This window comes from Halomonas ventosae (assembly GCF_004363555.1).
Taxonomy (GTDB): domain Bacteria; phylum Pseudomonadota; class Gammaproteobacteria; order Pseudomonadales; family Halomonadaceae; genus Halomonas; species Halomonas ventosae.
In genome coordinates this window covers 1-54,866 of the sequence record NZ_SNZJ01000022.1, presented here as the reverse complement: position 1 = coordinate 54,866, position 54,866 = coordinate 1, and the positions used below count along the sequence as shown (strand labels likewise).

The following is a 54,866-nucleotide window of genomic DNA, read 5'->3' as shown; positions in this document are numbered from 1 at the left end:
TGTTCGACTGCAAGATGTGTGGTCAGTGCATCCTCAGCTCTACCGGAATGTCCTGCCCCATGAACTGCCCTAAGTCCTTGCGCAACGGTCCTTGTGGCGGGGTACGCGCCAACGGCAACTGTGAGGTCAATCCGGAGATGCGATGTGTCTGGGTCGAAGCCTGGGATGGAAGTCAGAAGATGAAAGGTGGTGACAAGATCCAGGTGGTGCAACTGCCAGTTGATCATCGTCAGAAGGGAAGCTCGTCCTGGCTGCGTATCGCACGTAACGCGTCGAACCTGGCAGAAGACCCTAACAAGGCTTTGAAGTGAGCTTTTAATGACATGACCCTTGATCGCAACAATGAACAACCCGACAGGCAATCCATCCTGATGCCTGAATAAAGAACTTCAAAGACATCAAGTTGCTGTCAGCGAATCAACCAACAAACATCAATATATAAAGGTTTTCTGCCATGAGACACGTCACGGACTACTCCAACCAATACATCCTCACTGTCAGCTGCAGGACTGCGCCTGGAATCGTTGCCGGAATCGCATCCTATATCACAGAGCGCGGCGGCTATATCGCAGAACTATCCCAATTCGATGACAAGATCAGCGGTCAGTTCTTCTTACGGACGCTATTCAACATCACCCCGGACTCCCGCTACACCTTCGAGGACATCCGCACTGGATTCAATGCCCTGGCAGACAAGCATGGCATAGCCTGGGCGATGCATGAGGTCAGCCACCCGACCAAGGTCATGATCATGGTATCCAAGTTTGACCACTGCCTGGTCGACCTTCTTTACCGTTATCACAAGGGCGAATTGAACATCGATATCACCGCGGTCGTATCCAACCACCTGGATCTTCAACCGCTGGTCGAGCGTGAAGGCTTTCGCTTTGTTCACCTGCCAGTGACGGCAGAAAACAAACTGGAACAGGAAGCCGAGCTACTCAATATCATCAACGCGACAGGAACCGAGCTGGTGGTACTGGCGCGTTACATGCAGGTCCTGTCCGATAGCCTATGCAAGCAGCTGCATGGACGGGCCATCAATATCCACCACTCCTTCCTGCCCGGCTTCAAGGGTGCCAAGCCCTATCACCAGGCATTCGAGCGTGGCGTCAAGCTGATCGGTGCCACGGCGCACTACGTGACCGCAGACCTGGATGAAGGTCCGATCATCGAGCAGTCCGTGCTCCCCGTCAATCATGCCTACTACCCGGAAGAACTCGTTGCGCTTGGCCGCGATACCGAAACGAAGGCACTGGCAAGCGCCGTCAAGCTGCATACCGAGAGCCGTGTGTTCCTTTCGGGCAACAAGACCGTCATTTTCAAATAGAAGCAGGGGGCATGATGACTCATTTAATAGACGGAAAACAGCTCTCGGATCAGGTCTTGCTGGAAGTCGCCTCAGAAGTCGCGCTACTCAAGGGCGAACATGACATGGTGCCGACACTGGCTGTCGTGCTTGTGGGGGAGGATCCCGCTAGCCAGGTGTATGTGAGAAACAAGGTGAAGCGGGCGACAGAGGCGGGAATGGGTTCTATCGAGCACCGGCTCGATGCCGAAACCTCCCAGAACACCCTGAATGAGCTGATCGATCAACTGAACAATGATCCTGAGGTGCACGGCATTCTGGTGCAACTGCCACTACCGTCACATCTCGACGAGGATGTGGTGATAGCGTCCATCCATCCGGCCAAGGATGTTGATGGCTTTCACCCACTGAACGTCGGGGCACTCGCTTCCGGGCGTCCATCACTTGTGCCGTGCACGCCACAAGGCTGCATGATCATGCTGCGCCAGGTCCACCCGGACCTTAGTGGCAAGAATGTCGTGGTGGTGGGGCGCTCCAATATCGTGGGAAAGCCGATGGCTGCACTGCTCCTGCAGGCAAACTGTACGGTCACCATTGCCCATTCACGAACGAGGAACATCGAAACGCTGTGCCGCAATGCCGATATCGTGGTAGCGGCGGTCGGCCGGGCGGAGTTCATCAACGCTGACTGGATCAAGCCGGGTGCAACGGTCATCGATGTCGGCATCAACGCCATTGATGTCGATGGCAAGCGAAAGCTCGTGGGTGACGTGGATTTCGAATCGGTTGCCCAGGTCGCTGGCGCAATCACGCCGGTACCCGGTGGCGTGGGTCCGATGACGATCGCCTGCCTGCTGTTGAATACGACACGAGCAGCAAGGTATCAGTTGGCCTGATCGTTAGATCTTCCGCCACTCGCACCCAGAATGTCCCGCGTCGCCCCAGGCGACGCAATAATAACAACCTGAGGAGCACGCATGAACTACAACGACGAGCCCACCCTTGTCCCGGGCCACGATAACACGCTGATCAAGACGATCGGGGACGTGGGCGCCGATCCAGTCGCCATGCCAACCCATCCACCTACTCACGCGAATCTCGTGATGCCTTCTCACGGGCATAAGGTGGCGACCCACACCCAGGCCTCGACCTTTCTGGTCAGGCCTCGGTGCTAACTACTGCACGCACCCTCAACTACCGACAAACTGAAAGGGAAATAAAAAGTGTATATAAATCCCAACGAAGCGAGCGCCCCGCAACCGAAACACGCCGGCCCCCGGGGCATCCCGGCACCGGATGGGCCGGCAAACCTCATCGAAACCGATCACGTGATCGGACAGGACAACTTCGCGGCCTCCAAGTTCGGGATCTCAGTGGACCTGCACGGCAAGGTCTTCACCATCTCCTCACTGACGGTCCTGTTCTTCGTGATCATCACGCTGGCCCTGCAAGACCAGGTGGAACCAGTCTTCAATACCGCCTTCAACTTCCTGACCGTTAACCTGTCCTCGTTCTTCCTGCTGGCGGCCAACATCTTCCTGGTGCTCGCGTTCGTGCTGATCTTCACGCCCATGGCTAGGGTCAGGATAGGCGGTGCCAATGCCCAGCCGGAATTCAGTTTTATCGGCTGGTTTTCCATGCTGTTCGCCGCGGGCATGGGCATCGGCCTGATGTTCTATGGGCTCTCCGAGCCACTGACCCACTACGGCAGCGCCATGGGGGGTATCACCGTGGAAAACGGGGTGCGCACCGACTGGGCACCACTGGGCGCCGCCGCGGGTGACCCGGCCGCCGCCGCCTCGCTAAGCATATCCACCACCATCTTCCACTGGGGCCTGCATGCCTGGGGGACCTATGCCGTGGTGGCCCTGGCCCTGGCCCTGTTCGCCTACAACAAGGGCCTGCCGCTGACCATGCGCTCGGTTTTCTACCCGGTCCTTGGGGAGCGCATCTGGGGCTGGCCAGGCCACGCCATCGATATCCTGGCGGTGTTCGCCACGCTGTTCGGCCTGGCCACGTCACTCGGCCTCGGCGCCACTCAGGCCGCCGCAGGCTTGAATTACCTGTTCGGCATCCCCAACACTAACGTCACCATGGTGGTGCTGATCATCAGCATCTCCCTGATCGCGTTGGTGTCGGTCGTCCTCGGCGTCGATAAGGGCGTGCAGCGACTCTCCCAGCTCAATATGGTGTTGGCCTTCCTGCTGGTGGTCTTCGTGATGGCCGTGGGCCCGACCCTGCTGATCGTCACCGGCTTCTTCGAGAACCTGGTCGCCTACCTGGTCAACCTGCCTGCGCTCTCCATGCCCTTCGGCCGTGAGGATGCCAATTTCAGCCAGGGCTGGACCACCTTCTACTGGGCCTGGTGGGTCTCCTGGGCACCGTTTGTCAGCATGTTCATCGCCCGGGTCAGCCGAGGTCGCACCGTACGTGAATTCCTGATCGCCGTGCTGCTGGTGCCGTCGACTATCACGGTGCTGTGGGTGAGTACCTTAGGTGGCACAGCCGTCGATCAAGTGATCACCGACAACTTCCAGGGCGCCATGGACTCGGCCCTCGAACTGCAGATGTTCGTGGTGTTCAGCCGACTGCCGCTGTCCCAGATCACCTCCTTGATCGGCATCGTGCTGGTGGTCGTGTTCTTCATCACGTCCTCCGACTCCGGCTCGCTGGTGATCGACTCCATCACGGCCGGCGGCAAGGTCGATGCGCCCAAACCGCAGCGGATCTTCTGGGCCCTCATCCAGGGTGCCATCGCCATCGCCCTGCTGCTGGGTGGCGGCCTGAAAGCGCTGGCGGCGGCAGTGATCGTTACCGCCCTGCCCTTCACCTTCGTCTTGCTGGTGGCGTGCTATGGCATGGTCAATGGACTGATAAGCGAGCCTCGAGGTCCCAAAGGCTGAGGCGCTTCACTCTATGCATGACCGAACAGGGCAGCCTACGGGCTGCCCTTATTACGCCTTAATTACGCCTTATTCACCGGATTGACGCAGAAAGGAAGATGCTGAGCCCGAGTTCGACACTTCCAACCCGATTTTGGCCTGATTTCGACACCTGTGGTCCGAGAATTCAGTTAGTTAGCCTATTCCGGCCGATTTCTTTGGAGTGACACGTTTTTCTCTTGGCTAGTTGCCGTCTATAGAATGGGCGGACTACTGTGGTGACATGTTCGTCAACGTCACCAAATCCGGCCCGCGTCGCTAGGTGAAGCTCGTCGAGTCTTTCCGCGACCAAGCCGGCAAGTCGCGCCAACGCGTGGTCGCGGCGCGGGGCCGCCGACCAGAGCACCCTGTGAGCTCACCTCACTCTCTTCGCTTCATTCTGATCGCTCCGCCAGCACCTGCCGGAGCTCCTGACGATAGGCCGCCGCATGGTGTGCCGGGTCGGCGGGAAAGCGGTCGAGCGATACCGCCAGCTCGAAGAAGCCCTGCCGGGGCAGGTCGCCGCGGCGGCTGACCACCAGGGCGGCGATCATCGGCCGGCCGGCGGCGACGTCCTCGCGCATCAGCGCCTCCAGCGCCAGGGCGACACGCTGGATGGTACGCGGCGGCGGGAGGCCCAGCGCCTCGGCGGCCTGCTGGTAGGTGATCGGCAGCCGCTCGTCGGGCAGGCTCCTCAGCAACTCGCGCAGGCGCGAGGCCAGGTCGGGATCGGCTTGTCTCTCCATTCGGTCGACCTCCACGGGTTAGCGGAAAGACTCCGGTGCGCAGCCCGGATGCGTGGTGCCGAGTCTCCGCCGTGGCATACTCCCGAGCAAGTCCGCCGCCAGCCTATGGAGCGAGGAGACCGCCATGTTCACCGGCCTGAGTGCCTTTCCGTTGACGCCCATGAACGAGAACGCCATCGACGAGGCGGCCTTCGTCCGATTGGTCGAGAGGCTTGCCGCTGCGGGCGTGGAATCCATCGGGGCTCTCGGCTCGACGGGGAACTATGCCTACCTCACCCGCGCCGAGCGCGCCCGCATAGCCCGGCTGGCCGTGGAGCACGCCGGCGACGTGCCGGTAATCGTGGGCATCAGCGCGCTGCGCACCCGGGACGTCCTGGCCCTGGCCGAGGACGCCGAGGCCGCGGGCGCCAGCGCGGTGCTGCTGGCGCCGATGTCGTACCAGCCGCTGTCCGAGGAGGAGGTCTTCGGGTTCTATGAGGCCGTGACCGCTCGACTTTCGTTGCCGCTCTGCGTCTACGACAACCCCGGCACGACGCACTTCACCTTCAGCGACGCGCTGCATGGGCGCATCGCGGCGCTGCCCAGGGTAGCCTCCATCAAGATACCCGGCGTGCCCGCCGAGCCGGAGGCCGCCCGGGAGCGTGTCGCGCGGCTGCGCGGCCTGATCCCGCCGGAGGTGACGATCGGCGTCAGCGGCGATGCCATGGCCGCCACCGGGCTGAATGCCGGCTGCGAGGCCTGGTATTCGGTGATCGGCGGCCTCTTCCCCGAGACCGCCCTGGCCATTACCCACGCGGCCCGGGCCGGCAAGGGGGACGAGGCCCTGCGGCTGAGCCAGCGTCTCGAGCCGCTATGGGCCCTGTTCCGCCGGCATGGAGGAAGCCTGCGCGTGGTGGCCACCGCGGCGGAGCTGTTGGGGCTCACCGAACCGCCCAGCCTGCCGCTGCCCCTGACGACGCTGGAGGGCCAGGACCGGCAGGCACTGGCCGCTTTGCTGCAGGAGCTGGAACTCGCCTGAGCGCCCCGGCGTGATGCCATCGGCTACCACAGATGTGCGGCGGGCCGGCATGCTAGCATGGCGCGGTTTTCCTCCTTCTCCACCCCGACAGCGGATATTCCATGGACGAGATCGGCCTGAGATGGCTGCTGGGCCAGGGCGTCAGCCTGGTGGCCCTGGCGCTGTGCCTCGTGGCATTCGCCAGCAAGCGGGACGACAGGCTGTTCGTGCTGCTGCTGTTCGCCAACGTCGCCTTCGCCGCCCAGTTCGCGCTGTTCGAGAGCTGGGTGGCGGCCGGGATCTCGGCGCTGATCGTGCTGCGCATCGCCCTGGTGCGCCGCTTCCCGCGCCACCGCCTGCTCATGCTGGTGATGCTGGTCGCCACCCTGGCGGTGGCAGCGCTGACCTGGAGCGGCCCGCGGGACATCCCTGCCCTGGCGGCGGGGCTGCTGGGCACCTGGGGCATGTTCATGCTGAGCGGGATCGCCATGCGCGCCGCCCTGGCGGTGGCGGCGCTGTGCTGGGTGATCAGCAACCTGCTGGCTGGCTCGATCGGCGGCACCATCGCCGAGAGCCTGATCTTCCTGACCAACGTGATCACCATGCTGCGCCTGCGCCGCGATGCCCGCCTGCGCTACATCCACGGCTGAAGGCCACCGCCGATCAGCACGGCACCCGGCATCGCCAGGACGACGGCGACACTGGGCAGCAGGGTCATGCGGTCGCCTCCTCGCCCGCGGCCTGCGAAGGCCGTCACGCCGGTGGGCTCGCGGCCCAGCGCCCGCTGCACGCCGTCAGCCACGAAGGCATTGCGACCGTCGAGCACCATCTCGAACAGGTAGTGCAGCAGCCAGGCGACCTCCTGGGGCGCGCCAGAGGCGGTGACGGCGCAGGCGAAGTCGGTCGCGGGAACCGGGCCTCGCTGCCTGACCTTCTCCGAGCTGGCCGGGGAGACCTCCCGCGCCGCCGGGGCCGAAAGGAGCCCTCGGCCCGGTGAGAAGCATGGCCCACTCGCCGCCGAGGGCTACGGCGCGGGACCAGGAGGGTCCGCCTCTCGCCTCTGTACCTGGCATCGTTGTTCGCGCCGCTTACTCGCCCATCGGCAGCGCCTCCAGTCGGCTCAGTACCGCCCGGGTGATGGCCTCGCGCTTGGGCAGGTCGGCCAGCCGCTCGGGGGTGTCGAGGTTCAGGGCGAAGAACACCGGACCGGCGGGCAATTCGACCCAGCCGACCCACCAGCCGACCCGGCCGTCCCAGCCGCTCTTGGCGCGCAGGATCCAGTCGCGTCCGGCCTCATTGATCAGGATGTCCTTGACCAGCCGCTGGTCGGCCTCGGCGAAGGGCAAGGCCATGTCGTAGAGCCGCTCGAGGAAGTCGACCTGCTCGAAGGCCGATACCCGCAGGCTGCCGTCGAGCCAGAAGGTCTCAACATCGCCGCCGACGTCGGCGTTGCCGTAGCCTGTCTCGCTCAGGTACTCCCGCTCGAGCGAGGCACCGAGCTCGTCGGCGAGGCGCTGGAAGACCCAGACGGTGGAGAAGCGCAGGGCAGAGCGCAGGGTCTGGTCCTGGTTCCAGGCCGGCACATCGCGCTCCACTCCGTCCCAGTGGAACACCTCGAACTCATCCTCCACCAGGCCGGCATCCAGGGCGAAGAGCGCATGGGGCACCTTGAAGGTGGAAGCCGGAGAGAGCCGCTCGCCGGCGCGCTCGGGGTTCACCACCCAGTGGCCCTCGCGGCCCTCCCGCTCGTCGACGATCACCAGGGTGCCGTTGACGGCCCTCTGCTCGGCGAAGATGTCGGCCCAGTCGGGGCGTGGCTGCCAGTCGCCGGCGAATGCCGGCAGTGGCAAGAGGGTCAACAGGATCAGGGCTGGCAGGATGGGACGGTATCTCATGGGCCGGTTCTCTCGGGTCGCTGGCCTCCCAATATGCGGGACCAGGAGGCGATGGGCTGCCAAGCGTAGCCGCCGGCGTCACACTCAAACAAGCCATGATCTCTTGCGTCACTCATTAGCTGAACTAACTAGGCCTCGGATGACACGCCCCCCTTCCTGCCGCTCAATGCCCTGTGCGCCTTCGAGGCCGGGCCCGGCATGCCAGCCGCCATGACGTATGAGGCGCGTTTTACTTCATCTCGAAGCCGCGCTTGACCAGGAACTCGCGCATGTGGGGACGCAGCTTGGTATCGAACAGCGGGGTCAGGTTCTGGGACCAGGTGCTGTCCTTGGGGCCGCCCTTACGCGACTGGTAGTAGGCGTGCATGGCGTCGTCGTAGGCCGCCACCTGCTCGCGGTCATCGGTGTAGGTGTCCTCCTTGAGGATCGCCTCCACCGGCAGGCGCGGCTTCACGTCCGGGTCGTGGGCCGGGTAGCCGAGGCACATGCCGAACACCGGGAAGACATGATCGGGGATGCCCACCAGGTCGCTGATCTGCTGGGGGTTGTTGCGGATGCCACCGATGTAGCAGATGCCCAGTCCTTCCGATTCCGCGGCGATGGCCACGTTCTGGGCCATCAGGGCAGTATCCACGCTGGCTACCAGCAGCTGCTCGGTCATGCCGCGCACCACCCGGGCGCCGGTGCGCTCGGCGGCCTCGGTGGGACGCTTCATGTCGGCGCAGAACAGCAGGAAGGCGCCGCAGGTGGCCACGTAGGACTGGCCGCCGGCCAGCTCGGCGATCGCCTCGCGGTTCGCCGGATTCGTCACGTGGATCACCGAGTAGGCCTGGACGTGGCTGGAGGTGGCCGCGGCCTGGCCGGCCTCGATCAGCGTCTCCAGCAGCTCGCGGGAGACCGGCTGGTCGGTGAACTTGCGGATGGAGCGGTGGGACTTGAGCAGTTCGATGGTGGGGTTCATGGGACCTCGTCGCATGGTGTCGGACAGCGTCGCCAAGGCGCGCGGCGAACATCAGGTAACAACACATTCTCCATCACCCGGTGAGGCTTTGCATCGTCCAGGGGCCATTGAGACCGTCGCCTGTCGCCCGACACAGGATGGTTTATAGTTACTACGCATTTGCCTTGGCATGCCGGGGCACGATGGTCACCGGGACGGCAAGTACCCGCGTGAAGGCGAGCAGGGGCCCCACAGACGGGCTCCCCAAGGCAGAAGGATACTTGAAGGGGTTGAAGCAGGTACGACCGGGACTGCTTCGGTCGCCGGTGTCGCCTGATGAATGAGGTGCCATGGCTGCAACGCTGCTTCTCTGGTCTATCCGAGTGCTGGCACTGCTGATGCTGGCAGTCAGCTTGCTGCCGATGATTCCCAGCGGTCAGTGGTGGATACAGTTGTGGGAGTTCCCGCGGCTTCAGTTGAGTGTGGCAATCATAGTGCCACTGGCACTGCTGGCAGTTCACGCCTGGTGGAATCAGCCACGCACTGAGCACGCCGTATGGTTGACAGTGATCCTCGCGACGGGGTCATGGCAGCTGTCGCATATCCTGCCGTTCACGCCTGTCTGGCCGACCGAGGTCCCCACCGCCGAGACTCAACCCGGCGGGGACCGGACGGCCCTGAAAGTCCTGACGGCGAATGTCACCTACACCAACGACCGCTACGACGAGTTGGTGGCAATGGTGCAGCGTGAGGACCCCGACCTCCTGCTGCTGATCGAGGTCGATCGCGCCTGGGCCGAGGCGGTGGCGCCGCTGGATGAGCATTATGCGCATCGGGTCGGGGAGGTTCGTGGCGAGGGGCTGGGAATCATGCTCTGGTCGCGGTTCCCGCTGCTGGAGCAGGAGATCAAGCACCTGATCTCTGATCGTCGGCCATCGATCTTCGCGACCCTGGATGTGCCGGACATCGGGCCGGTGCGCTACATCGGCACCCACCCCGTCCCGCCAGGGCTGCGGGACCAGATCAGCCACAACGACGAGACGAGCGAGCGCCGGGACAGCCGGGTCCGCGATGCCGAGCTGATGCTCGTTGCCCGCCACGTTCAAGAGGACTCGGACAATCGCTGGATCGTCACCGGCGACTTCAATGACGTCGCATGGTCCGACACCACCCGGCTGTTCGCCGACCTGAGCGATCTGAAGGACCCTCGCCGTGGCCGACGGCTGCTGAGCTCCTACCCCGCGGAGCGACCATTCTTGCGATACCCGATCGACCACCTGTTCGTCTCGGACGGTTTCCACCTGATCGGCCTCGACCGGGTAAGGGTCGCCGGCTCCGACCATTTCGCCGTCACCGCGACCCTGGCCGTCGCGAACAAGGACCACGCGACGCCGGGGGCCTCTGAGGAGGAAGAGGAGCAGCAGCAGAAGGCCCAGGAGATGGTCGAGGAAGGTGCCGAAGATGCCGCCGAGCACGATGTCAGCTCGTCGCAGGCGGATTGACGAAAGCCAGAATCAACGGGGACAACTCCTTGTTCGCTACCGAACAGAGTGTCTCCATGCATCGCTTCCTTCGCCTCAACCTGAGCTGTACCTTGGGGAGCATCGAATCGCAATCACAGGGATGACCGACTCCATGCTGACGAGACACACCGCGCTTACCGACCCTCGTATCTGGCGATTTTCCCTTGTATTGATCATGGCGATGCTGTTGACGGGTTGCGGCATCAACAACATCCCCACCTATGACGAGCAGGTGAAGTCGGCCTGGGCGCAGGTGGAGAACCAGTACCAGCGGCGCGCGGACCTGGTGCCCAACCTGGTCGAGACGGTCAAGGGGTTTGCCCGGCAGGAGCGGGAGACCCTGACCGCCGTGGTGGAGGCGCGGGCCAAGGCCACGTCCATCCAGATCGACGCCGAGTCGCTGGACGACCCGGAAAAGATGCGCCAGTTCGAGCAGGCCCAGCAGCAGCTCACCGGGGCACTGAGCCGCCTGATGGCGGTCTCCGAGCGCTACCCCGAGCTGAAGTCGAACCAGAACTTCCTGGCCCTGCAATCGCAGCTGGAGGGCACCGAGAACCGCATCGCCGTGGCACGGCGCGACTTCATCACCGCGGTCGAGCGCTACAACACCGAGATCCGCACCTTCCCCGGTCGCCTGTGGCACAGCATCCTCTACAGCGACATGCCGCTTCGCGAGACCTTCGAAGCCACGACCGAGAACGCGGACCAGGCCCCCCAGGTGGAGTTTGAATGAGCGATCTTCTGCGCATTCCGCTACTGGCATTGCTGCTGTCGACGGCCCTCGGCCTTCATGCCCAGGAAAGTGAAGGCCAGGAACTCGACTTTCCCGAACTGACCGGTCGTGTGGTGGACCAGGCCGAGCTGCTGGACCCGGCCACCGAATCCCGCCTGAGCGAGCGGCTCGCGGCCCATGAGGAGGCCACCACCGAGCAACTGGTGGTGGCGACCCTGCCGGACCTGCAGGGCGTCACCATCGAGGAGTATGGCTATCAGCTGGGGCGCCATTGGGGCATCGGCCAGGCAGAGGAGGACAACGGCGCCCTGCTGATCGTCGCGCCGAATGAGCGCAAGGTGCGCATCGAGGTCGGCTACGGCCTCGAGGGCCGACTGACCGACGCCCAGTCCTCGGTGATCATCAACCAGACCCTGACCCCGGCGTTCCGCGAGGGAGACTACGCCCGCGGCATCACCGAGGGCGTGGAGGCGATGATCCGGGTGCTGGGCGGCGAGCCTATGGACACCAGCGCCACCTCCGGCGCCCCGGCCGGGGAGCAGGGCCCCAGGGGACCGGCATCGATTCTCTTCTTCGTGATGTTCGTGATCGTCATGACCCTGGTACGCGGTGGTCGCGGCGGCCTGCTGGCCGGCATGCTGCTGGGCGGTGCGCTTGGCGGCGGGTCTCGCGGGGGCGGCGGAGGCGGCTTCGGCGGCGGGGGTGGTTTCGGCGGTGGCGGCGGCGGCTTCGGTGGCGGCGGCGCGTCCGGCGGCTGGTAACCCTAATCTACAGCCTACAGCCGGTGGCGACACCGACATGAATATCAGGATTCGGAGATCACGACCCCCATGGCCTTATTGAGTGAAGACGAGCAACGCCAGGTAGCCGAGGCGATTCATCGGGTCGAGCGCGAGACCGATGCCGAGCTGGTCACCGTGCTGGCGCCGAAAGCGGACAACTATGCCTATATCCCGCTGCTGTGGGCGGGCCTGCTGGCGCTGGTGGTGCCCGGTGCGGTCAACTACTTTCCCGGTTGGTTGACGGCCTGGGAGCTGACGCTGGTGCAGTGGGCGACCTTCATCGTGCTGGGACTGGTATTCCGCCTTCCCGCCGTCACCACCCGACTGATCCCGCGCTCGGTTCGCCACTGGCGGGCGGCCAACCTCGCCCGGCGGCAGTTCCTGGAACAGGAGCTGCACCACACCGAGGGGGGAACGGGGATGCTGATCTTCGTCTCCGAGGCCGAGCGCTATGTGGAGATCCTGGTCGACCGGGGCATCTCGGCACGCATCGGCGACGAGACCTGGCACTCCATCGTGGCGGCCTTCACCCGCCAGGTGAAGGCCGGCGAGACCCTGCGGGGTTTCCTGGAGTGCATCGAGGCCTGCGGCGAACACCTCAGGGAGCAGGTGCCGGCCACCCACGAACGCAACGAACTGCCCAATCACCTGATCGTGCTGGATTGACCCCCTTCTGCCCATGCCCCGGGTCATGACGGGCGCTTCTCCCCGACGGAGGGGCTACCCTTCGATATGGGCCGACCGACACAAGGAAGCGGCATGACACCTGACTCCAGGACATCGGAACATCGAGGCACGGGCGTGGCCTTCAAGGTGGCACTGGCGGGGGGCATCCTGGCCATCCTGGCAGCCCTCTCCATGGCCCTCGCGGGGCCGGCCTATCGAACCGGGCTGCTCGCGCTGGGTGATGCCTTCAGCATGCTGCGCTACGGCGCCTTCGTTGCCCTCGGCGCCGCCGGGCTGGGCCTGGTGGGGCTGATCATCGCCGCCTTCACCCGCCGCGCCCTGCCGGCGCTGCTCGGTGGGTTGGTGATACTGGCCGGCCTGGTGCTGGTCGCGGTGCCCTGGATGCAGCTGCAGCAGGCCAGGGCGGTGCCGCCCATCCACGACATCACCACCGACCTGCAGGACCCGCCCGCCTTCGAGGCCCTGGTCGCGGCCAGGGAAGCCGCCCCCAACGCCGTGGACTACCCCGGCGAGGCGACAGCCCGCCAGCAGCGCGAGGCCTACCCGGAGATCCAGCCGCTGGTGCTCGACGCGCCCCTCGACGCGGTGCTGGCCGCCGTCGAGGCCGAGGTGCGCGATGCCGGCTGGGAGATCGCCACGGTGGGCGACGCCCGACTCGAGGCCACCGCCACCACCACCTGGTTCGGTTTCAAGGACGACGTGGTGATCCGCCTGACCGAGACGCCGGAGGGCGTGCGGGTCGACATGCGCTCCGCCTCGCGGCTCGGCGCCAGCGACGTGGGCACCAACGCGGCGCGCATCCGGGCCTACCTGGCAGACCTGGAGCAACGCCTGGAGTAAGGGGACGGGGCGGGTCAGCCGGCCGCTGCCCGCGCTATGCCAGCGCCTCGCCGATCTCACGCTCGCCGTCGAGCAGCACGAACTCGCGGTCGACCAGCTCCCGGGCCTTGAGCAGGTGCAACAGGGCATGGGCGACGTTGCCCCGCGAGACCCGGTTCTCGCCGCCGGTCTCGGCCAGCGAGGTGGCCACGCGCTCGTTGGCGGGCTCGTCGGTGAGCCGGCCCGGCTTGAGGATCACGTGGGGCACCCCGGCCAGGCGCAGGTGGGCATCGGCGGCGAACTTGGCGGCCATGTAGGGACGCAGCTTCTCCGGCGCCTCCTGGGGGTTCTCGGCACGCATGGCGCTGACCATCAGGAAGCGCCCGATGCCCCGCTCGCGGGCGATATCCACGGCACGGATGGCCCCGTAGAGGTCGATCAGAAGGGTCTTGTCGGGGCCGGTATGCGGGCCCGAGCCGGCGGTGAAGACGACCTGGTCGCAGCCGTCGAAGGCGGCGCGGAAGTCGCCCTCCAGGTCGGCGATCACCGTCTCGATACCGCGCTCCTCGAACCAGGGCTGCTGGGCCGCATCGCGGATCATCGCCTTGATGGGCTCGCCGGCGGCCTGCGCCAACGCGCAGAACTGGCGGCCGATCTGGCCGTTGGCACCGATCACCAGGGTCGTCATGGGCTCTCCTCGGGTTGGGTCGGAAGGTTCACCCCTGCTGCATGCGGGCGGGGTGTCGCCGGATCAAGGCGTGGCGCGTCACAGCGGCAGGTGCAGGATCGCCCCGCGCAGGCCGCGCGCGTCCGCCCACAGCTTGCCCAGGGTGATGGGCAGCCGGAAGCGACGCTTGCCGGCGGCGCCCGGGTTGAACAGCAGCCGCTCGCCCCGCCATTCGTTGCGCGGCTTGTGGGAGTGGCCATGGAGCACGGCGTCGCAGTCGATGGTCGCGTCGAGGTCGGCGATGTCGTGCACCAGGTGCAGCCGCCAGCGGTTGACCCGCAGGTCCAGGGTGTGCGGCAGCTCCTCGGCCCAGGACGCGGTGTCGATGTTGCCCCGCACGGTGTGCAGTGGCGCCAGCGCGGCGAGGCGCTCGAGGAGGGCGGCGTCCTCGTCCTTGCTGCCCACGTCGCCGAGATGCAGGATCAGCCCGCAGCCCTGGAGCATCGTCAGCGCCTCGGGGCGCAGCAGCCCGTGGGTATCGGCGATCACCCCGATGGGCCCTTCGAGCGTCACATCCGGCATGGTAAGGTCGCCTCTGTCCGTCATGGAGCCAGCATAGTGAATCCCGAAGACCTTGAGAAACTGGTCACCCTGCGCATGCCCTTCGGCAAGCACGCGGGCTGCCTGATCGCCGACCTGCCCGGCCCCTACCTCAACTGGTTCGCCCGGGAGGGCTTTCCCGAGGGCCAGATCGGCCGGCTGCTGCACCTGATGCACGAGATCGACCACAACGGCCTGAGCGAACTGCTCGACCCGCTGCGCACCACCGCCGGGAGCCGAGGGTGAAACGGCCCGTCGGCCTGGCCCTGGAGCGCCTGCACATCGCCTGGGACCTGCTGATCCTGGCCCTGGTGGTGGCCAACCTGGCGCTGTTGCTGTTCGACTCCCTCTACCTGCTGCCGCCACTCAACGCGGCCTTCGAGGCCGTGGCCCCGGGCTGGCACGCCGCCTACGACCGGCACATCCACGCCAACTTCATCGCCATCGACCTGGCCTTCGTCAGCCTCTTCCTGCTCGATGTGCTGCTGGGCTGGGCCGTGGCCATCGCCGAGCGGCGCTATCATCGCTGGTTCTTCTATCCCTTCGTGCACTGGTACGACGTGCTGGGCTGTATTCCCCTGGGCGGCTTCCGCCTGCTGAGGGTGCTGCGCGTCATCTCGCTGCTGCATCGCCTGCAGCGGGTGGGCATGATCGATATCCGCCGCTGGCGCCTGTATGGGGTCTATGCCAAGTACTACGACATCCTGCTGGAGGAGCTCTCCGACCGCATCGCCATCCGCCTGCTCGACAATGTGCAGCAGCAGGTGCGCGCCAGCGACTCGCTCTCCCGACGCGTCGTCGGCGACGTGATCCTGCCGCGCAAGCACCAGCTGATCGCCGAGGTGTCCCGGCGCCTGGAGGAGATGGCCGACACCGCCTATGTCGCGAACCGCGACGAGCTGATGCGATACGTCGGCGCCCTGGTGGGCCGCACCCTGGCCGAGAGTCCGGAGATTCGCCGCCTGAAGCGCCTGCCCATGGGCAGCCAGGTGGCCAGGGGGCTGGACGAGACGCTGCGCGACCTGGCCTGCCGGCTGCTCGACGAGGCCGTGAGGGGCATGCGCTCGCCGGAGTTCGGCCACCTGATGGAGCACATGACGGAGAGCGGCTTCGATGCCTGGCTGCAGGTCGACAAGCACACCGACCAGGTGACCGAACAGGTGCTGATCGACATGCTCGAGATGCTCAAGGAACAGGTCGCCGTCCAGCAGTGGCGGGAACGCTATGAGTGATGCTCCCGTACCTCGCCCCTCCCCCTGCGTGAAGCGCTGCCGCCTCACGCCGGAAGGCACGTACTGCGAGGGGTGCGGGCGCACCCTGGACGAGATCGGCCGCTGGGCGCGCATGGACGAGAGCGAGCGGGAGGCGATCTGGCAGCGGCTGGCGCACGAGGGCAAGGCCGAGCCGACCCAGGCCTGATCGGCAGCGAGGCGCGGCCGGCTGCAGATGGCGCAGGCCGACGGTCGATGCCGGGGCGCAGGCAGGGAGGAGTCACCGGGGCGGGAAAGATGGCACAATCGCGCCCTTTGCCGCCTGCCAAGGAGGGGACATGCCGGCCTCGACGCCCCACGCCCGCCGGGTCACCCACCGCTACTTCCTGGTCATGCTGGCCATCGGCATGAGCGGCGGCCTGCTCGGGCCGGCGCTGCCGCACCTGGCGGCGATGACCGGTTCGAGCATGGGCCAGATCTCGGTGCTGTTCACTGCCCGGGCACTGGGCAACATGCTCGGCTCGCTGCTCTCGGGGCGGCTGGTGGACCGCTTCCCGGGCCACCGGGTAGTGGCCGCCATGCTGCTGCTGATGGCCGCGGGGCTCGTGCTGGTGCCCTTCAGCCAGGGGCTGGCGATGCTGACCGGGGTCGTCTTCCTGCTGGGCCTGGCCGAGGTCTCGGCCAACGCCGGTTCCAATACCCTGCTGCTTTGGGCCCACGGCAAGGACTCGCCGCCCTGGATCAGCGCCCTGCACTTCTGCTTCGGCCTGGGCAACACCCTGGTGCCGCTGGTGCTGGTGGCGGTGCTGGCGCTGACCGGCCACTTCGCCTGGGCCTTCTGGGCGGTGGCGCTCTATGCGCTGCTGCTGCTCTGGCCGCTGGCCCGCCTGGAGAGCCCCCGGGCACCGGTCGCCCGCGAGGACGACACTCCCGTGCCGCCCGCCGATGCCTGGCGGCTGGGGCTGTTCCTGTTCATGTTCGGCCTCTACGTGGGCATGGAGATCACCTTCGCCGGCTGGGTCACCGCCTACGCCACCCTGCGCGGCATGCCCGGCGAGGAGGCCGCCATGCTGGCCACCCTGTTCTGGCTGGCGCTCTCGGTGGGACGCCTGCTGGCGATCCCGCTGCTGCGCCGCTTCTCGCCCTGGTGGGTGCTGCGCGCGTGCCTGACCCTGGGGCTCGCCAGCGCCCTGGGGCTGCAGCTGGACTGGCTGCCGCTGGGGGCCGTATCGCTGCTCTTCGGGCTGGCCGCCTCGGCGATCTTTCCTACTCTGTTCGGGCTGAGCAACCAGCTGATGGCGATGAGCGGGCGCACCACCGGGATGATCTTCCTGGCCGCCGGCAGCGGTGCCATGGCGGTGCCCTCGCTGGCCGGCCCGCTGCTGGAAGGGCTCGGGACGCGCAGCTTCCCGCTGCTGCTGATGGCGCTGGTGGGCCTGCTGGCCATGGCGCTGTTCGCCCTGCGGGCCAGGGTGGCGCGCACCTCGGGCGGGTAGCGCCGCGTCGAGTCCGGCAGGCTCCTAGCCTCCCTCCAGCCGCCGGGTCATCAACAGCCAGTCGCCCCCACCCAGGCCGCCGGGCCAGGGAACCACCGGCAGGGACGCCACCTCGCGATAGCCCAGCCGGCGGTAGAACGCGCGGGCAACGCCATTCTCCGAGGCCACGATCAGGCTGATCTCGTCGCAGCCGGCGGCGATCGCCGAGGCCTCCACCTGGGCCATCATCAGGCGGCCGATGCCCTTGCGGCGTGCCGCCGGCAGGGTAGCGATGGCGTTGATGTACCAGCTGCCCGGGACCCTGGCCTCGAGGCGCAACAGCGGCTCGACCACGGCGGGACACTCCTTCAGTTCCTCGGGATCGCTGGCATCCGGCAGCCGATAGGCGAGGATCATCCCCACCAGCCGACCCCGGTCGATGCACACCCTGGCGTGGCGGTAGCTGAAGCCGCCCTCCTGCCTGGCGGCGCGTTGCATGCCGACCTCCAGCGGGGATTCGCCGCCCTCGGCCATCAGCCCCCAGAGGTACTCGGGCAGCCCTTCCCCCGCCAGGTTGATCAGGTAGGCCAGGTCCCGGGCATCGGCCCGCACCGCATCGCGTAGTCGCATGGTCACCTCCCGCAGGGGTCAAGGTGAACGGACAGGCCTTGAAGGGCCTGTCCACAGCATAGTGCCAACCTCCTGCCCCTGCTGGAATCGAGCGACCCTGTCCTCAGTGATTCTTGACGCGCTGGATCCGCCAGGCAAGCAGGCCGATGATGCCCAGCCCCAGCGGCCCCAGCACGGCGGCGGCGACGCTGGGCTCGATCGCCACGCCCAGGGCGCCGAGGCTCTGCAGCCCCAGCTTGAACAGGCTGAAGAGGTAGTAGCTGATGACGATGATCGACAGCCCCTCGACGGCCTTCTGGATCTTCAGCTGGCTGCTGGTGCGCTCGTTGAGGCTCTGCAGGATCTCGGAGTTCTGCTCCTCGATCTCCACCTGGGCGCGGGTCCTGAGCAGGTCGTTGAGCCGCGCCACGCTCTCCGCCAGGCTCTCCTGGCGCTGGTTGATCGCGGCGCAGTAGTGCACCGTCGGCCGGAAGCGGCGCAGGATGAAGGTTCCCAGCCGGGGGCGGTCGCCGAGGCGCTCCTCGCGCAGCTCCTCGATGCGGTTGAAGACGATCCGCGCATAGGCCTCGGTGGCGCTGAAGCGCTGGCGCGAGCGGGCACCGGAGCGCTCGAGCCGGGCCGAGAGCGCGGAGATGGCCGCCAGCAGGGGCCGGGAGCTCTCCTCCTCGTCCTCGGTATTGCGCTCCGAGAGCTCGCCGAGCTCGAGCTCGTGGTCGCGCAGCTCGAGGCTCATCTCCTTGGCCACCGGCAGCGCCAGCGAGGCCATCATGCGGTAGGTCTCGATCTCCAGCAGCCGCCGGGTCATGCGACCCAGGCGAAAGGCGTTGAGGCCGCGGTTGACCAGCAGCAGGCGATTGACGCCGGCCGCCGTGAGCCGGAAGTCGCTCCACACGGTGGCGTCGCCATCGCCCACGCTGGAACCGGCGGGGTCGCGAAAGCCGTAGGCCTCGGCGTCGCCGCCCCAGGCGGTTTCGGCTTCCACCAGGATCAGGCTGGCACTGATCAGCGCCCGGCTGTGTTCGGCAGCGATCTCCGCCAGCAGCGGCGGGGGCGACGGCCAGGCCTCGCCCTGCGCGGGTTTCGGCACCAGCAGGGTCAGGGTGAAGAACTCGGTGTGGCGCTCCCACTTCAGGGTCTGGTCGCCGAGGTCGAGGATCTCCTGGGCCGCCTCGATGTCGGGGGTCCTGCCGACCACCTCGGCGACCCGGCCGAGGATGTCCGCGGCGATGCCGTCGCCGTCCAGGAAGGCGTAGTGGTGGAGGTGCGCCGGCTCCTCGAAGTAGATCGAGGGCCGGGCGTGGAGCTCGTTGTGCAGTCGGGCGCGTTGTGGGTGCATGTCGGTGCCAGGAAAGGGGAAAGACCCTCGAGACTAGAGGCTGGCTTCCCCCGGGCCAAGTGCGCCGCGTCAACGTGCCGCGACGTCGACTGGTCTCACAGCCACCTTCTGCGCCGGAACAGCCACAGCAGGCCGAGGCCGATGGCGAGCATCACCCCCAGCACCACGAAGTAGCCCCAGCGATAGGCGAGTTCCGGCATGTGCGCGAAGTTCATGCCGTAGATGCCGGCGATGAAGGTGAGCGGCACGAAGATCGCGGTGATCACCGTGAGCACTCGCATGGTGATATTGAGCTGGTGCGAGGAGAGCGAGATGTAGCCATCGATAAGGTCGCCACAGATGTCGTAGTACATCTGGGTCAGGCTGTGCAGGCGCTCGAATCGCTCGTGGACGTCGTTGATGGCATGCAGGGTGTCCTCGTTGTCGCGGGGCAGGTGCTCGTAGTCATAGGCGGTGAGCTCCTGGGTGATGCCGACGTGGTAGCGGAACACTCGACGCATCTTCACCAGCCGCGAGCGGTAGGCGATGACCCGGCGCATCAGGGCATCGCTGCCGTCCTCCATCAGCTCGTCCTCCAGGTCGCTGAGGGCATTCTCGAACTCGAGCAGGCTGTCCAGGTAGTAGCCGGCGGAGACGTACATGACCCGCAGCGCCACGTGCTCGGGGGAGCGACGCAGCAGCGTCTCGCCCTCGTGGGCCAGCAGGCGGTCGATGCTCAGCGCCAGGCCGGGGTGCAGGCTGATCAGGAAGCGCTCGCCGAGGAAGAAGGCGATCTGCTGGGGCACGAAGTTGAGCTCGGCGTCGAAGGAGGAGATGCCGCGATAGAGGACCAGGGTATGGGTCTCGAACTCCTCGATCTTGGGCGGGTGGCGCTCGCGGTGGGCGTCGTCGATGGCCAGGGGATGGCAGTCGAAGGCCTCGAGCAGCTCCCGCTCGCGCGCCTGTCCCTCGCCCTGCAGGTCGATCCAGATGCGGCTTGAGGCCTCGTCGCGCCAGCGCGCGATCAGCTCCTCCCCGCCCCTCGTCACACGGCCATCGGCCTCCAGCAGCAGCGTACGCATCATCGGGTCGTCATCCTTCGGCGAGACAGTTACTGAACCTTACGGCACGGCTGGCGCCCTTGCCCAGCAGCGGTCGGGGCGATGGCGCTTGCCGGTACGCAACTGGTGCGCTTCAGCCGGAAACCGCCGGCGAGGTCGGTTCGGGGTCCTCGACCCGGGCATCCTCTGTCTCGATCGGCACCGGCCCCTGGAGGTGGCGGAACATGAAGTCGAGTCCCCGCGGCAGGCTGGCGCGCCAAACCCGCCAGGTGTGGCCGCCGGGCAGCACGTCCAGGTGCACCTGGCCGAGCTGGTGCGGCACCAGTGCACTCTTGAGCAGCCGGGCATGGTGAACGGCATTCAGCCGGTCGCGATCGCCGGCGGTCAGGTAGAGGGGCACGACGAGCTCCTGGGAGAGGTAGCCGTCAAGGTGGGCCGTGTAGTTGGTGCGCTCCCATAGGGCGGTGTCGAACTCGCCGTCCCTGATGAAGGCGGGATGGCGCCAGGCGGAGGAGTTGTCCGGGGGCAGCGGATGGTAGCTGGCGGGGCTGAAGGCGGCGGCGGCACCGAAGAGGCCGGGATAGGACAGGGCGAAGTTCACCGCGCCGAAGCCCCCCGCCGAGAGGCCGGCCACGCCGCGCCACTCGCGCTCGGGCACCACGTGCCAGTTCTCCTCGATATGCGGAACAAGCTCCTGCAGGAAGGCCGAGCGCGCCGGCTCGTTGTGGCCGTCGATCCACCAGCTCTGGTTGCCGGGCATCACGATGATGGCCGGGGGGATGACCCCCAGCCTTATCAGCCGGTCGGCGGTGCGGCGCAGCCGCCCCCTCTGCACCCAGTCGCGCTCGCTGCCGAAGGAGCCGTGCAGCAGGTAGACCACCGGGTAGGCCTGGTGGCTGACCGCGTAGCCCTCGGGCAGGTAGAGGGTATAGGGGTAGTCACGCCCGAGGTGCTGGGAGTGGAAGCGTTGCTCGCTGACCTGGCCGCCGGCCGAGGCCGCGGAAGCCGACAGCAGGCCCAGCAGGAACAGGATCGTCACTCCGATCTGGCGGATCATGCGCGAGCCTCCAGGTGCGAGAGAATGAGAGGGAATTCATTCATGCAGGGAATTCGGGGCGTTACCCGCGGTCGGACACCAGATCGACGCCACGCGTTCCTCCACGGTCCATGACGGGTCAAGGGAAGACCATGAAACGTATCGAGGAAATCTACTGGCTACGCTTCTACGGCTGCCTGGCGGTCTTCGTCTTTCACCTGATCGAGCGCATCGAGGAGAACTACCTCGAACACGTCTTCCTTGATCTGGCGCTGATCCCCACCGTGCTGGGCACGCCGATCTTCATCTTCATCTCGATCTTCCTGTTCTCGGCCCGCTACGGCAACGAGGTGCCGCACAACTTCCTCGCCAACCGCTTCAAGTACGTGATGGTGCCCTACTTCGTCTATGGCCTGATCTACTCGCTGGCGGAGTACCTGCGCATGCTGGCCAGTGAAGAGCGAGTCAGCTTCGGCTACCACATGACCGAATACCTGGTGTTCGCCGGCTGGCATGGCTACTTCCTGATCGTCGCCATGCAGTTCTACGTCCTGTTCTGGCTCTACAACCGGTTCGGCCTGCAGCGCTGGCTGCCCTCCGGCCCCTGGCTGGTGGTCGGATCCCTCATCAGCATCGGCTGGTGGGGCTTCTTCCGCTGGCAGGCAATCGAACCACCCGGCTACCTGCACTGGATCGCGCCACTGGGTTGGATCTACCTGTTCTTCCTGGCCCTGCTGACCGTCAAGCACTACCCGAACCTCCACCAGCAGCCCTGGTTCCGACGCTTCTCGCACCCCTTATGGCTGGTCGCCCTGCTGGCCGGCATCGTTGCCTTCACGCTGTTCGGCGAGCTGGCGTACTCCTCCAAGGAGACCTGGGTGGTGCCGCTGTTCATCTTTTCGCTGCTGTGGGCCATGAGCTGGCTGGTGGGCATGAAGGCCACCCCCCTGGTGAAGAAGGTCAACGAGTACTCCTTCGGCATCTACCTGGCCCACCCGCTGTTCTTCTCGGTGGTGGACTTCGTCGGCTGGCAGGTTCCCATCCCGCTGTGGCTCTACGTGATCGCCCTCGCCGTGGTGGGCATGAGCGGTTCGATCCTGCTCAACCGGCTGGCCAATCGCGCGGAGTGGAGCGGCCTGCTGCTGGGCAAGCGGCTGCGGGTGGCCTGAGCCGCCAGGCAGCGGCATGCCACGGGATGTCGCCATTGGCCTACCCCTCGACACCGGCAGTCGATTACAGTGCCAGCATGTCCGGGGTTGAGGAAACGGGGAGGAGATATCGATGGACGAGCAAATCTCGCTGGTGATCGTGCCCGTGGATGGGTCACCCTCGGCGCAGGCAGCGGTGCGCCACGCCAGCCTGCTGGCCAGGCTGCTGGAGACACCGCTGCAGCTGCTGCACGTGATGCCGCTCAACCCGGCCGAGCTCAGCGACATCCCCGCCAACCGCCAGGCAGAGGCCGACCATGACAGGGCACGACGCCAGGCCAAGGCCGCCGAGGCCTTTGCCCGGGCGCGGCAGGCGCTAGACCCGGGCCTGGCGCAGGCACCCGCCGAAGTGCTGCTCGAGGGTTCCAGCTTCATCCGCCACCCCGACCGCGCCATTCTCGAGCATGCGGCTCGGCATGACGGATGCCTGCTGGTGCTGGGCGCGCGCCAGCTGAGTGATGTCGGCAAGTTCATGCAGGGCAGCATCAGCAATGAGGTGGTTCACCGAGCCCGCTGCCCGGTCACCATCGTGCATGCCACGGCTGGCCTGTCCGACGCGGCGCGCCTGGGGCAGGTGCTGGTGCCGGTGGATGGCTCCGCCCACTGCCTGAAGGCGACCGCCCTGGCAGGTGAACTGGCCCGCCGGGCCGATGTGCCGGTGGAACTGGTCTTCTGCCGGCCGGATGGCCACGCGTCGGCCGCCGGGAGCACGGAAGACGGACCGTCCAAGGAGGCCTTTCGGCGGGCGAGGGAAGCGCTGGGCGAGGTACCGCGCGGCATCGAGATGGTGGTGAGCGAAGGGAAGCGCGTCCCCGAGGCCATCGTCGCCCGGGCCCGACACCACGCCGAGGCGGCGCCGATGGTCATCATGGGCCGCCGTGGCCTGGGCAAGTGGCAGTCGTCCCTGCTGGGCAGCGTCAGTCACCGGGTCATCGACCTGGCGCCCTGCCCCGTCACCGTGGTGGCCTGAGCCTCGGGCTGGACGCACATCGGCGGTGGCGCCTCAGGCCTCGGCCTCGTGAGCGGCCTTGAGGCGATAGAACTCGGCGACCACCTCGTCCATGGCCTCGGCGTCGTAGTCGCAGAGCCCGCTGACCACCAGCTTCTTGGAGCCGGTGCCGATCGCCTCGCCGCCGGCCAGGATACGGAACTCGAGCAGTGCATCGCCGCGCTTGCCGGCCACCTCCAGCGAGGAGTCCACGAACTCCAGCCCCGGCGCGGGCGCATCCAGGCGGTCCAGGCAGAAGCCCATGCTGTCGTAGATCACCAGCGGACGCCGCGGGTTGAACATCACCCCCTTGTCCTCCATCAGCGGCTTGAGGTAGTGGGGGAAGTTCTTGCCCGAGAAGGCCACGTAGCTGCGGGTGAAGGCCTCGACCACCGACTCGTCGCGGGTCGCCTCGCCGCTGCGCTCGACTTCCAGGTAGCACTTGCCGTTCTCGTCGCAGACGCGGATCCGGCCATCTTCCTGCTCGCTGAAACACAACGGCGTGCCGTCCCCGACCATGCTCAGGAAGCGGAAGGACATGCGCTGGGAGAGGCCGAAGCGAGCCAGCACCAGGGCAAAGAGCAGGTCACCGGGCACACAGAAGCGGCGTGCATCCGGGTTATGGATGGGGTTGTAGTCGCCGGCAATGCGCTTGGCGAACTGGCTGGCCTGCTGTGCGGAAATGCGGATACGCCCATCCGTAAGCGTATGGAAATCATCGAGAAACATGCACTGTATGCCTGCGTCGTTGGCGGTCTGGACCCTGCCGGCGGTTGCCGGGAAGGCAGATGATGCCACAAAACCCCGCGACAACGCAGGCCGACGCCTCCCGAGGCCGATACATGGCCTGGCTGATGGCCCCGACCAGCCTTGATCGTTCCTGCCGGAACGCCGACCGATCATCCCCCCTACCAAAGAATCGGAGGTAATAAATAAGAGGCATACTGCATCGCAACACGCTGTGATAAGATTCTGCCGCTTTCTAACCCTTCCCCCACCTCCTGCCTCAGGATGATCGCAGCCATGCTGACAACCTGTCGTATATCCCCCAGGCCACGGCAAATCGCCCGTTGGCCGGGCATGCTCGTGCTCACCATGCTCTCGCTGCTGGCCAGCGGGCCCGTGCTCGCCGCCACCGGCGAACTCGACCTGACCGGCTCCTTCGTGGGCATGCTCGCCGTCGCCGTCTTCGTGCTGGCCTACGCCCTGGTCATGGCCGAAGAGAAGATCCACATGCGCAAGTCCAAGCCGGTGCTGGTCGCGGCCGGCATCATCTGGGCGCTGATCGGCTGGGTCTATGTCAAGGCGGGCATGCCCACCGAGTCGGAGCACGCCTTCCGCGTGACCCTGCTCGAGTTCACCGAGCTGATGCTGTTCCTGCTGGTGGCGATGACCTACATCAACGCCATGGACGAGCGCCGGGTGTTCGACGCGCTGCGCTCCTGGATGGTCCGCAAGGGCTTCAGCTACCGCTCGCTGTTCTGGATCACCGGCGTACTGGCCTTCATGATCTCGCCGATCGCCGACAACCTGACCACCGCCCTGCTGATGTGTGCGGTGGTGACCAAGGTCGCCGAGGGCGACAAGCGCTTCATCAACCTCTGCTGCGTCAACATCGTGGTGGCGGCCAATGCCGGCGGCGCCTTCAGCCCCTTCGGCGACATCACCACCCTGATGGTCTGGCAGGCCGGTCTGATCGAGTTCCAGGAGTTCTTCGAGCTGTTGATCCCGTCGCTGATCAACTTCCTGATCCCGGCCGTGGTGATGAGCTTCTTCATCAAGAACCGCAAGCCGGCCAGCATGGAGGAGGACGTCTGGCTCAAGCGCGGCGCGCGGCGCATCATCGCCCTCTTCCTGCTCACCGTAGCCACCGCCGTGGCCTGCCACACATTGCTGCACCTGCCGCCGGTGCTGGGCATGATGACGGGCCTGGGCTATCTGCAATTCTTCGGCTACTTCCTGCGTCGCACCCTGCCGCGCTCCCTGGAGCGCAAGCGCACCCGCTACAGCCAGCGCGGCGACTGGAAGAAGCTCGAGAGTCTGGGCAGCGTGGTGCCCTTCGACGTCTTCAACCGCGTGGCACGGGCCGAGTGGGACACCCTGCTGTTCTTCTACGGCGTGGTGATGTGCGTGGGTGGCCTCGGCTTCATGGGCTATCTGGCCATGCTCTCCGAGGCCCTCTACACCGGATGGAACGCCACCGGCGCCAACATCACCCTGGGGGTGATCTCGGCAGTGGTCGACAACATCCCGGTGATGTTCGCGGTGCTGACCATGGAGCCGGACATGTCCCATGGCCACTGGCTGCTGATCACCCTCACGGCCGGCGTGGGCGGCAGCCTGCTGTCGATCGGCTCGGCGGCCGGCGTCGCCCTGATGGGCCAGGCCCGCGGCAACTACACCTTCATCGGACACCTGCGCTGGACCCCGGTGATCGCTCTGGGCTACATCGCCAGCGTGATGGCCCACCTGTGGCTCAATGCCGAGAGCTTCCACATCTTCAACTGACCCCTGCCCCGGCGGCCATCCGCCGCCGGGAATCCCTTACCGCGTTGATACGCCGGCCTGTAAATTTCCTTAAAGTGATGTAGCGTATAAGAATGACCCGTGTCGGAACGGCATGATGGTCTTCCTGATGCCTGTCGTGGGAAACAGCTGATGCGCATCGGGCATAAAAAAGATAATGCCCCAAGGGGCTGCAGGGAGAAGGCGTCATGGACTCATACACACTTAACGGGCAAGTTGCGCCTGCATGGTGCATGAACCTGGCGTTCATCAGTCAACGGGAACCCGACCCCCGATGCCATCACTCGTCCTGATCCGCTCCCTGGCAGCGGGCGGCTTTGCCGTTGCCAGCCAGCCAGGGAGGCGCACTTCATGCTGCGCCTGAGCCTGCTGGCCCTGGCCATCGTGATGCTGGTGGCCGGCCTGCCGCTGGCCAGCACGACGGCCGTCGCTCAAGAAGCACCGATCCTGCTGGTGGCTCACCCCGATGTGAATACCCGCCAGCTCAAGCGCGACACCACCCGCGCCATCTTCGCCATGAGGCAGCGCACCTGGCCCGATGGGCAGGCCGTGCGGGTCTTCGTGCTCGACAACAACCACCCCGTGCATGCGCGTTTTGCCAAGGAGCAGCTGGCCGTCTATCCGCACCAGCTGCAGCTGGCCTGGGACCGCATGGTGTTCTCGGGTACCGGCCAGGCGCCCGACCGCGTTCGCGACCAGGCGGAGATGCGCGAGCGCATCGCCACCACGCCCGGCGCCCTGGGATATCTTGAAAGGGAGTACCTGGATGATCGTGTCCAAGTCATTTCGATGGAGTGATTCCCGCTCCATCATCGCCATGGCCGCCGCCCTGGCCCTGGGCCTGTCCGGCCAGGTACACAGCGACGAGGGCGTGCTGGATACCCTCCAGGTGCATGGCTTCCTGAGCCAGGCGCTGATCATCACCGACGACAACAACTTCTTTGGCCCCAGCAGCGAGGACGAGGGCAGCTTCAAGTTCACCGAGATTGGTGCCAATGCCTCGCTGCGGCCCCACGAGGACGTGTTGCTGGCCGCCCAGGTACTGAGCCGACGGGCAGGCGGAGACGGCAGTGATGCTACCCCGAAGCTGGACTATGGACTCATCGATTACCAGATGCTCTCCGACCAGCAACGCACCTTCGGCATCCAGCTGGGCCGCTTCAAGAACCCCTTCGGTTTCTACAACCAGACCCGCGACGTGGCCTTTACCCGCCCCAGCATCCTGCTGCCCCAGTCCATCTACTTCGATCGTACCCGGTCGTTGGGCCTAGCAGGTGATGGTGTCAGCCTTTACCACGAGGAAAGGCTCGAAACAGGAGCTCTCAGGCTGCAGGCAGGCTTTGGGCAAGTACGCATTGAGGATGACGTAGACCGAACCCTGGGGCTTGATAGGTTTCCAGGCTCTCTTGAACCCGATTCATCTGCTATTGGGCAGATACGCTATGAGCATGATGGTGGCCGAGTCGTCATGGCGCTCAGCGCTGCCAGTGCCAATGCGGAGTATGACTCTCCTCCCGGTGTTCCAGGAGATGGCAAGTTTCATTTCGAACCCTGGATTATCTCCCTTCAGTACAATCAGGAGCTCTGGAGCCTGACTGCCGAATACGCCATCAGGAAGCTGGAACTAGAGGGCTTCAACGCCTTTGCCGACTCTGAGAGGAACGGAGAAAGCTGGTACGTTCAGTACACCCGTCGCTTCAACAATGACTGGCAATGGCTGGTTCGCTACGACAGCCTGGTAAATGACCGAAGTGACCGCTCAGGCAAGGAGTTTGAAGCAAGCACTGGTGGTTCGATTCCTGCCCACACACAGTTTGCCGACGATATCACCCTAGGGCTTCAGTGGACCCCCCACCCGCGCGTGATGCTGGCCGGCGAGTATCACCACGTCGATGGTACAGGCTGGCTGCCTACCCAGGACAACCCGGACCCATCGGAGACCAGCCGTCGCTGGAACATGCTGCTGTTCCAGCTCTCGTTGCGCTTCTGACGTCTCAATGCTCCTGGCCAGGAACCCGCCGAGATGACTCTCCACGCGTCTTACCGGACCCGTCACCGACTCAGCCTGACATGGCGTGTCATCGCCCTGAGCAGCCTGCTGCTGATCGGGCTGGTGGCGCTGTTCACCTGGCTTGGCCACGACAACCTCACCCGCCAGTTCCAGGAGAGCCGCAACCAGCACCATGAGCGCCAGCAGCGGGAGATCCGCCTGGCCCTGCAGCGCTCGGCGGAAAACCTTCGCCAGCTGGCGGGCCTGGCTGCGGCCTCGCCACGCCTGGGCCCTCCCCTCGAGGCGGGCAATGCGGTCGACGTCGAGGAGGCTCTGGCGTCGCAATGGCCGACCCTGCAGCTCGAGGCCGGCATCGACGAGATACTGGTGGTGGACGCTCATGGGCAGACCCTGGGCCGTTGGGGTGCCGGCCAATCGGAGGGTAGCTTGCCGATCCAGGCCTGGGTGCAACGGATCATGGAGACCGAGATGCCCATCACGGCGCTGCGCTGTGCGGCGGACTGCCAGCAGTATGCCGCCGTTCCGGTGCTGGTGGATGGCGAGAGCGTCGGCCTGGTCGTGCTCTCCCGCTCGCTGGCCGATGTGACCCGACAGGCACGGGAGGTCTCCAACGCCGAGGTAGCCCTGCTGGTGACCGGCCCCCTGGAGAGCCGCAACCTTCCCGAGGAACGCCATCTCGCCCCCTGGAATGGCTATCTGCTGGCCCTGACGCGCCAGGAAGAGAGCCTGCCCGTCCTGCAACGGGCAGCCGAACTCGGACCGATCAGCGCATTGCTGCAATCTCCCCTGCAACTTCAGGATCGGGGCCAGTACCACGAACTCAGCGCGGTCCGCATGGACGAGGATGCGGACCGGCGCAGCACCGGCTACTTCCTGCTGGTCTCCGACATCTCGAGCCAGATCAGGGCCATCAACGAGGACACTCGCATCCTTCTGGGGGTTGGCCTGGTGGGCTGGATCGCCGCGGAACTGGTGCTTCTGTTGATCCTGCTGCGCCCCATGGCACGCCTGCGCCGGATCGCCGGCCTTCTGCCGACCCTGGCCAGCGGGGGGTTCGACGATGTGCGGGCCGCGATCCCGGCCGTCCGCCACCGCCTGCCGGACGAGATCGACGTGCTGGAAGGCACTACCCTTGAGCTCTCGAGACAGCTCGAGATGCTGGAGCAGGAGGTTCAGGAACGCGGCAACCAGCTGGCGGAGCGCGTCGAGGAGCTGGCCCAGGAAAGGGACTTCGTGAACAGCCTGCTGGATACCGCCCGGGTCTTCATCATCGCCCAGGACAGCAGGGGACGGATCAGCCTCGTCAACGACTACACTCGCGCGATGCTGGACCTTGACGAGCCATCCCTGCTGGGCCGCCACTTCGTGGACGTGTTCGAGGCGGGCAGCCCTTCCCTGGTCGGTGCCTTCGACACGCCGCAGCAGGAGGAGCGGACCCTGCAGACCCCGGATCAGCGCATCCATACCATCGCCTGGTACCATGCCCCGCTGCCCTCGAGCACTGACGGGAGCATGTCGCGGATATCGGTGGGGCTCGACATCACCGAGCGCAAGGCCGCGGAGGCCCGCCTGACCTGGCTGGCCGAGCGAGACCCCCTCACCGAGCTCTACAACCGGCGCTTCTTCCAGGACGCCCTGCAGAAGGCATTGTGGCGGGAGTCACGCGGCGCCGTGCTGCTGCTGGACCTGGACCAGTTCAAGGAGGTCAACGAGCTCAGCGGCCACCATGTGGGTGACCGACTGCTGCGCGAGGTGGCCGAGACCCTGCTGCTGAACCTGGGCCATCGTGGCGTCATCGCACGCCTGGGTGGCGACGAATTCTCTCTGCTGCTGGAACATGCCGACGAGGACCAGGCGGTCCAGGTTGCGCAGTATATCGACCAGTTGCTCGACAGCCTGGGGTTCACGGCCGCGGGGCGGCGCCACCGGGTCTCCGCGAGCATCGGCATCGCCCTGTTCCCGTTCCACGGCGCGACGCCGGCCGACCTGATGGCCAGCGCCGACGTGGCCATGTACAAGGCCAAGGAGAGTGGCATCCAGCACTGGCACCTGCTCTCCAGGACCGAGAACGCCAAGGACGAGCTGCAGGAGCGGGTCTACTGGGTCGAGCGCGTACGCAGCGCCCTGGTAGAGGACGGCTTCGAGCTGATGGTGCAGCCGATCATGCGGCTGGAGGATCGCGACGTGAAGCACTACGAAGTGCTGCTGCGCATGCGTGACGCCGATGGCAGCCTGGTGTCCCCCTCCTACTTCATCCCGGTAGCGGAGCGCAGCGGTCAGATCGTGCAGGTCGACCGCTGGGTGCTGCGTCACAGCCTGCGGCTACTCAGCCAACTGCAGGAGCGAGGCATCAGCCTGGCGGTCAACCTGTCCGGCCAGTCCCTGCACGATGAAGGCCTGAAGCAGTACCTGGCCGACGAAATCGCCGCCAGCGGTGCCGACCCCCACCATCTCATCCTGGAGGTGACCGAGACCGCCGCCGTGACCGACTTCTCCACTGCACGCGGCGTGCTGCAGGCGGTCCGGGACCTCGGATGCCGCACCGCCCTGGACGACTTCGGCGTGGGTTTCAGCAGCTTCCACTACCTGGGTCAGCTGCCGGTGGATTACATCAAGATCGACGGCTCCTTCATCCGCAGCCTGCCGATCAGCCCCGAGAGCCGTGTCATCGTCCAGGCCATCGCCGATATTGCCGCCGGCTTCGGCAAGCAGGCCATCGCCGAGTTCGTCGACCAGGAAGCGCTGCTGCCGATGCTTAAATCCTATGGCATCACCTATGGCCAAGGCTTCCACCTGGGCCGCCCTGCACGGCTGGAGGAAATCTTCAGGCGTCTGTAGCAAGCTCTCAAACCCCTTTCATGCTTTTTATTTACATCTTTACTCAGGCTCACTGGCAGCCCACAGTACAAAGGAAGTCAAGAATGACATCGCTAAAAACCAACGAGGTAAGGCGGTCTCGAAACCAGGAGCTCTTCAGTCAATTCATAGAAGAGTATCGTTTTGTACTGGCCATGACTCAAGAATCGAAGAGAAAAGCCCTTTCACTTCGACATGAGGTTTTTCTCCAGGAACTGCATTACAAGATGCACGAAGACCAGTCCCACCATCTGGAAACAGATGCGTACGACGAGTCCTCGATTCACTGCCTTATCGAGCACAAGCGAAGCGGGCTTCCTGCTGGATGCATGCGCTTGGTAATCCCTAAAAGTGATCCAGAATCACCTTTTTACAGACTTCCGGTAGAAATTCAGGGCAATGGAAAACTTAACCACCCCGAGCTAGATCCTGGCAAGATGCCGAGGAATCAGGTTTGCGAAGTTTCCAGACTGGCAATTTCCCGAAAATTCAGATCTCGCCAGACTGGAGAAAGCCATACGTCCATTATATTTGATGGACAAGATTTTTCGAACAAGGAAGCAAGGACATTCCCACTGATTGCCATCGGGCTCTTTCTTTGCACCTATTCTCTGGTTGGGCTGACTGGTCGCCGCCATGTATTTGCAATGATGGAGTCTCGCTTACCTCGGCTTCTCGCACTATCTGGCTTCCACTTCACCAAAGTGAGCGATGACATTGAGTATCATGGCGTACGAAATGCTTACTATATAGACCATACAAAAGCTGAAAAAGAGATGCATGAAGATCTGATGCCACTCTACCTGCATATCCGCAAGGAGCTATCTTGCCAGTTGGAAGAGGTATCGGTGCAGAAAGCCAAGCTCTCCTGCTCCTGAAGCGGGGAAAGGATCGGCCCCGGAAAGAGTCTATCCGGCCAGTCCAGCAGCATGATGGCCAGCACGTTGCGGTGTTCCCCATAGGCCAGGTCGGTGCCTCCCTGCTCTGACGGCACCATTCTCGCCTCGGGGTCATAGGCCTCGAGCAGTGCATCCTGCAGGCGCGATACGGCCGGATGATCCTCCTCCCCGGCCAGCAGGAAGCTGATACCCACCTCCGTATAGATGTCCTCCTTGGTATCCAAGAGGATACGATCCAGGCTGGCGGCGAACTCGTGCAGCACCCAGCGGAACTCCTCGGCCGACACCGGCTGCTGGTAGTAGTCGCTGGCGGCAATCACGAAGTGGGTCATGCCGTAGATCTTGTTGCGGTACTCGGCCGTGGAGAGCCCCGGGTCACGCCGCTGCGGGTACTGGTGTCGGAAGGCCGTGATGACCTCCTCCCGCAGGTCGGTGACGCCCAGGTCCTCGAGGTAATAGACCAGGTTGGCCACCTGGGCGGCATAGATCGCCATCACGTCGGGATCGAGAAGGAAGGTGCGAAAGTCGACGCTTGCCAGGTAGTCCAATGCCCGGTGATGGCCGGGAAGGTCGGCCTCGTTCAACAGGCCATGGTATTTCGCCTGGGTCAGGTCAAAGGCCAGACTCTTGGCATAGGCGATCTCTCCCCACTCGGCGAGCATCCGCTTGCGGCGACGTTGCTTCTCGGTGCGAGTCGGGTAGGCCGCCACCTGCTCCCGGGCCCGTCGTTCGGCATGGCCCGGCGTGTCCAGCGCCTCGATCTCCTCGCGAATCTGGCTCACCAGGCGCCGACCGTAGTCCCGATTGAGGGGCAGGTAACGGGCGTCCCCGGTGATCCGGTAGAGCCGCTGGGCGTAGTGGCGCTGCTTGCTCTGGGGCAGGTCGGGCAGTGCCGCCTCGTAACGATCACGGATCGCCGCGGCCACTGCCGCCTGGTCCAGCTCCTGCGCCCGTTGCTCGAGGTCCCGTTGCGGGACAGCACAGCCGGCAAGCGACAGGAGAACCGCCATCAACCAGGTCGCGAGCACGGCAGGCGTGCGGGACCTTCCCATCAGGGTCATGCTCATTTCGCCCTCCTCCCTCGTCTGGCACGCCCCGGCGGGATCAGCTTCACCCTGGCCTTGGCGCGACCTTGGGGCATTGCCTGCTTCTGTCCGTCGCCTTCAGAGCCTTGGGAGGTCGATGGCGGCTGCATCACCACCCAGGCAAACACCGGCAGGGAGAGGTGCCAATGGATCGCCGAGAGCCGCAGCCCCAGGGTGACCACCAGCCCCGTGGCGATGGAGACGGCCAGTGGCACGGCGATGGCCTCCAGGGCCACGAAGACCACGCCACCGGCAATCGAGGCGGTGGCGTAGACCTCCTGCCGGAGCACCATGGGAACCCGACGCGCCAGCACGTCGCGGACCATGCCGCCGGCCACCCCGGTCAGCAGCCCCATCAGCACCGCCACCACGCCGGGTGCCTCCAGCATCAGGGCCTTGTGGGCCCCGATCACCGTGAAGAGTGCCAGGCCGAAGGCATCCGCCACCGGCAGGAAGCCCCGCGAGAGGCGATGGATGTAATGGAAGCCGAGGATCGACAGGCCCACGGTGGCAAGTATCACCCAGAGGTAGGTCGGGTCCGTCACCCAGAACACCGGGCGCACGCCCAGCACCAGGTCTCGCAGGGTACCACCACCGATCCCGGTCACCGCCGCCAGCACCAGCATGCCGAAGGGGTCCATCCGCGAGCGGCAGGCCAGTATCACGCCCGAGAGGGCAAAGACGATCACCCCCGCCATGTCCAGCCAGTAGACCACGCCCGTCACTTCGCCTCTCCCTTGTCTGCTGGCCGGCAGCATAGCGCATCCGGCCCCCTTCCCGCTGCAATGATCCCGCGGCTCAGGCGGTCGCCGGGATCAGCCGTCGGGTCATGAGGGTCACGGTCTCGCCGTGGTGGAGAAGGGTCTCGTGGTCCGCCCAGCCGAGGCGACGATAGAGGGCCTGCCGGTCCGGCGTGAAGAGATGGAGCCGCTCGATGCCGTTACTGGAGGCTTCCGTTTCCACGCGACGGACCAGCGACGAGGCGATGCCCCGCCCGCGCCATTCGGGCCGCACATAGACCGAGGCCAGCCAGGGCGTGAGGTCGGGCCGGGAGTCCAGGTCATGGGCCACCAGGCTGGCGGTCCCCACCGGCCGGCCCGCCGCGATCGCCACGAACACCGAGGGCACGCCGGCCCGACCGCACTCCCCGCGCAGGGCAGCAAGGCGTGAGGCCTGCGTCTCGCCGGGACTCAGGTGCGACCACTCGGCATGCTGCCAGGCTGCGACCCGTTCCAGGTGCGGCGAGTCAGCGCTCAGTCGCACGATCTCAACGCGCTCCGCCATGCCTTACCTCCTCCTGACGCTGGCGACCGAAGCGTTCCAGCTGCATCTCCTGCAGGCGACTCACTACCCGCCGGAACGGGAAGGCGAGGTAACCGTGGGGATAGAGCTCGCCCAGCGCCACCTCCGCCTCCAGGTAGAGGGGAATGCGCCTGTCATAGCACTCGTCGACCAGGGCGATGAAGCGACGCACGCCGTCGTCTTGCCGGGTCAGCTCGGGAAAGTCTCGCTCGCCAGCCTCGACGCGTGCCACCCCGTCCTCGGTGCCCCGGGCAATGCGGCCTGACTGGTGTCCGCCGCCCAGGCGGGGCACGTCGCTCAGCAGGACGTGCGTGAAGCGATCCCCCAGGGCGATGAAGTCCAGCGCGGCAAGGGGCTGCTCGCAGAGATCGGCATAGCGGCACCACAGCACGCTCTCGCTGCGACGCACCACCGGAATCGCACGATGCCCGAGCTCCACGGGGTCATCGGAGACACGCTCCCCCTGGCGCAGTCGCTCGAACACCTCGACCAGCACGCTCGGCTCCCCCGGCCGGGCGACCCAGTAACGAGGGTGGGCCTGGCCGGGATGCAGCCGGTGGTCCTGGCCGCCGTCGAGCTCGACCACCCCCATGTGCCGCTCGATGGCCGCGATGGCGGGCAGGAAGCGCTCGCGGTTGAAGCCATCGGCATAGAGCTGGCCGGGAGCCTGGTTCGAGGTGCAGACCAGCGTCACCCCATGATCGAACAGGGCGCCCAGCAGGCGCCCAAGGATCATCGCATCGGCGATATCGCCGACGAACAGCTCGTCGAGGCACAGCACCCGAATCTCGTCGCCCAGTTCCCTGGCCAGGGCCGTCAAGGGGTCGTCGGTGCCGCTCAACTGGAACTGGCGCCGGTGCACCCAGCGCATGAAGTGGTGGAAATGCAGGCGACGCGAGGGCACCCGGAGGTGCCGCTGGAAGCCATCCATCAGCCAGGTCTTGCCACGCCCGACCGGCCCCCAGAGGTAGACCCCCGGGATGGCCGCGGCCATATTGTCGCCCTCCGCCTGCTGCAGGGCGTGAAAGCACGCCTCGAGATGGCCGACCGCCCGCCACTGGGCCTCGTCCGAGGCGAAGCCGGCCTGCTCGACCGCCTGGCGATAGGTGTCCCTCGGCGACGATGACGCCCTCATCGCCTGCGGCTCTCCGTCCATGTCCGCCTCCTCCTGGCCTGCGCCACCGTCACCTGCCGCGGGACTCATCCTCGCTGGAAGGGATAGACCGCGCCGATGGCCAGGATCGCCGTCAGCTCGTCCAGCGCCGCCAGGGTCTCCTTGGCCAGCTGCGGGTCGGCCAGGTCCCTGGGGGCCAGGCGGTCGCGGTAGTGGCGCTCGACCCAGGCGGTGAGCTCGCCGTGCAGGGCGTCGTCCAGCAGCACCCGACCGGAGAGGGCCGCGCGCTCGGCCGCCGAGAGCACCACCCGCAGGCGCAGGCAGGCAGGGCCTCCGCCGTTGCGCATGCTCTGCTTGACGTCCTTGACCACGACTTCGCTGATGGGATTGTGGCCGGCCAGCAGGAGATCCTGGATGGTGCGCCAGACACTCTCGCGTTCCTGGCACTCCCCGGGCACCACCAGCGTCATGGTGCCGTCCGGGTTGGAGAGCAGCTGGGAATTGAAGAGGTAGGAGGCCACCGCGTCCTCGAGGCTGACCGCCTCCTCGGGGACCCGTATCGGGACCAGTGGCGTGGCCATCCTGGCCCTCAGCTCGTCCAGGGTGGCCTGCTCGTCGAGGAAGGCCCGCTCGTGGTAGAGCAGCACCGGGCCGTTACCCACGCTGATCACGTCGTTGTGGAAGACGCCCGCGTCGATGGCCTCGGGGTGCTGCTGGGCGAACACCACCCGGGTCTCCGTGAGCCCATGCTGGCGGGCAATCGCCTGGCTCGCCTCCAGGGTCTGGCGCGCCGGGTAGCGCCGGGGGGCCACGCCCTCCTCCGCCCCCCAGCCGAAGGCCGCGCGGCCATAGACGAAGAGGTGCACCCCGGGCTCGCCGTGGTCGGCGGCGAGGCGGGTATGGTTGGCAGCGCCCTCGTCGGAGAAGGCGGGGGTCGCCGGCAGCACCGGGTGGTGGGCGAAGCGCGCCTCGTCGCGGAAGATCGCCGCCAGTACCCGGGCGGTGGTGGCGGGCTCCAGATAGCGATGGAAGCTCGACTGCAGGTTGGCCGGGGTGAAGTGCACCCGGCCGTCCGGCGCATCCGCGGAGGGCGTCACCGTGGCGGCATTGGCGGTCCACATGCTCGAGGCCGAGCAGACCGCGCGCAGGATCTGCGGGGCCTCGCCCGCCGCCCGGGCCAGCACCCGTTCATCGCTGCCGGAGAAGCCGAGCTGGCGAAGCGCCCCCAGGTCGGGGCGCTGCTGGGGCGGCAGCACGCCCTGGGCATAGCCGGCCTCCATCAGCGCCTTCATCTTGCCCAGGCCCTGCAGCGCGGCCTCCCGGGGATTGGCCTCCAGGCCACCGTGGGTCATGGAGGCGACGTTGCCCAGGGCGAGGCCGGCATAGTTGTGGGTCGGCCCGACCAGGCCATCGAAGTTGACCTCGCGCACGTCCGGGGTCGGCTGGCTCATAGCGTCACCCCCGGCGGCAGCGTCTCGGGCAGGACCAGTGCCTCGCTCTCCATGGAGGCGACCGGGTAGGCACAGTAGTCGGCCGCGTAGTAGGCGCTGGGGCGGTGGTTGCCGCTATCACCGACGCCGCCGAAGGGCGCGTCACCTGAGGCGCCGGTGGTCTGACGGTTCCAGTTGACGATGCCGGCGCGGATGCGCAGCAGGAAGTCGTCCCAGTCGGCGCGCTCGCCGCCGATCAGCCCGGCGGAGAGGCCGTAGCGGGTGTCGTTGGCCAGGCGCAGCGCCTCGTCCCAGTCTCGGTAGCGATGCACCTTGAGCAGCGGGCCGAAGTGCTCCTCGTCGGGCACCGCCAGCCCGGTGACGTCGATCAGCGCCGGGCTGAGCAGGCTGGTGCCGGGCTCGACACGCGCCATGCGGGCGAGCACCGTGCCTCCCTGCGCCTCCAGGTCGTCCTGGGCCTTGAGCAGGCCATCGGCCGCTGCCACGCTCACCAGGCCGGCGTAGAAGGGCGCGGGGTCGCTGAACTGGCCGGCCACCCGCAGCCGTGAGATGGCATCACTGAGGGCATCCAGCAGGTGGTCTCCCACCTGGCCCTCGGGCACGATCAGCCGCCGGGCGCAGGTGCAGCGCTGGCCACCGGAGAGGAAGGCCGACTGCAGGATGGTCAGCACGGCCGCCTCCTGGTCGGGGACGTCCTTCACCACCAGCGGGTTGTTGCCGCCGAGCTCCAGGGCCAGGATCTTGTCCAGCTGGTCGGCGAACTGGCGGTGCAGCAGGCCCCCCACCCGGGCGCTGCCGGTGAACAGCAGGCCATCGATGCCGGGGTTTGCCGAGAGCGCCTGGCCGGTGGCGGCCGCCCCCTGCACCAGGTTGATCACGCCATCGGGCAGCCCCGCCTCCTGCCAGCACTGCAGGGTGAGGTCGGCGGTCAGCGGGGTCTGCTCGCTGGGCTTGAAGACCACGGCATTGCCGGCCAGCAGCGCCGGCACGATATGACCGTTGGGCAGGTGGCCGGGGAAGTTGTAGGGGCCATAGACCGCCATCACCCCGTGCGGGCGATGGCGCAGCACGGCGGTGGCGTCTCCCAGGTCACGGCTGCGCTCGCCGGTGCGCTCCTGGTAGGCGCGGATCGAGATCGCCACCTTGCCGATCATCGCACCGACCTCGGTGCGGGCCTCCCAGAGCGGCTTGCCGGTCTCCTGGGCGATGGCGGTGGCCAGCTCCTCGCGGTGACGCTCCAGCACCTCGCGGAAGCGCTCCATCAGCGCCTGGCGCGCCTCGAAGCTCTTCCGCGCCCAGGCCGGGAAGGCAGCGCGGGCGGCCGTCACTGCGGCCTCCACCTGGGCCTCGGTGGCGGCACCGCCCTCCCAGAGGCGTTCGTCGGAGACCGGGTCGTGCTTGGTGAAGGCCTCGCCTTCGCCTGCCTGCCAGGTGCCGCCGATCAGCAGCTCTCGTCTTGCCTTCATCACGCCTCCTCCTCGGTGTCCAGTATGCGCAGGGTGTCGCCGGAGGCGACCTCCAGCCGACGCGCCTCGGCCTCGTCGAGCGTCACCACGCCCTCGGCGTCGGGCCCACGCCCCAGCCAGGCGGCGCGGAAGCCGGCCATCCCGGTGGTGGCGGCCAGCCAGCGCGGCCGCGGCGAGTACTCGAGCGTGCCGGCCTTGACCTCCACCCGGCAGCGCCGCGACAGCCGCACGCCCCGCACGTCGTCGATGTAGGCCTCCACGGTGGGGCCGCCGTCGAAGATGTCGATGTAGCCCTCCCAGCGCAGCCCCTCCTTCTTGAGCATGGCCAGTGCCGGGCGGGTGTGCTCGTGGACCTGGCCGATGCAGGCCCGCGCCGCCTCGCTGAGGAAGGGGGTGTAGATCGGGAACTTGGGCATCAGCTCGCCGATGAAGCTCTTCTGGCCTAGCCCCGTGAGCCTGTCCGCCTCGTCGAAGTCGAGGGGGAAGAAGTGGCTGCCCAGACACTCCCAGAAGGGGCTCCTGCCCTGCTCGTCGAAGACGCCGCGCATCTCGGCGAGCACCTTCTCGGGGAAGCGGTCGCGGAACTCGGCCATGAACAGCCAGCGCATCATCGACAGCAGCGCGCCGTTGCGCTCGTGGCGCCGGTCGGCGCCGCGGTACTCGGGGCGCAGGAACAGCGAGGCCACCTCGGCATCGCCGGTGTGGTCGGAGCTGAGGAAGAGGGTGTCGATGGTGCGGTGCAGGTCGAGCTGCACCGAGGAGTGGGCCAGGGTCCCCAGCCGGTAGTGGTAGAAGGGGATCTCGCGCCCCACCTGGCCCTCGATGGCGCAGCAGCCGGCCAGCCGGCCGGTTGCCTCGTCCTCCAGCACGAAGAAGTAGAGCCGCTGGTCCCGGGGCGTGCGCTCCTCGAAGGCGGCCACCGTGGAGGCGATCCGGGACGCCAGGAAGTCGCGGTTGTCGGGCAGCGAGGTGAAGCCCACCCCGGTCTCCCGGGCCAGGGCCTGCAGCTCGTCCAGGTCGCCCTCGGCGATCGGTCGCATACGCATCACAGCTCTCCCTCGTCATAGCCCGGATCGTGCGCGTCGAGGCTCCCGTCCCCCATCCCCGGCAGCGCCAGGGGGGCAGCCAGCACGGCGCGCCCCTCCTCCACGCCCAGCCGCTCGGCATGCGCCGGCGACAGCATCAGCTGGCCAGTGGGCGACAGGGCGTAGCGCGCCACCACGCAGCGGAAGTCGCCGAGGCGCTGGTTGGCGACCATGGCCGGCTCGGCATCGGGCAGCGCGTGGGCGGGCCGGATGCGCACCGGGTGCCAGGCGGCTCGCCGGAAGCTGGCCAGGCGCTCCCGCTCGCCCTTGATCACCGGGCCGGCATCGAAGATATCCACGTGGCGCGAGCGCAGGAAGCCCTCGGCCAGCATCTCGGCGAGGGCCGGCTCGTGGTCGGGGTGCTCGCGGCCGATGGCGGCCCGGGCCTGGGGCGTGAGCAGCGCCAGGTAGAGCGGGAACTGCGGCATGACCTCGGCGATGAAGCTCTTCGAGCGCACCCCGGCCAGGTAGTTGATCTCCTGGTAGTCGCGCACGAAGAAGTGGCGACCCACGCTGTTCCAGAACGGCGACTGGCCCTGCTCGTCCAGGTAGCCGGGAAAGGCCATGGCCAGGATCCCGGCGAAGCGCTCCGGGTACTGGGCGATGAACATCAGCCGCGCCCGGCGCAGCAGGCTCTCGGCGCTGGTGCCCTTGTAGCGGGCATCCAGCGACAGGGCGCAGAGCAGGGTCGCCTCGGAGACTTCGTGGGAGAGCGCCAGGGTCGGCACCTCGCGGCGCACGTCTAGCTGCTGGGAGGCGTGGATCAGCGTCTCCTGGCGATAGGTGTAGTAGGCCTCGCGGGCGCCGGCCTGGGCACGGATGGTGGCGGTCCCCGCCACCTCGCCGCGCTCCAGGTCCTCGAGCACGAAGGTGTAGTGCTCGTCGCCGGGCACCTCGACCTCGGCGGCGAAGGCGCGCTGGGAGCGGGCGATGCGCTCCTCCAGGCGGTCGCGGTGGGCCGGCAGGTTGGTCAGCCGCGGCGTCGCGCTGCCGGCCAGGCGCTCCAGGGCCGGCAGGTCCGCCGGGCGGACGGGGCGTATGACCAGCATGGCAGGGTCTCCGGAAGGGGATGAGTCGTCACGCATCGCGGCACCGGGGCTCACTGCCCCGCCACCAGGCGCGCCACCGCCCGCTCGAGACGCGCCATGCCCTCGGCGATATCGGCCTCGGGGATCACCAGCGAGGGCGCCATGCGCAGCACGTTGGGGCCGGCGATCAGCGCCATCAGCCCCTCCTCGAGGGCCAGCGGCAGGATGTCCTTGGCCCGCCCCTCGTACTCCGGGGCCATCTCGGCCCCGATCAGCAGGCCCATGCCGCGAATCTCGCGGAACACGCCATGCTGACGGTTAATCGCCTCGAGGTGCTCGCGAAAGAGGTCATGGCGCCGCTTGACGCCCTCGAGCACCTCCGGGGTGTCGATGAATTCCACGGCGGCCAGGGCCACGGCCGAGGCCAGCGGGTTGCCGCCGTAGGTAGAGCCGTGGGTACCGATGGCCATGGCCGGGGCCACCCGGTCGGTGGTCAGCATGGCGCCCACCGGGAAGCCGCCGCCCAGCGACTTGGCGCTGGTCAGGATGTCCGGGGTCACGCCGTACTGCTGGTAGGCATAGAGTGAGCCGGTGCGGCCCGCCCCGGTCTGCACCTCGTCGAAGATCAGCAGCGCATCGAAGGCGTCGCACAGGTCGCGCAGCCCCTGCAGGAAGGCGGGGTCGGCGGGGATGATGCCGCCCTCCCCCTGCATCGGCTCGACCATCACCGCGCAGGTGTCGTCGTCGATCAGGTTGCGCACGCTGTCGAGGTCGTTGTACTGGCCATGGACGATGCCCCCCGGCACCGGCCCGAAGCCCTGGGAGTACTTGGGCTGCCCGCCGACGCTGACGGTGAAGAAGGTGCGACCATGGAAGGACTGCGAGAAGGAGACGATGCGGTGCTTGTGCTCGCCATGGTGGTCATGGGCCCAGCGCCGCGCCAGCTTGAGGGCCGCCTCGTTGGCCTCGCCACCGGAGGAGCAGAGATAGACCTTGTCGGCGAAGGTGCGCTCGACCAGGCTGCGCGCCAGCTTGAGGGCCGGCTCGTTGGTATAGACGTTGGAGAGGTGCCAGAGCCTGTTCGCCTGGGCCGTCAGGGCCTCGACCAGCACCGGATGGCAGTGCCCGAGGCCGTTCACGGCGATGCCGCCGGCGAAGTCGATGTACTCGCGGCCCTCCTGGTCCCACAGGCGACTCCCCTCGCCGCGCACCGGGACCGCCTTCTGGGGGGCGTAGTTGGGCACCATGTAGTGGTCGAAGTCGGCGCGGGTCGGGGTCTGGCTCATGTCGCTCTCCATTCCTGGCATGACGGATCAACTATCATTCGGGTCAACTGACTCTCGAGTATAGGGAGCGCCGGCGCGGGAGGCTTTCAGCAATGGGACGGCGAGTTGTGTAAAAGGGAGCCGCCGTGCCGCCCCAGGCGCGCCACAAGATGGAGTAGGCTGGAGAGCCCCGCCGACGAGGAGTCCGAGATGTTCAACACCACGGCCTGGAACCGGATCCGCTACGGGCTCTATGCCCCGGTCTATGACCTGGTGGCCGAGCGCGCCTTCCGCGGGGCCCGTCGAACGGCACTGGGCCAGGTGACCTGGCAACCCGGCATGCGGGTGCTGCTGGTCGGCGCCGGCACCGGGCTCGACCTGCCCTGGCTGCCGCGGGACATCGAGCTGCACGCCTCCGACCTCTCCCCGGCCATGGTCAGGCGCCTCGCCCAGCGCGCCGAGGCGCTGGGCCGGGACGTCCAGGCCGAGGTCATGGACGCCGAGCGCCTCGACTACCCCGACGACCACTTCGACGTGGTGGTGATGCACCTGATCCTCGCGGTGATGCCCGACCCCGCCAAGGGGCTCGCCGAGGCCCGGCGGGTGCTGAAGCCGGAGGGCCAGCTCTGCGTGATGGACAAGTTCCAGGCCGACGACCATCCGGCCGGCCTGGCCCGCCGCGGCCTCAACGCCCTCACCTCGGCCATCGCCACCGACATCACCCGCCAGGCCCGGCCGCTGCTGGAGGCGGCCGATTTCTTCATCGAGCAGGACACGCCGGTGATGATGGGCTCGCTGTTCCGCGCCCTGCTGGCCCGCCCCGCCTGATCAGTCGGGACGGGCGACCCGCTGCCGGGGCGGCGCGATGGTGCACCAGACGCCGGTGATCACCACCAGACTGCCGACCACCTGCACCGGCAGGATGTGGTCTCCCAGCCACCACCAGGCCCCCAGCATGGTGACGACCGGCAGCAGGTTGAGGTAGACCGCGGCCCGGGTCGGGCCGATGTCGGCCAGGGCGCTGTTGTAGAGCAGCAGCGCCACCACCGAGGGGAAGATGCCGAGATAGCCAAGCCCCGCCAGCTCGGCGCTGGAGAGCCGCGGCACCACCTGCCAGGCCCCCTCCAGCAGGGCGATGGGTGCCAGCGCCAGGTTGGCGATCACCAGCATCACCAGCAGCCCCCCGTAGCGCGGGAAGTGCGCCATGTGCTCCTTGACCAGCAGCGAGTAGCCCACCCAGACCAGCACCGCCAGCAGCATGATCAGATCGCCCGGGTTGACCCCGCCGGGCACCAGCTCGGCGCCCTCCCCGGCGGTGATGACCACCACCGCCCCGCCCAGGGAGACCACCACGCCGAACCACTGCAGGGGCCGGAAGCGCTCACCTAGCAGCAGCACACTGAGCAGCAGGGTCGCCACCGGGATCAGGCTCTCGAGGATGGCGACGTTGGTCGCTGAGGTGAATTTCAGCGCCGAATAGATCAGCGCATTGAAGAAGGCCACCCCGGAGAGCGCCAGTCCCAGCAGCGGTCGCCAGTGCCGCCGGAAGACCGGCCAGCCGTGCCGGGCCTGGTGCCAGCCGAGCGGCAGCATGACCACCAGGGCGATGGCCACCCGGCCCAGCGAGATGGTGAAGGGCGGCAAGTCCGCCAGCGCCTTGCCGACCAGGATGTTGCCGGAAAAGATCGTCACCACCAGCAGCAGGAAGAGGTGGGGCCGCAGCGAGCTCATCGGGCCTCCAGGGCGTAAGGGGGTCAGGCCAGCCGCTCCTCGCGGGGCGTGATGCCGAAGTGATTGCGGTAGGCGGTGGAGAAGTGCGCCGCCGAGGAGAAGCCGGTCTGCAGGGCGATCTCGCCGGCGGGGCGGTCGCTCTCGCGCAGCAGGCGGCGCGCCTGCTGCAGGCGCAGGTCCAGGTAATAGCGGCTGGGCACCGCCTGCAGGTACTTCTTGAACAGTCGCTCGAGCTGGCGACGGGAGATGCCCAGGTGTTCGGCCAGCTCGTGGGTGGTCAGGGGCTCCTCGATATTGGCCTCCATCAGCGCCACCGCCTCGGCCAGGCTCTCGGGGGCATGGCCGAGGCGCGAGCGCAGCGGGACCTGCTGGGGCTCGTCGCCCATGCGGATGCGTTCCAGCACGAAGTGCTCGGAGATGCGCTCGGCCAGCCGGGGGCCGTGCTGGCTGCCCACCAGGGTCATCATCATGTCCATGGCGGCGGTGCCGCCACCGCAGGTCAGGCGGTCGCGGTCGATCTCGAAGAGCTGGCGGGAGAGGCGCACGCGGGGGAAGGCCTCGGAGAAGGCATCGAAGCGCTGCCAGGGCAGCGTCGCCCGGTAGCCATCCAGCACCCCGGCCCGGGCCAGCACCTCGGTGCCACCGCCGATGCCGCCCAGCAGCACGCCCGCCCTGGCTAGCCGCTGCAGCCACTCGATCAGGGGCCCGGGGACGCTGCCGGAGAGCGGGCCCGGCGCGCACACCAGCAGCAGGTCCAGGGGCTCATCCACCTCATTGATGCCCGCCTGGGGCATCAGCGCCTGCTGGGAGGCGCTGGCCACCGGGCCGGCGGCGCAGGCGAAGGTGGTGAGGCGATAGAGGGTGCGCCCCTCGAGGCGGTTGGCCACCGCCAACGGCTCGGTGGCACAGGCCTGGGCCAGCAGCGAGAAGCCGGGCAGCACCACGACACCGACATACCGCGTCGGTGACGCCGGACGAAGGGATGCGAGAGGCTCGGGCATGCGAATCTGGCCTTGGGTGGATGCCGGGGGCTGGTCAAAGCCCCCATCTTACCCAAGGCCAGGAAGATCCACAGCCCCGCCGAGAGGAGAGGCCCGCGCGACTGCCGCCTACTGGGCGTTGCCGCTCAGCAGCAGCATGGCGGCCGCGAGGATCCCGATCAACACGATGACGATGGGCAACACCCGGTGCAGCCCGTGGGGGGACTCCTTCGCCTCGGGCTGGTCCTCATCCGGCTCGGGATGCTCGAAGTCCTCGGGCTGGCTGACCTCCTTGAAATGCTGCAGCTCCTCTTCCGGCGTCTTGCTCTCCCGGGTATCCATGGCACACCTCCATTGGCTGGAACCGGCGTCCCGCGCCCCTGGCAGTGGCCAGAAACGTGGGCTCCTACAGGTTCACGACATCGAAGTCCGCCACCGGGTTCACATCGGCGTCGTAGTCGACGTCGTCGCGCTCGAAGCCGAACAGCTTGAGGAAGTCGTGCTTGTACCCCGCATAGTCGGTGATCTCGAAGAGGTTCTCGGTGGTCACCTTCGGCCACAGGTCCTTGCACGCCTGCTGGACGTCATCGCGCAGTTCCCAGTCGTCCAGGCGCAGGCGGCCGGCCTCGTCGGTCTCGGCGCTGCCCTGCCCTTCACCAAGGTACAGGCGCTCGCCGAAGAGGCGGTTGAGCTGGTCGATGGTGCCCTCGTGAAGGCCCTTCTCCTTCATCACCCGGTAGACCATGGCAATGTAGAGCGGCATCACGGGGATGGCCGCGCTGGCCTGGGTCACCACCGACTTGAGCACCGCGACGTTGGCGCCGCCGCCGCTGGCCGAGAGGCGCCTGTCGATCTCGCCGGCGGCACGGTCCAGGTCCTCCTTGGCCTTGCCCAGGGCCCCGTGCCAGTAGATCGGCCAGGTGATCTCGGTGCCGATGTAGCTGAAGGCCACGCTGCGCGCGCCCGGCGCCAGCACGCCGGCGCGGTCCAGGGCGTCGATCCACAGCTCCCAGTCCTCGCCGCCCATCACCGCCTTGGTGTCCTCGATCTCCTGCTCGGTGGCGGGCTCGACCTCGGCCTCGATGATGGCATCCTTGTTGGTGTCGATGGCGGTGGCGCGATAGGTCTCGCCGATCGGCTTGAGGCTGGAGCGCTTGAGCTCGCCGCTGTCGGGCAGCTTGCGCACCGGCGAGGCCAGCGAGTAGACCACCAGGTCGACCTGGCCCAGGTCCTGCTGGATCAGCTCGATGGCCTTCTCGCGGGCCTCGTGGGAGAAGGCGTCGCCATTGATCGACTTGCTGTAGAGCCCCTCGGCCTTGGCGAACCGGTCGAAGGCCGCGCTGTTGTACCAGCCCGCGGTGCCCGACTTCTTCTCGGTGCCCGGCTTCTCGAAGAACACGCCCAGGGTGTCGGCGCCGTAACCGAAGGCGGCGGTGATGCGCGCCGCCAGGCCATAACCGCTGGAGGCACCGATCACCAGCACCTTTTTAGGCCGCTGTTCCTCGTCACCCCGGGCCTTGTCCAGGCCGCGGGCACGGGTCGCCTCGATCTGCTCGAGCACGTTCTTCTCGCAGCCGACGGGGTGGGTGGTGGTGCAGATGAAACCGCGTACCTTGGGCTTGATGATCACGTCAGACCTCGTTGTTTTCCGGCGGGCGGGACAACCGCTCCCGTCCGCATGGGGGAATATGAATGCGCCGGATGGCTGGATCGAAGGGACAGTGGGCGACATTCTAGCGGCCCCGGCGGCGGCTGTCCGCCCTTGAGGCCGTCGCATGGCTGGTGCAGGATGCTCGTCCCGGGCAACGAGTGTGGCAGGAGGGTAGCGATGGATGCACAGACGCTGGTCGACGAACGCGGCGAGCTGTGGCTGGCACTGGCCCCGCTCTGGCTGGAGCGCGAGCCCCGCGAGACCGACTATGCGCGCATGGTCGCGGTCATCCAGCGCCACGACCTGACCGTGCGCGAGCTGGAGTGGGTCTTTCGCCTGGAGCTTGCCCCGGTGCTGGCGCGCCACCAGATGTCGGTGGCCGGCGAGTGGCGCTCGTTCGACGACTACAAGCTGATGAAGCAGCTGGTGGCCCACAACCTGCGACTCAACGGCTGGCGGCGCAAGAGCTGGGCGCTGTTCTCGGGGCTGACCACCATGATGACACGACATCGCTGGAACGAGCTGATGGGACGGGTGCTGGTCGAGCGCGGCGAGATGCCCTGACCACGACCCATGATGCCCCGACTCGACCATAGGGCTGGAACGAGCTGATGGGGCGGGTGCTGGTCGAACATGGCGAGATGCCCTGACATTCAGGGCTCGTCCAGGGCCTTCTCCAGCGCCTCGCGCAACGCCACCTCGCCATCGCGGGGGGAGAAGCGACGGATGACCCGGCCATCCCGGCCGACCAAGAACTTGGTGAAGTTCCACTTGATCATGCCGGTCCCCAGCACACCCGGCGCCTGGCGCTTCAGTTCGACGAACAGCGGATGGGCACCGCGGCCGTTGACCCGGACCTTCTCCATCAGCGGGAAGGAGGCCCCGTACTCGTGCTCGGCGAAGTGGCAGAAGTCCAGCGCCGACTCCGGCGACTGGCGGGCGAACTGGTTGCACGGAAAGCCCAGCACGGTGAAGCCCCGGTCGCGATAGCGGCAGTAGAGGCGCTCGAGGTCACGCAGCTGGGGCGTGAAGCCGCACTGGCTGGCCACGTTGACGATCAGCAGCACCTGGCCACGCAGGGCGCGGAGGTTGAAGGGCTCGCCGCTCTGGGTGCGGCATTCGTGGTCATGGATGGACATGGCTCGGGCTCGCTCTCTGACCCACTACGATGACACGCCGGCCCTTCACGCGCCAGCCCCGCCGGAGCCACGCCGCCGCCTCGGCAGCCGGCGGCGCACCTCGGCCACCCGTTGCGCCAGCCGACGTCGACGCTGGCGCCGCTCGGCCTCCCCGAGGGGCGCATAGGCCAGCCGCTCGAGGTCCCGGGCACACTCCTCGACTGCCCGCCCTGCCGGCCCGGCCCGGGGCGCGATGCGCCGCAGGTGGGCGGCGGGGGACTCCCCGGCGTGGGCCGCCAGGCCATGCCGGGCCAGCCAGGCCTGCAGGCTGCCCACCAGCCATCGCTCGTCACGCCGGCGCCTGTACCGATGCCAGCCTCGCTGGACCAGCAGGGCAAGGACCGCCGCCACGACCAGCACCACCACCACGCCCAGCGCGGTGGTCACGGCACCGCGGCCGGGCAGCAGCGCATCCAGCCGGGTCCAGGTCTCATGCCACCAGCCGGCCAGCCGTGCCATCAGCGAGCGGCGCGACTCGCGCTGGTAGCCGACCACCCCGCGCTGCCAGCGGTACTCCAGGCGCTCCCACTCCAGGCGCAGCTGGTTCACCCAGCCCACCTCGCGCATGCGCAGCGGCGAGAAACGGGCATCCGCCAGGAAGGCCTCGGCGCCATCATCGACCGCCTGGGCGCCCTGCTCGATGCGCTCCGGGGCGATGACCGCGGTGGGGTCCAGGCGCCGCCAGGCACCGTCGCGCCACACCTCCACCCAGGCGTGGGCATCATAGTCTCTGACCGTGAAGTGGCCATCCGGGTGCCGCTCGCCGCCCAGGAAGCCCGCCACCACCCGCGCCGGGATGCCCGCCATGCGCGCCATCACGGCGGCCGCCGAGGCGTAGTGGGTGCAGTAGCCGGCCTGGCTGTCGAACAGGAAGTCATCGACGCGGTGCTCGCCGACCAGCCGGGGCGGCGAGAGCGTATAGCGATAGGGGGCCTCGCCGAAGCGCGCCATCATCGCTGCGAGATAGGCGTCCGGGTCGCCGTCGCTCTCGCGCCACAGCCGCCCCGCCAGGGCCCGGGTACGGGGGTTGGCGCCGTCGGGCAGCAGGCGGTGCCAGCGTGACCCGGCGGGGTCCGGGTAGAGGGGCGGCGCCCCGCTGCTGGCGAGCCTCAGCAGGCTGCGAGAGCTCAGCGGGGTCAGCCCTTCGAGGGTACCGTCGGCCAGGAAGCGCTGGCGGCTGTCGCTTTCCAGCGGCGTGCCCAGCGAGGGTCGCCAGGGGCGGCTGTCGGGCTCGAGCAGCAGCTCGGCGCTGAAGCGCGCGCCTTCCTCCGCCTGCCAGGGGGAGCGCGCCGCCTCGCGGACGAAGGCATCGACCGGGCGCTCCAGGGCGACGGCCAGCTGGTCCGGCGTGGCTCGCGACCAGCGGATGCCGTCGAAGTGCGACAGGGTGTAGACCCGCCAATAGCGCTCGTCGGGGACCGGTTCGCGCCCCTCGAAGCGGGCCCGGAAGGCCCGCGCGTCGCTGCGCGACAGCTCGGCGATGTCGCCCGGGGAGATCTCGTCGGTCAGGCCGGTGGCGGCCCGGTCCATCTGGGGCATGCTCCACAGCGGCCCCAGGCGCGGGAAGACGACGAACAGCAGCGCCATCAGCGGTGCCGAGAGCACCAGCAGCCAGGCCGTTTCCCGCCAGGCCTGGCGCAGCCCGGTGGCACCTGAGAGCCACACCAGCGACTGCAGCAGCCAGGCCACCGCCAGCAGCGCCCCCGCGGCCATGGGAATCCCCTGGTCATGCAGGAAGGCCACGGCCGTGGTCACCAGGCCGATCACCACCACCACCCGGGCGTCGCGCCGGTCATGGGTCTCGAGCAGCTTGAGCAGGTAGACGCCGAGCAGCAGGCCGACCAGCCCGTCCATGCTGCCCAGGGTGCCGAACTGCAGCCACAGCGCCAGCACCAGCCCGCCCACGGCGGCCAGCCGCAGCAGGATGCCGGCACGCGGCAGGCCGCGACGCAGCTGCACGAGCCGATAGCCGGCCACCGCCAGGGCCAGTGCCACCAGCCAGGCCGGCATCCAGGCAAGGTGCAGGGCCAGCACCAGGCACTGGCCGATGAACAGCTGGCGCAGCATCCCCCCGCTCAGCCCCCGGCCATCCGCCAGCACGGCCGGGACCGCCGGCCTGGCGGGACGCGGGGCGCTCATGCCCCACCCTCCGGCCGGGTCGCCGGGAAGCGTGCCAGGGCGTCCAGCGCCCGGCGCCGCTGGGCCTCCCCCTCGCCCTGGGGCAGGGTAAAGCCCGGCAGCCTGAGGCCATAGCGGTCGCCGGCACGGTGGTGGGCCAGCACCCGGGCACAGAGCACCGAGAGGCGCCGCTCCGGGTCACCGCGACAGGCGGCGTAGTCCAGCCACAGCTGGCGGCGCGGAGGGGCGCTGAACGCCTTGGTGGCGAGCACGCCGGTACGGCTCCACTGCTTCCAGGCCACCCGCCCCGGGCTGTCGCCGGGCTGGAAGCGGCGCAGCCCCGCGAAGTCGCTGGCCTCCAGGCCAGCCCCGACGTGGCGCACGGCTGGCTCATCCTCCTCCACCGGGTGCGGCCACACCAGCAGCTCGGCATCGTGGCGCACCCAGGCCACCACCCGGACCAGCCCCAGCGGCCAGCGGGTCTCGAGGCGCAGCCAGGGCAACGCCTGGACCCCGCGCCGGGGCGTCGGCAGGGCCAGCTCGGTCTCGCCGAGGCCATCGACGATGTCCACCCGTCCCCGGACGCCGTCGCAGCGAAGCTCCAGGGCCGTGCGGTCGCGGCGCGCCTTCAGCACCACCCCCAGCCGCGCCTCGCCGCCGGCGAAGGCCTCGCGGGGCAGGCGCAGCCCCGGGGTGACGCCGAGCAGGTTGAGCCAGCCACGCAGCAGCACCACCACGCCGACGCTGAACAGCCAGAAGGCCAGCCCGTAGGCCAGGCTGTTCTGGTAGTTGATGCCGAACAGCAGCAGCACCATGACCAGCACCGCCCAGCCCAGGCCGAAGCGGGTGGGGAGCAGGAACAGTCGACGCTGGGGCAGGGGGTGATCCATCGAGGCGGCGAGGCGACGCAGCCACCAGTGGCGCAACCGCCCGGCAGGGCGGGGGCCGGAGGTCGCCGCGGTGGCCATGTTCACCCCATCACCGCCACGCGGGTCAGCAGGTGGCGGGCCAGCGCCTCGCCCTCCTCCCGGGGGCCGCTGCTCAGCCGGTGGCCCGTCACCGGGATCCAGACCGCCTGGACGTCCTCGGGCAGCACGTGGTCGCGCCCCTCGAGCAGCGCCCAGCCCCGGGCCGCCTGGAGCAGGGCCAGCACGCCCCGGGTGGAGAGTCCCCAGGCGAGCTCGGGATGCTCGCGGCTGGCCGCAGCCAGGGCCTGGACGTAGTCGAGCAGGGCGTCGGCCACATGGACCCCGTCCAGCCGCGCCTGCCAGTCGCGCAGGCGCTCGGCGTCGAGCAGCGACATCAGCGCCTCGAGCTTCACTCGCCCGGCCCGGCCGCGCAGGATCTCGCGCTCGGCCCGGGGATCCGGATAGCCCAGCGAGAGGCGCATCAGGAAGCGGTCGAGCTGCGACTCCGGCAGCGGGAAGGTCCCCGCCTGCTCCTGGGGGTTCTGGGTGGCGATCACGAAGAAGGGATCGGGCAGCGCCCGGGTCTCGCCCTCCACGGTCACCCGCCCCTCCTCCATCGCCTCGAGCAGCGCGCTCTGGGTCTTGGGGGGGGCCCGGTTGATCTCGTCGGCCAGCACCAGGCCGTGGAAGACCGGCCCGGGATGGAAGCAAAAGCGCGCCTCCCGCGGGTCGAACACCGAGACCCCCAGCACGTCGGCGGGCAAGAGGTCACTGGTGAACTGCAGGCGCTGCATGTCCAGGCCCGTAACCCGTGCCAGCGCCTGGGCCAGGGTGGTCTTGCCAAGCCCCGGCAGATCCTCGATCAGCAGGTGGCCGCGAGCCAGCAGGCAGCAGAGCGCCAGGCGCACCTCCCGCGACTTGCCGAGCACCACCCCCTCCAGGGCGGCGAACACGGCCTCCAGGTCAGAGAGTCGCTCCGGCCGGTTCATCGCCCCGCCTCCAGTTCGCCGCCGGCCAGCAGGGCCTCCACCGCCTGGCGGGTATCCGGGGTGACGCCCTCCAAGGCCAGGGCCTCGTGGGGCGGCAGCCAGAAGGCATCGGCCACCTCCTCGGCCTGCAGCGTCAGCGGGCCGTCGTGGTCGACCAGGAAGAGGCTGCCGAAGATGTGGTTGCCGCCCACGTCATGGACGAACCCGCCCAGGTGGCGCAGCGGCGCCCCCCGGATGCCGAGCTCCTCGGCGAGCTCGCGGCGGGCCGCCACGTGGACCGCCTCGCCGGCCCCCACCACCCCGCCGGCGGCGAGGTCCAGCCCGCCAGGGAAGACCTCCTTGGTCAGGGTGCGACGCTGCACGCAGAGCTCGCCGCGGCGGTTGCGCACCACCACATAGGTGGCCCGGTGCCAGAACCGGAAGCGGCGCATGGCGGCCCGGGGGGCGCTGCCGCAGGGGCGGTTGCGGGCATCCACCAGCTGGATCTGCTCATCGGCGATATGCGGCTCGGCCGGCGGTTCGGGAAGGGAAGCATCGGCGCTCATGGGGGACTCCCGGGGGAAATGCCTTCAGCCTACCCAGTCACGGCGGCAGCGTCACGCCGTGCGTTGACCGCTCCCGGGGCGACGACCATGCTCATGACAGGCCTCTATCGCGGAGCCCGATCATGCCCGACCCCGCCCCCCGCACCCGGCTGGCTACCCACGAGGTGACCAACCAGCCCTCGCCACCGAGCGACCGCGACCTGCTCGCCGGGGATGCCCCGCTGCAGGAGGCCCTGGCCCGGGAGGCCCCGGAGTGGGTCGCCAGGCGTCTCGCCCCGCTGGGTCGCGAGGCCGGCAGCGCCCGGGTCCAGGAACTCGGGGAGACGGCCAACCGCCACCCGCCCGAACTGCGCCTCTTCGACCGTCATGGGCGCCGCCTGGACGAGGTGGCCTACCACCCCGCCTACCACGAGCTGATGCACCTGGCCATCGACCATGGCTGGCATGCGGTGGCCTGGCAGGAGGAGGGGGCCGGCGGCCACCAGGCGCATGTGGCCGCCCTCTACCTGCTGACCCAGGCCGAGCCCGGCTTCTGCTGCCCCGTCACCATGACCCATGCCGCCCTGCCGGTGTTGCGCCAGACGCCTGCCGTCGAGGCGCACTGGGCGCCGGGGCTGCTGGCCTGGGACTACGACCCGCGCCTGCTGCCCGCAGGCGAGAAAAGCGGGCTGACCTTCGGCATGGCGATGACCGAGAAGCAGGGCGGCAGCGACGTGCGCGCCAATTCCACGCGAGCCGAACCCTCGGCGGACGGCTGGCGGCTGACCGGTCACAAGTGGTTCTGCAGCGCCCCCATGTCCGATGCCTTCCTGACCCTGGCCCGCACCGACGAGGGGCTCTCCTGCTTCCTGGTGCCCCGCGTCACCGCGGAGGGCGAGCGCAACGCCATCGAACTGCAGCGCCTCAAGGAGAAGTGCGGCAACCGCGCTAATGCCTCGGCGGAGATCGAGTACCGCGGCGCCCGGGCCGAACTGGTGGGCGAGCCCGGTCGCGGCATCGCCACCATCCTCGAGATGGTCCAGCAGACCCGGCTGGATGCCGCCACCGCCCCGGTGGGCATGATGCGCCAGGCCCTGGTCGAGGCCTGGGGGCATGTCCAGGAGCGCCATGCCTTCGGCCGGGCGCTGGCCGAGCAGCCGCTGATGCGGGTGCTGCTGGCCGACATGGCCCTGGAGGTGGAGGCCGGCCTGGCGCTGGTGATGCGCACCGCCCGGGCCTTCGATGGCGCCGCGCGTGGCGACGCCGGGGAGCGGGCCCTGTCACGACTGCTGCCGACCCTGGCCAAGTACTGGCACAACAAGCGCACGCCGGGCTTCATGGCCGAGGCCATGGAGTGCCTCGGCGGGATCGGCTACGTGGAGGAGGCACCGCTGGCGCGGCTCTACCGCGAGGCGCCGGTCAACTCGATCTGGGAGGGGTCGGGCAACGTGATCTGCCTGGACTTGCTGCGGGTGCTGGGCCGCCACCCGGAAGCGCTGGCGGCGCTGCAGGCCGAGTTCGCCGCGGTGCGCGGCCAGCAGGTCGAGCTCGACCGCGCCCTGGCCGGCCTGGATGCCGAGCTGGCCGCCCCGCCCGCCTCGCTGGAGCCGCGCGCCCGCTGGCTCGCCCAGCGGCTGGCCCAGTGCCTGCAGGCCGCCCTGCTGTTGCGCCATGCTCCCTCGGAGGTGGGCGAGACCTTCTGCCGCTCGCGGCTGGGTGACGAGGCCGGACCGGCCTACGGGGTGCTGTCCGGCGATGCGCCGCTGGCGGCGCTGCTGGCGCGCATCGGCGATTGAGCACCGGCCAGCGCCAGGATCTCCGCGGCGGGCATGGGCCGCGCCAGGCCGAAGCCCTGCACATGGGTGCAACCGTAGCGCTCCAGGTGGCCCAGGCAGGCGAGATCCTCGACGCCCTCGGCCACCACCCGGATGCCCAGCCGGCGCCCCAGCAGGGCCACCGCCTCGACGATGGCGGCATCCTGGGCATCCTCGAGCAGTCGGCTGACGAAGCTGCGATCGACCTTGAGCTCGCTGATCGGCAGCAGCTGCAGACGGGCCAGCGACGAGAAGCCCACCCCGAAGTCATCCACCGAGACCTCCAGGCCCCCCAGGTGCAGGCGGGCCGCGACCTCGCTGCCGAGCAGCTCGTCCTCCATGGCGGCGGTCTCGGTGATCTCCAGCACCACGGGGGCATCGCCCGCCGAGCAGCGGGCCTCGCTGACCAGGGAGAGCAGCTCCGGGCACATCAGGTCATCGGCGGTGACGTTGACCGACAGCGACAGGGAGAGGCCGGCCCGGCGCCAGCGCGAGGCATCCTCCAGCGCCAGCTGCAGCACGCGGCGGGTCAGGTGGCGGTTCTGGTCGGGCGTCAACAGCGGCAGGAAGCGACCGGGCACCAGCAGGCCCGCCTCGGGGTGGGCCCAGCGCACCAGCGCCTCGACGCCGCTCAGCCGGCCACTGGCCAGCTCGAACTGGGGCTGGTAGTGGAGGGTGATCTCCTGGCGGGCGAAGGCCCGGTCCAGCTCCTCGATGCGACAGGGGGGCGTGGCGGCAGGGAGATCGCCCGGGGGATGGGCCGTCCCCAGGGCCTCGAGGCACTCGCGCAGCTCCATGAGTCGCATCGGCTTGTCGAGCGAGGCCAGCATCTGCAGCCCCAGGGCCTGGCCGAGCCGCTCGGCGATACGCACGATCTTGCGCTCGACCCCGCTGAGCAGCAGCACCCGGCCACGGTAGCCGCACTCGGCCAGCCGGCGCAGCATGGAGATGCCATCCTGCTGGCCGAACTCCAGGGCCATGATGACGAGCTGCGGGCGCCGCGCCATGACCTCGCCGATCAGGTGCTGGCCGTGCCGGCAGTAGCGGGACTCCATGCCCAGGGTGCGCAGCTGCAGCGACAGGGTGGCGGCGGCATCGGGATCCTCCTCGAGCACCACCGCCAGCCGCTGGGCCTGCATCGTCAGATCATTCATCCAGGAAATTCCCACCAGGGCACTAAGCTTCAGCGTATCAGCAAAACGCCTGGATCACCGGGACAGGAGCATGACGCACATCAACGCACTAGCTGTGATCTCTCGGTAGGTTGTTCATCCGGAGCCTACCCGGAAGACTGGAGATGCGAACCAACCAACCTCTCCAGGAGGCCCGGATGAACACCCAT

The 54,866-nt window shown here is 67.8% G+C and carries 55 protein-coding genes (1 of these 55 running past the window's edge); 25 read left to right on the top strand and 30 right to left on the bottom strand.

Going from position 1 to position 54,866, the window contains the following annotated elements; translation table 11 throughout:
- The 4 genes from DFP85_RS16265 to DFP85_RS16250 all read left to right on the top strand — a co-directional run.
- Positions 1-311, top strand: partial view of a methylenetetrahydrofolate reductase C-terminal domain-containing protein gene (locus DFP85_RS16265; RefSeq protein WP_133637482.1) — the 3' portion only. It extends 166 nt beyond the left edge of the window; the window shows 311 of its 477 coding nt (coding positions 167-477); its start codon lies beyond the left edge, outside the window; its stop codon occupies positions 309-311.
- A gap of 143 nt (positions 312-454) precedes the next feature.
- A complete protein-coding gene (gene purU, locus DFP85_RS16260) occupies positions 455-1,330 on the top strand; it encodes a formyltetrahydrofolate deformylase (protein ID WP_133637481.1) in 876 nt (291 codons plus the stop codon).
- 14 nt (positions 1,331-1,344) lie between these two features.
- Complete coding sequence (folD, locus tag DFP85_RS16255; RefSeq protein ID WP_208108536.1) at positions 1,345-2,205, top strand: bifunctional methylenetetrahydrofolate dehydrogenase/methenyltetrahydrofolate cyclohydrolase FolD; 861 nt, start codon at positions 1,345-1,347, stop codon at positions 2,203-2,205.
- Between the two features lie 333 nt (positions 2,206-2,538).
- On the top strand, positions 2,539-4,212 hold the full coding sequence (locus tag DFP85_RS16250; protein ID WP_133637503.1) for a BCCT family transporter: 1,674 nt from the start codon (positions 2,539-2,541) through the stop codon (positions 4,210-4,212).
- 413 nt (positions 4,213-4,625) lie between these two features.
- Here DFP85_RS16250 and DFP85_RS16245 read toward each other — a convergent pair whose 3' ends face one another.
- Positions 4,626-4,976: a hypothetical protein gene (locus DFP85_RS16245; RefSeq protein ID WP_133637479.1), complete on the bottom strand. Its 351-nt coding sequence runs from the start codon at positions 4,974-4,976 to the stop codon at positions 4,626-4,628.
- A 124-nt stretch (positions 4,977-5,100) separates the two neighbouring features.
- Here DFP85_RS16245 and DFP85_RS16240 point away from each other — a divergent pair, with 124 nt between their 5' ends.
- Together DFP85_RS16240 and DFP85_RS16235 are read left to right on the top strand one after the other, a co-directional pair.
- A complete protein-coding gene (locus DFP85_RS16240; RefSeq protein WP_133637478.1) occupies positions 5,101-5,994 on the top strand; it encodes a dihydrodipicolinate synthase family protein in 894 nt (297 codons plus the stop codon).
- Positions 5,995-6,095: 101 nt separating this feature from the next.
- A complete protein-coding gene (locus tag DFP85_RS16235) occupies positions 6,096-6,623 on the top strand; it encodes a YgjV family protein (protein WP_133637477.1) in 528 nt (175 codons plus the stop codon).
- Here DFP85_RS16235 and DFP85_RS18990 read toward each other — a convergent pair.
- From DFP85_RS18990 to nfsA, 3 genes are all read right to left on the bottom strand, one after another.
- Positions 6,608-6,799: a hypothetical protein gene (locus DFP85_RS18990; RefSeq protein ID WP_208108532.1), complete on the bottom strand. Its 192-nt coding sequence runs from the start codon at positions 6,797-6,799 to the stop codon at positions 6,608-6,610. The two genes, DFP85_RS16235 and DFP85_RS18990, sit on opposite strands and share 16 nt — an antisense overlap.
- Positions 6,800-7,061: 262 nt before the next feature.
- A complete protein-coding gene (blaOXA, locus tag DFP85_RS16225) occupies positions 7,062-7,868 on the bottom strand; it encodes a class D beta-lactamase (RefSeq protein ID WP_133637476.1) in 807 nt (268 codons plus the stop codon).
- Positions 7,869-8,097: 229 nt separating this feature from the next.
- Positions 8,098-8,829, bottom strand: a complete 732-nt coding sequence (nfsA, locus tag DFP85_RS16220; protein WP_133637475.1) for an oxygen-insensitive NADPH nitroreductase — start codon at positions 8,827-8,829, stop codon at positions 8,098-8,100.
- Positions 8,830-9,158: 329 nt separating this feature from the next.
- On the opposite strand from nfsA, the gene DFP85_RS16215 reads away from it, so the two are divergent.
- The 5 genes from DFP85_RS16215 (at position 9,159) to DFP85_RS16195 (ending at position 13,373) form a co-directional block, all read left to right on the top strand.
- On the top strand, positions 9,159-10,310 hold the full coding sequence (locus DFP85_RS16215; protein ID WP_133637474.1) for an endonuclease/exonuclease/phosphatase family protein: 1,152 nt from the start codon (positions 9,159-9,161) through the stop codon (positions 10,308-10,310).
- A 133-nt stretch (positions 10,311-10,443) separates the two neighbouring features.
- The gene (locus tag DFP85_RS16210) at positions 10,444-11,064 is read left to right on the top strand and encodes a LemA family protein (RefSeq protein WP_133637473.1); all 621 of its coding nucleotides are present in this window, start codon (positions 10,444-10,446) and stop codon (positions 11,062-11,064) included.
- A complete protein-coding gene (locus DFP85_RS16205) occupies positions 11,061-11,825 on the top strand; it encodes a TPM domain-containing protein (RefSeq protein ID WP_133637472.1) in 765 nt (254 codons plus the stop codon). The genes DFP85_RS16210 and DFP85_RS16205 overlap by 4 nt, the downstream gene beginning before the upstream one ends.
- A 69-nt stretch (positions 11,826-11,894) precedes the next feature.
- A complete protein-coding gene (locus DFP85_RS16200; protein ID WP_133637471.1) occupies positions 11,895-12,512 on the top strand; it encodes a TPM domain-containing protein in 618 nt (205 codons plus the stop codon).
- 93 nt (positions 12,513-12,605) lie between these two features.
- Positions 12,606-13,373 carry a DUF1499 domain-containing protein gene (locus DFP85_RS16195; protein ID WP_133637470.1) on the top strand — a complete coding sequence of 256 codons (768 nt, stop codon included), beginning with the start codon at positions 12,606-12,608 and terminating at the stop codon, positions 13,371-13,373.
- Between the two features lie 34 nt (positions 13,374-13,407).
- Here the strand turns inward: DFP85_RS16195 and DFP85_RS16190 are convergent, their stop codons facing one another.
- Positions 13,408-14,040: an SDR family oxidoreductase gene (locus tag DFP85_RS16190; RefSeq protein WP_133637469.1), complete on the bottom strand. Its 633-nt coding sequence runs from the start codon at positions 14,038-14,040 to the stop codon at positions 13,408-13,410.
- Between the two features lie 78 nt (positions 14,041-14,118).
- Positions 14,119-14,601, bottom strand: coding sequence for a metallophosphoesterase family protein (locus DFP85_RS16185; protein WP_133637468.1), 483 nt, complete (start codon positions 14,599-14,601; stop codon positions 14,119-14,121).
- A gap of 36 nt (positions 14,602-14,637) precedes the next feature.
- Here DFP85_RS16185 and DFP85_RS16180 point away from each other — a divergent pair, with 36 nt between their 5' ends.
- The 4 genes from DFP85_RS16180 (at position 14,638) to DFP85_RS16165 (ending at position 17,326) form a co-directional block, all read left to right on the top strand.
- Positions 14,638-14,865: a DUF3820 family protein gene (locus DFP85_RS16180; protein WP_133637467.1), complete on the top strand. Its 228-nt coding sequence runs from the start codon at positions 14,638-14,640 to the stop codon at positions 14,863-14,865.
- Positions 14,862-15,851: an ion transporter gene (locus DFP85_RS16175; RefSeq protein ID WP_133637466.1), complete on the top strand. Its 990-nt coding sequence runs from the start codon at positions 14,862-14,864 to the stop codon at positions 15,849-15,851. Before DFP85_RS16180 ends, DFP85_RS16175 begins: the two co-directional genes overlap by 4 nt.
- Positions 15,844-16,038 (top strand): DUF1289 domain-containing protein, encoded by a 195-nt coding sequence (locus DFP85_RS16170; RefSeq protein WP_133637465.1) that lies wholly within the window; start codon positions 15,844-15,846, stop codon positions 16,036-16,038. The genes DFP85_RS16175 and DFP85_RS16170 overlap by 8 nt, the downstream gene beginning before the upstream one ends.
- A 130-nt stretch (positions 16,039-16,168) precedes the next feature.
- Complete coding sequence (locus DFP85_RS16165) at positions 16,169-17,326, top strand: MFS transporter (RefSeq protein WP_133637464.1); 1,158 nt, start codon at positions 16,169-16,171, stop codon at positions 17,324-17,326.
- Between the two features lie 24 nt (positions 17,327-17,350).
- On the opposite strand, the gene DFP85_RS16160 is transcribed toward DFP85_RS16165, so the two are convergent.
- The 4 genes from DFP85_RS16160 to DFP85_RS16145 form a co-directional block, all read right to left on the bottom strand.
- Complete coding sequence (locus DFP85_RS16160) at positions 17,351-17,935, bottom strand: GNAT family N-acetyltransferase (RefSeq protein ID WP_133637463.1); 585 nt, start codon at positions 17,933-17,935, stop codon at positions 17,351-17,353.
- A 103-nt stretch (positions 17,936-18,038) separates the two neighbouring features.
- Positions 18,039-19,271 (bottom strand): DUF3422 domain-containing protein, encoded by a 1,233-nt coding sequence (locus tag DFP85_RS16155; RefSeq protein ID WP_133637462.1) that lies wholly within the window; start codon positions 19,269-19,271, stop codon positions 18,039-18,041.
- 95 nt (positions 19,272-19,366) lie between these two features.
- Complete coding sequence (locus DFP85_RS16150) at positions 19,367-20,335, bottom strand: magnesium transporter CorA family protein (RefSeq protein ID WP_133637461.1); 969 nt, start codon at positions 20,333-20,335, stop codon at positions 19,367-19,369.
- 109 nt (positions 20,336-20,444) lie between these two features.
- Positions 20,445-21,368 (bottom strand): alpha/beta hydrolase, encoded by a 924-nt coding sequence (locus DFP85_RS16145; protein ID WP_133637460.1) that lies wholly within the window; start codon positions 21,366-21,368, stop codon positions 20,445-20,447.
- Positions 21,369-21,499: 131 nt separating this feature from the next.
- Between DFP85_RS16145 and DFP85_RS16140 the strand changes: the two genes are divergently transcribed.
- On the top strand, positions 21,500-22,516 hold the full coding sequence (locus tag DFP85_RS16140; protein WP_133637459.1) for an acyltransferase family protein: 1,017 nt from the start codon (positions 21,500-21,502) through the stop codon (positions 22,514-22,516).
- A 112-nt stretch (positions 22,517-22,628) separates the two neighbouring features.
- Positions 22,629-23,525, top strand: a complete 897-nt coding sequence (locus tag DFP85_RS16135; protein ID WP_133637458.1) for a universal stress protein — start codon at positions 22,629-22,631, stop codon at positions 23,523-23,525.
- Positions 23,526-23,558: 33 nt separating this feature from the next.
- Here the strand turns inward: DFP85_RS16135 and DFP85_RS16130 are convergent, their stop codons facing one another.
- Positions 23,559-24,272, bottom strand: coding sequence for a DUF3581 domain-containing protein (locus tag DFP85_RS16130; protein WP_133637457.1), 714 nt, complete (start codon positions 24,270-24,272; stop codon positions 23,559-23,561).
- 294 nt (positions 24,273-24,566) lie between these two features.
- On the opposite strand from DFP85_RS16130, the gene nhaD reads away from it, so the two are divergent.
- From nhaD to DFP85_RS16105, 5 genes are all read left to right on the top strand, one after another.
- Complete coding sequence (gene nhaD / locus DFP85_RS16125) at positions 24,567-26,051, top strand: sodium:proton antiporter NhaD (protein WP_133637456.1); 1,485 nt, start codon at positions 24,567-24,569, stop codon at positions 26,049-26,051.
- Positions 26,052-26,420: 369 nt separating this feature from the next.
- Positions 26,421-26,867 carry a hypothetical protein gene (locus DFP85_RS16120; RefSeq protein WP_208108531.1) on the top strand — a complete coding sequence of 149 codons (447 nt, stop codon included), beginning with the start codon at positions 26,421-26,423 and terminating at the stop codon, positions 26,865-26,867.
- Entirely contained in the window at positions 26,836-28,059 is a 1,224-nt protein-coding gene (locus tag DFP85_RS16115; protein WP_208108530.1) for a hypothetical protein, read from the top strand. The genes DFP85_RS16120 and DFP85_RS16115 overlap by 32 nt, the downstream gene beginning before the upstream one ends.
- A gap of 33 nt (positions 28,060-28,092) precedes the next feature.
- Positions 28,093-30,918: a bifunctional diguanylate cyclase/phosphodiesterase gene (locus tag DFP85_RS16110; RefSeq protein ID WP_133637455.1), complete on the top strand. Its 2,826-nt coding sequence runs from the start codon at positions 28,093-28,095 to the stop codon at positions 30,916-30,918.
- An 83-nt stretch (positions 30,919-31,001) separates the two neighbouring features.
- A complete protein-coding gene (locus DFP85_RS16105; RefSeq protein WP_166644653.1) occupies positions 31,002-31,814 on the top strand; it encodes a PEP-CTERM/exosortase system-associated acyltransferase in 813 nt (270 codons plus the stop codon).
- On the opposite strand, the gene DFP85_RS16100 is transcribed toward DFP85_RS16105, so the two are convergent.
- The 9 genes from DFP85_RS16100 to DFP85_RS16060 form a co-directional block, all read right to left on the bottom strand.
- Entirely contained in the window at positions 31,736-32,902 is a 1,167-nt protein-coding gene (locus tag DFP85_RS16100; protein ID WP_243737326.1) for a DUF3541 domain-containing protein, read from the bottom strand. The two genes, DFP85_RS16105 and DFP85_RS16100, sit on opposite strands and share 79 nt — an antisense overlap.
- A complete protein-coding gene (locus DFP85_RS16095) occupies positions 32,899-33,645 on the bottom strand; it encodes a trimeric intracellular cation channel family protein (protein ID WP_133637453.1) in 747 nt (248 codons plus the stop codon). The genes DFP85_RS16100 and DFP85_RS16095 overlap by 4 nt, the downstream gene beginning before the upstream one ends.
- A gap of 73 nt (positions 33,646-33,718) precedes the next feature.
- Positions 33,719-34,204 carry a GNAT family N-acetyltransferase gene (locus DFP85_RS16090; protein ID WP_133637452.1) on the bottom strand — a complete coding sequence of 162 codons (486 nt, stop codon included), beginning with the start codon at positions 34,202-34,204 and terminating at the stop codon, positions 33,719-33,721.
- On the bottom strand, positions 34,188-35,378 hold the full coding sequence (gene zapE / locus DFP85_RS16085; protein ID WP_133637451.1) for a cell division protein ZapE: 1,191 nt from the start codon (positions 35,376-35,378) through the stop codon (positions 34,188-34,190). The genes DFP85_RS16090 and zapE overlap by 17 nt, the downstream gene beginning before the upstream one ends.
- 44 nt (positions 35,379-35,422) lie before the next feature.
- Entirely contained in the window at positions 35,423-36,787 is a 1,365-nt protein-coding gene (gene astB / locus DFP85_RS16080) for an N-succinylarginine dihydrolase (protein ID WP_133637450.1), read from the bottom strand.
- Positions 36,784-38,253 (bottom strand): succinylglutamate-semialdehyde dehydrogenase, encoded by a 1,470-nt coding sequence (astD, locus tag DFP85_RS16075; RefSeq protein WP_133637449.1) that lies wholly within the window; start codon positions 38,251-38,253, stop codon positions 36,784-36,786. The genes astB and astD overlap by 4 nt, the downstream gene beginning before the upstream one ends.
- A complete protein-coding gene (gene astA, locus DFP85_RS16070) occupies positions 38,253-39,299 on the bottom strand; it encodes an arginine N-succinyltransferase (RefSeq protein ID WP_133637448.1) in 1,047 nt (348 codons plus the stop codon). The genes astD and astA overlap by 1 nt, the downstream gene beginning before the upstream one ends.
- The gene (locus DFP85_RS16065; RefSeq protein ID WP_133637447.1) at positions 39,299-40,387 is read right to left on the bottom strand and encodes an arginine N-succinyltransferase; all 1,089 of its coding nucleotides are present in this window, start codon (positions 40,385-40,387) and stop codon (positions 39,299-39,301) included. The genes astA and DFP85_RS16065 overlap by 1 nt, the downstream gene beginning before the upstream one ends.
- Positions 40,388-40,437: 50 nt before the next feature.
- Positions 40,438-41,652 carry an aspartate aminotransferase family protein gene (locus DFP85_RS16060; protein WP_133637446.1) on the bottom strand — a complete coding sequence of 405 codons (1,215 nt, stop codon included), beginning with the start codon at positions 41,650-41,652 and terminating at the stop codon, positions 40,438-40,440.
- Between the two features lie 189 nt (positions 41,653-41,841).
- Between DFP85_RS16060 and DFP85_RS16055 the strand changes: the two genes are divergently transcribed.
- Complete coding sequence (locus tag DFP85_RS16055) at positions 41,842-42,459, top strand: class I SAM-dependent methyltransferase (RefSeq protein ID WP_133637445.1); 618 nt, start codon at positions 41,842-41,844, stop codon at positions 42,457-42,459.
- On the opposite strand, the gene DFP85_RS16050 is transcribed toward DFP85_RS16055, so the two are convergent.
- The 4 genes from DFP85_RS16050 to fabV form a co-directional block, all read right to left on the bottom strand.
- Complete coding sequence (locus DFP85_RS16050) at positions 42,460-43,362, bottom strand: DMT family transporter (protein WP_133637444.1); 903 nt, start codon at positions 43,360-43,362, stop codon at positions 42,460-42,462.
- Between the two features lie 23 nt (positions 43,363-43,385).
- Positions 43,386-44,363 carry a GlxA family transcriptional regulator gene (locus DFP85_RS16045; protein WP_208108529.1) on the bottom strand — a complete coding sequence of 326 codons (978 nt, stop codon included), beginning with the start codon at positions 44,361-44,363 and terminating at the stop codon, positions 43,386-43,388.
- 108 nt (positions 44,364-44,471) lie between these two features.
- Complete coding sequence (locus DFP85_RS16040) at positions 44,472-44,684, bottom strand: hypothetical protein (RefSeq protein WP_133637443.1); 213 nt, start codon at positions 44,682-44,684, stop codon at positions 44,472-44,474.
- A 64-nt stretch (positions 44,685-44,748) separates the two neighbouring features.
- Positions 44,749-45,972, bottom strand: a complete 1,224-nt coding sequence (fabV, locus tag DFP85_RS16035) for an enoyl-ACP reductase FabV (RefSeq protein ID WP_133637442.1) — start codon at positions 45,970-45,972, stop codon at positions 44,749-44,751.
- A gap of 198 nt (positions 45,973-46,170) precedes the next feature.
- On the opposite strand from fabV, the gene DFP85_RS16030 reads away from it, so the two are divergent.
- On the top strand, positions 46,171-46,557 hold the full coding sequence (locus DFP85_RS16030; protein ID WP_133637441.1) for a DUF7079 family protein: 387 nt from the start codon (positions 46,171-46,173) through the stop codon (positions 46,555-46,557).
- 89 nt (positions 46,558-46,646) lie between these two features.
- On the opposite strand, the gene DFP85_RS16025 is transcribed toward DFP85_RS16030, so the two are convergent.
- Genes DFP85_RS16025 through DFP85_RS19235 form a run of 5 tightly spaced genes read right to left on the bottom strand, consistent with a single transcriptional unit; the run spans position 46,647 to position 51,731 of the window.
- On the bottom strand, positions 46,647-47,132 hold the full coding sequence (locus DFP85_RS16025; protein WP_133637440.1) for a glutathione peroxidase: 486 nt from the start codon (positions 47,130-47,132) through the stop codon (positions 46,647-46,649).
- Between the two features lie 45 nt (positions 47,133-47,177).
- On the bottom strand, positions 47,178-49,310 hold the full coding sequence (locus DFP85_RS16020) for a transglutaminase TgpA family protein (RefSeq protein ID WP_133637439.1): 2,133 nt from the start codon (positions 49,308-49,310) through the stop codon (positions 47,178-47,180).
- Positions 49,307-50,263, bottom strand: a complete 957-nt coding sequence (locus DFP85_RS16015; RefSeq protein WP_133637438.1) for a DUF58 domain-containing protein — start codon at positions 50,261-50,263, stop codon at positions 49,307-49,309. The genes DFP85_RS16020 and DFP85_RS16015 overlap by 4 nt, the downstream gene beginning before the upstream one ends.
- On the bottom strand, positions 50,260-51,186 hold the full coding sequence (locus DFP85_RS16010) for an AAA family ATPase (RefSeq protein WP_133637437.1): 927 nt from the start codon (positions 51,184-51,186) through the stop codon (positions 50,260-50,262). The genes DFP85_RS16015 and DFP85_RS16010 overlap by 4 nt, the downstream gene beginning before the upstream one ends.
- On the bottom strand, positions 51,183-51,731 hold the full coding sequence (locus DFP85_RS19235) for an NUDIX hydrolase (protein ID WP_133637436.1): 549 nt from the start codon (positions 51,729-51,731) through the stop codon (positions 51,183-51,185). Before DFP85_RS19235 ends, DFP85_RS16010 begins: the two co-directional genes overlap by 4 nt.
- Positions 51,732-51,853: 122 nt before the next feature.
- Here DFP85_RS19235 and DFP85_RS16000 point away from each other — a divergent pair, with 122 nt between their 5' ends.
- Complete coding sequence (locus DFP85_RS16000; RefSeq protein ID WP_133637435.1) at positions 51,854-53,506, top strand: acyl-CoA dehydrogenase family protein; 1,653 nt, start codon at positions 51,854-51,856, stop codon at positions 53,504-53,506.
- On the opposite strand, the gene DFP85_RS15995 is transcribed toward DFP85_RS16000, so the two are convergent.
- A complete protein-coding gene (locus tag DFP85_RS15995) occupies positions 53,446-54,678 on the bottom strand; it encodes an EAL domain-containing response regulator (protein WP_133637434.1) in 1,233 nt (410 codons plus the stop codon). The genes DFP85_RS16000 and DFP85_RS15995 overlap by 61 nt on opposite strands.
- Positions 54,679-54,866: the final 188 nt, after the last annotated feature.

What these genes read in the sequence shown, in the direction of transcription:
- astD (WP_133637449.1), bottom strand. Translation starts at nt 38,253, where the DNA reads ATGAAGGCAAGACGAGAGCTGCTGATCGGCGGCACCTGGCAGGCAGGC.
- DFP85_RS16190 (WP_133637469.1), bottom strand. Translation starts at nt 14,040, where the DNA reads ATGACGACCCTGGTGATCGGTGCCAACGGCCAGATCGGCCGCCAGTTC.
- DFP85_RS16140 (WP_133637459.1), top strand. Translation starts at nt 21,500, where the DNA reads ATGAAACGTATCGAGGAAATCTACTGGCTACGCTTCTACGGCTGCCTG.
- DFP85_RS16130 (WP_133637457.1), bottom strand. Translation starts at nt 24,272, where the DNA reads ATGTTTCTCGATGATTTCCATACGCTTACGGATGGGCGTATCCGCATT.
- DFP85_RS16145 (WP_133637460.1), bottom strand. Translation starts at nt 21,368, where the DNA reads ATGATCCGCCAGATCGGAGTGACGATCCTGTTCCTGCTGGGCCTGCTG.
- nfsA (WP_133637475.1), bottom strand. Translation starts at nt 8,829, where the DNA reads ATGAACCCCACCATCGAACTGCTCAAGTCCCACCGCTCCATCCGCAAG.
- DFP85_RS16030 (WP_133637441.1), top strand. Translation starts at nt 46,171, where the DNA reads ATGGATGCACAGACGCTGGTCGACGAACGCGGCGAGCTGTGGCTGGCA.
- DFP85_RS16170 (WP_133637465.1), top strand. Translation starts at nt 15,844, where the DNA reads ATGAGTGATGCTCCCGTACCTCGCCCCTCCCCCTGCGTGAAGCGCTGC.
- DFP85_RS16205 (WP_133637472.1), top strand. Translation starts at nt 11,061, where the DNA reads ATGAGCGATCTTCTGCGCATTCCGCTACTGGCATTGCTGCTGTCGACG.
- DFP85_RS16245 (WP_133637479.1), bottom strand. Translation starts at nt 4,976, where the DNA reads ATGGAGAGACAAGCCGATCCCGACCTGGCCTCGCGCCTGCGCGAGTTG.
- DFP85_RS16115 (WP_208108530.1), top strand. Translation starts at nt 26,836, where the DNA reads ATGATCGTGTCCAAGTCATTTCGATGGAGTGATTCCCGCTCCATCATC.
- blaOXA (WP_133637476.1), bottom strand. Translation starts at nt 7,868, where the DNA reads ATGAGATACCGTCCCATCCTGCCAGCCCTGATCCTGTTGACCCTCTTG.
- DFP85_RS16025 (WP_133637440.1), bottom strand. Translation starts at nt 47,132, where the DNA reads ATGTCCATCCATGACCACGAATGCCGCACCCAGAGCGGCGAGCCCTTC.
- DFP85_RS16090 (WP_133637452.1), bottom strand. Translation starts at nt 34,204, where the DNA reads ATGGCGGAGCGCGTTGAGATCGTGCGACTGAGCGCTGACTCGCCGCAC.
- DFP85_RS16200 (WP_133637471.1), top strand. Translation starts at nt 11,895, where the DNA reads ATGGCCTTATTGAGTGAAGACGAGCAACGCCAGGTAGCCGAGGCGATT.
- DFP85_RS16120 (WP_208108531.1), top strand. Translation starts at nt 26,421, where the DNA reads ATGCTGCGCCTGAGCCTGCTGGCCCTGGCCATCGTGATGCTGGTGGCC.
- DFP85_RS16065 (WP_133637447.1), bottom strand. Translation starts at nt 40,387, where the DNA reads ATGCTGGTCATACGCCCCGTCCGCCCGGCGGACCTGCCGGCCCTGGAG.
- DFP85_RS16010 (WP_133637437.1), bottom strand. Translation starts at nt 51,186, where the DNA reads ATGAACCGGCCGGAGCGACTCTCTGACCTGGAGGCCGTGTTCGCCGCC.
- DFP85_RS16105 (WP_166644653.1), top strand. Translation starts at nt 31,002, where the DNA reads ATGACATCGCTAAAAACCAACGAGGTAAGGCGGTCTCGAAACCAGGAG.
- DFP85_RS16165 (WP_133637464.1), top strand. Translation starts at nt 16,169, where the DNA reads ATGCCGGCCTCGACGCCCCACGCCCGCCGGGTCACCCACCGCTACTTC.
- DFP85_RS16155 (WP_133637462.1), bottom strand. Translation starts at nt 19,271, where the DNA reads ATGCACCCACAACGCGCCCGACTGCACAACGAGCTCCACGCCCGGCCC.
- DFP85_RS16235 (WP_133637477.1), top strand. Translation starts at nt 6,096, where the DNA reads ATGGACGAGATCGGCCTGAGATGGCTGCTGGGCCAGGGCGTCAGCCTG.
- DFP85_RS16100 (WP_243737326.1), bottom strand. Translation starts at nt 32,902, where the DNA reads ATGAGCATGACCCTGATGGGAAGGTCCCGCACGCCTGCCGTGCTCGCG.
- DFP85_RS16215 (WP_133637474.1), top strand. Translation starts at nt 9,159, where the DNA reads ATGGCTGCAACGCTGCTTCTCTGGTCTATCCGAGTGCTGGCACTGCTG.
- DFP85_RS16020 (WP_133637439.1), bottom strand. Translation starts at nt 49,310, where the DNA reads ATGAGCGCCCCGCGTCCCGCCAGGCCGGCGGTCCCGGCCGTGCTGGCG.
- DFP85_RS16195 (WP_133637470.1), top strand. Translation starts at nt 12,606, where the DNA reads ATGACACCTGACTCCAGGACATCGGAACATCGAGGCACGGGCGTGGCC.
- astB (WP_133637450.1), bottom strand. Translation starts at nt 36,787, where the DNA reads ATGAGCCAGCCGACCCCGGACGTGCGCGAGGTCAACTTCGATGGCCTG.
- DFP85_RS16055 (WP_133637445.1), top strand. Translation starts at nt 41,842, where the DNA reads ATGTTCAACACCACGGCCTGGAACCGGATCCGCTACGGGCTCTATGCC.
- DFP85_RS16185 (WP_133637468.1), bottom strand. Translation starts at nt 14,601, where the DNA reads ATGCCGGATGTGACGCTCGAAGGGCCCATCGGGGTGATCGCCGATACC.
- DFP85_RS15995 (WP_133637434.1), bottom strand. Translation starts at nt 54,678, where the DNA reads ATGAATGATCTGACGATGCAGGCCCAGCGGCTGGCGGTGGTGCTCGAG.
- astA (WP_133637448.1), bottom strand. Translation starts at nt 39,299, where the DNA reads ATGCGTATGCGACCGATCGCCGAGGGCGACCTGGACGAGCTGCAGGCC.
- purU (WP_133637481.1), top strand. Translation starts at nt 455, where the DNA reads ATGAGACACGTCACGGACTACTCCAACCAATACATCCTCACTGTCAGC.
- DFP85_RS16240 (WP_133637478.1), top strand. Translation starts at nt 5,101, where the DNA reads ATGTTCACCGGCCTGAGTGCCTTTCCGTTGACGCCCATGAACGAGAAC.
- DFP85_RS16060 (WP_133637446.1), bottom strand. Translation starts at nt 41,652, where the DNA reads ATGAGCCAGACCCCGACCCGCGCCGACTTCGACCACTACATGGTGCCC.
- folD (WP_208108536.1), top strand. Translation starts at nt 1,345, where the DNA reads ATGACTCATTTAATAGACGGAAAACAGCTCTCGGATCAGGTCTTGCTG.
- DFP85_RS16135 (WP_133637458.1), top strand. Translation starts at nt 22,629, where the DNA reads ATGGACGAGCAAATCTCGCTGGTGATCGTGCCCGTGGATGGGTCACCC.
- zapE (WP_133637451.1), bottom strand. Translation starts at nt 35,378, where the DNA reads ATGGACGGAGAGCCGCAGGCGATGAGGGCGTCATCGTCGCCGAGGGAC.
- nhaD (WP_133637456.1), top strand. Translation starts at nt 24,567, where the DNA reads ATGCTGACAACCTGTCGTATATCCCCCAGGCCACGGCAAATCGCCCGT.
- DFP85_RS16045 (WP_208108529.1), bottom strand. Translation starts at nt 44,363, where the DNA reads ATGCCCGAGCCTCTCGCATCCCTTCGTCCGGCGTCACCGACGCGGTAT.
- DFP85_RS16110 (WP_133637455.1), top strand. Translation starts at nt 28,093, where the DNA reads ATGACTCTCCACGCGTCTTACCGGACCCGTCACCGACTCAGCCTGACA.
- DFP85_RS16050 (WP_133637444.1), bottom strand. Translation starts at nt 43,362, where the DNA reads ATGAGCTCGCTGCGGCCCCACCTCTTCCTGCTGCTGGTGGTGACGATC.
- DFP85_RS16210 (WP_133637473.1), top strand. Translation starts at nt 10,444, where the DNA reads ATGCTGACGAGACACACCGCGCTTACCGACCCTCGTATCTGGCGATTT.
- DFP85_RS16040 (WP_133637443.1), bottom strand. Translation starts at nt 44,684, where the DNA reads ATGGATACCCGGGAGAGCAAGACGCCGGAAGAGGAGCTGCAGCATTTC.
- DFP85_RS16160 (WP_133637463.1), bottom strand. Translation starts at nt 17,935, where the DNA reads ATGCGACTACGCGATGCGGTGCGGGCCGATGCCCGGGACCTGGCCTAC.
- DFP85_RS16000 (WP_133637435.1), top strand. Translation starts at nt 51,854, where the DNA reads ATGCCCGACCCCGCCCCCCGCACCCGGCTGGCTACCCACGAGGTGACC.
- DFP85_RS16150 (WP_133637461.1), bottom strand. Translation starts at nt 20,335, where the DNA reads ATGATGCGTACGCTGCTGCTGGAGGCCGATGGCCGTGTGACGAGGGGC.
- DFP85_RS19235 (WP_133637436.1), bottom strand. Translation starts at nt 51,731, where the DNA reads ATGAGCGCCGATGCTTCCCTTCCCGAACCGCCGGCCGAGCCGCATATC.